The 57,671-nt window shown below is 72.0% G+C and carries 27 protein-coding genes and 6 pseudogenes (2 of these 33 cut by a window edge); 8 read left to right on the forward strand and 25 right to left on the reverse strand.

Going from position 1 to position 57,671, the window contains the following annotated elements; genetic code table 11:
- The 16 genes and pseudogenes from ACIRJT_RS32005 to ACIRJT_RS32080 all read right to left on the reverse strand — a co-directional run.
- Positions 1-3,393, reverse strand: the 5' portion of a protein-coding gene (locus ACIRJT_RS32005) for an amino acid adenylation domain-containing protein (RefSeq protein ID WP_403916128.1). The gene continues 3,003 nt to the left of window position 1, outside the view; the window shows 3,393 of its 6,396 coding nt (coding positions 1-3,393); its start codon is at positions 3,391-3,393; its stop codon lies off the left edge, out of view.
- Positions 3,390-22,205, reverse strand: coding sequence for an amino acid adenylation domain-containing protein (locus ACIRJT_RS32010; RefSeq protein WP_403916131.1), 18,816 nt, complete (start codon positions 22,203-22,205; stop codon positions 3,390-3,392). Before ACIRJT_RS32010 ends, ACIRJT_RS32005 begins: the two co-directional genes overlap by 4 nt.
- A gap of 116 nt (positions 22,206-22,321) precedes the next feature.
- Positions 22,322-22,588 (reverse strand): acyl carrier protein, encoded by a 267-nt coding sequence (locus ACIRJT_RS32015; RefSeq protein WP_403916134.1) that lies wholly within the window; start codon positions 22,586-22,588, stop codon positions 22,322-22,324.
- A gap of 174 nt (positions 22,589-22,762) precedes the next feature.
- Positions 22,763-24,595, reverse strand: coding sequence for a fatty acyl-AMP ligase (locus ACIRJT_RS32020; protein WP_403916137.1), 1,833 nt, complete (start codon positions 24,593-24,595; stop codon positions 22,763-22,765).
- Positions 24,596-25,349: 754 nt separating this feature from the next.
- A pseudogene (locus ACIRJT_RS32025) lies at positions 25,350-25,663 on the reverse strand (transposase family protein); the annotation flags it as partial.
- Position 25,664: 1 nt separating this feature from the next.
- On the reverse strand, positions 25,665-27,065 hold the full coding sequence (locus tag ACIRJT_RS32030) for an ISAs1 family transposase (RefSeq protein ID WP_403916140.1): 1,401 nt from the start codon (positions 27,063-27,065) through the stop codon (positions 25,665-25,667).
- Positions 27,066-27,379: 314 nt separating this feature from the next.
- Positions 27,380-29,650 carry a DUF4157 domain-containing protein gene (locus ACIRJT_RS32035; protein ID WP_403916142.1) on the reverse strand — a complete coding sequence of 757 codons (2,271 nt, stop codon included), beginning with the start codon at positions 29,648-29,650 and terminating at the stop codon, positions 27,380-27,382.
- Positions 29,651-29,922: 272 nt separating this feature from the next.
- Positions 29,923-30,737, reverse strand: a pseudogene (locus ACIRJT_RS32040) (IS5 family transposase); the annotation flags it as partial.
- A 791-nt stretch (positions 30,738-31,528) separates the two neighbouring features.
- Complete coding sequence (locus tag ACIRJT_RS32045; RefSeq protein ID WP_403916145.1) at positions 31,529-32,542, reverse strand: TIGR03842 family LLM class F420-dependent oxidoreductase; 1,014 nt, start codon at positions 32,540-32,542, stop codon at positions 31,529-31,531.
- A gap of 48 nt (positions 32,543-32,590) precedes the next feature.
- On the reverse strand, positions 32,591-33,982 hold the full coding sequence (gene hydA / locus ACIRJT_RS32050; protein WP_403916149.1) for a dihydropyrimidinase: 1,392 nt from the start codon (positions 33,980-33,982) through the stop codon (positions 32,591-32,593).
- A 145-nt stretch (positions 33,983-34,127) separates the two neighbouring features.
- A pseudogene (locus tag ACIRJT_RS32055) lies at positions 34,128-34,601 on the reverse strand (amidohydrolase family protein); the annotation flags it as partial.
- 92 nt (positions 34,602-34,693) lie between these two features.
- On the reverse strand, positions 34,694-35,977 hold the full coding sequence (locus tag ACIRJT_RS32060) for an aspartate aminotransferase family protein (RefSeq protein ID WP_403916151.1): 1,284 nt from the start codon (positions 35,975-35,977) through the stop codon (positions 34,694-34,696).
- Entirely contained in the window at positions 35,974-36,816 is an 843-nt protein-coding gene (locus tag ACIRJT_RS32065; protein WP_018961446.1) for a nitrilase-related carbon-nitrogen hydrolase, read from the reverse strand. The genes ACIRJT_RS32060 and ACIRJT_RS32065 overlap by 4 nt, the downstream gene beginning before the upstream one ends.
- A 225-nt stretch (positions 36,817-37,041) precedes the next feature.
- Entirely contained in the window at positions 37,042-38,406 is a 1,365-nt protein-coding gene (locus ACIRJT_RS32070; protein ID WP_403916153.1) for a hypothetical protein, read from the reverse strand.
- A gap of 155 nt (positions 38,407-38,561) precedes the next feature.
- On the reverse strand, positions 38,562-38,942 hold the full coding sequence (locus tag ACIRJT_RS32075) for a PPOX class F420-dependent oxidoreductase (protein ID WP_403916156.1): 381 nt from the start codon (positions 38,940-38,942) through the stop codon (positions 38,562-38,564).
- Between the two features lie 58 nt (positions 38,943-39,000).
- On the reverse strand, positions 39,001-39,270 hold the full coding sequence (locus ACIRJT_RS32080; protein WP_371626848.1) for a helix-turn-helix domain-containing protein: 270 nt from the start codon (positions 39,268-39,270) through the stop codon (positions 39,001-39,003).
- A 73-nt stretch (positions 39,271-39,343) separates the two neighbouring features.
- On the opposite strand from ACIRJT_RS32080, the gene map reads away from it, so the two are divergent.
- Entirely contained in the window at positions 39,344-40,111 is a 768-nt protein-coding gene (gene map / locus ACIRJT_RS32085; RefSeq protein ID WP_403916158.1) for a type I methionyl aminopeptidase, read from the forward strand.
- 12 nt (positions 40,112-40,123) lie between these two features.
- On the opposite strand, the gene ACIRJT_RS32090 is transcribed toward map, so the two are convergent.
- The 3 genes from ACIRJT_RS32090 to ggt all read right to left on the reverse strand — a co-directional run bounded on the left by ACIRJT_RS32090 (position 40,124) and on the right by ggt (position 43,997).
- Positions 40,124-41,239 (reverse strand): NADAR domain-containing protein, encoded by a 1,116-nt coding sequence (locus ACIRJT_RS32090; RefSeq protein WP_403916161.1) that lies wholly within the window; start codon positions 41,237-41,239, stop codon positions 40,124-40,126.
- A gap of 49 nt (positions 41,240-41,288) precedes the next feature.
- Positions 41,289-42,008: a glycoside hydrolase family 75 protein gene (locus ACIRJT_RS32095; RefSeq protein WP_403916164.1), complete on the reverse strand. Its 720-nt coding sequence runs from the start codon at positions 42,006-42,008 to the stop codon at positions 41,289-41,291.
- 171 nt (positions 42,009-42,179) lie between these two features.
- Positions 42,180-43,997, reverse strand: a complete 1,818-nt coding sequence (gene ggt, locus ACIRJT_RS32100; RefSeq protein ID WP_403916166.1) for a gamma-glutamyltransferase — start codon at positions 43,995-43,997, stop codon at positions 42,180-42,182.
- Between the two features lie 672 nt (positions 43,998-44,669).
- Between ggt and ACIRJT_RS32105 the strand changes: the two genes are divergently transcribed.
- The 4 genes and pseudogenes from ACIRJT_RS32105 to ACIRJT_RS32120 form a co-directional block, all read left to right on the forward strand.
- Entirely contained in the window at positions 44,670-45,317 is a 648-nt protein-coding gene (locus ACIRJT_RS32105) for a hypothetical protein (RefSeq protein WP_403916168.1), read from the forward strand.
- Positions 45,318-45,647: 330 nt separating this feature from the next.
- The gene (locus tag ACIRJT_RS32110; protein ID WP_403916171.1) at positions 45,648-46,082 is read left to right on the forward strand and encodes a hypothetical protein; all 435 of its coding nucleotides are present in this window, start codon (positions 45,648-45,650) and stop codon (positions 46,080-46,082) included.
- A 588-nt stretch (positions 46,083-46,670) separates the two neighbouring features.
- Positions 46,671-47,864 carry a transposase gene (locus tag ACIRJT_RS32115; protein ID WP_403916174.1) on the forward strand — a complete coding sequence of 398 codons (1,194 nt, stop codon included), beginning with the start codon at positions 46,671-46,673 and terminating at the stop codon, positions 47,862-47,864.
- Positions 47,765-48,007: pseudogene (locus ACIRJT_RS32120) on the forward strand (transposase); the annotation flags it as partial. The gene ACIRJT_RS32115 and the pseudogene ACIRJT_RS32120, both read left to right, overlap by 100 nt.
- Positions 48,008-48,067: 60 nt before the next feature.
- On the opposite strand, the pseudogene ACIRJT_RS32125 reads toward ACIRJT_RS32120, so the two are convergent.
- Together ACIRJT_RS32125 and murJ are read right to left on the reverse strand one after the other, a co-directional pair.
- A pseudogene (locus tag ACIRJT_RS32125) lies at positions 48,068-48,423 on the reverse strand (MerR family transcriptional regulator); the annotation flags it as partial.
- A gap of 5 nt (positions 48,424-48,428) precedes the next feature.
- A pseudogene (gene murJ / locus ACIRJT_RS32130) lies at positions 48,429-49,277 on the reverse strand (murein biosynthesis integral membrane protein MurJ); the annotation flags it as partial.
- 89 nt (positions 49,278-49,366) lie between these two features.
- Between murJ and ACIRJT_RS32135 the strand changes: the two are divergent.
- Positions 49,367-50,575: an Ig-like domain-containing protein gene (locus ACIRJT_RS32135; RefSeq protein ID WP_403916177.1), complete on the forward strand. Its 1,209-nt coding sequence runs from the start codon at positions 49,367-49,369 to the stop codon at positions 50,573-50,575.
- 180 nt (positions 50,576-50,755) lie between these two features.
- Positions 50,756-52,351 (forward strand): CocE/NonD family hydrolase, encoded by a 1,596-nt coding sequence (locus tag ACIRJT_RS32140; RefSeq protein ID WP_403916180.1) that lies wholly within the window; start codon positions 50,756-50,758, stop codon positions 52,349-52,351.
- 59 nt (positions 52,352-52,410) lie between these two features.
- Here the strand turns inward: ACIRJT_RS32140 and ACIRJT_RS32145 are convergent, their stop codons facing one another.
- Entirely contained in the window at positions 52,411-53,109 is a 699-nt protein-coding gene (locus ACIRJT_RS32145; RefSeq protein WP_403916183.1) for a 4'-phosphopantetheinyl transferase, read from the reverse strand.
- A gap of 188 nt (positions 53,110-53,297) precedes the next feature.
- Between ACIRJT_RS32145 and ACIRJT_RS32150 the strand changes: the two genes are divergently transcribed.
- Positions 53,298-54,071, forward strand: a complete 774-nt coding sequence (locus ACIRJT_RS32150; protein WP_403916185.1) for a thioesterase II family protein — start codon at positions 53,298-53,300, stop codon at positions 54,069-54,071.
- Between the two features lie 85 nt (positions 54,072-54,156).
- Here ACIRJT_RS32150 and ACIRJT_RS32155 read toward each other — a convergent pair whose 3' ends face one another.
- The 3 genes from ACIRJT_RS32155 to fabD form a co-directional block, all read right to left on the reverse strand.
- Positions 54,157-55,347, reverse strand: a complete 1,191-nt coding sequence (locus tag ACIRJT_RS32155; protein ID WP_403916188.1) for a cytochrome P450 — start codon at positions 55,345-55,347, stop codon at positions 54,157-54,159.
- A 110-nt stretch (positions 55,348-55,457) separates the two neighbouring features.
- Positions 55,458-56,681 carry a cytochrome P450 gene (locus ACIRJT_RS32160; protein ID WP_403916190.1) on the reverse strand — a complete coding sequence of 408 codons (1,224 nt, stop codon included), beginning with the start codon at positions 56,679-56,681 and terminating at the stop codon, positions 55,458-55,460.
- A gap of 265 nt (positions 56,682-56,946) precedes the next feature.
- Positions 56,947-57,671: the end of an ACP S-malonyltransferase gene (fabD, locus tag ACIRJT_RS32165; RefSeq protein WP_403916193.1), read on the reverse strand. It continues 2,479 nt past the right edge of the window; the window shows 725 of its 3,204 coding nt (coding positions 2,480-3,204); its start codon lies off the right edge, out of view; the stop codon is at positions 56,947-56,949.

The following is a 57,671-nucleotide window of genomic DNA, read 5'->3' on the forward strand; positions in this document are numbered from 1 at the left end:
GCAGGCGCCCTCGGCGTCCTCGTCGAAGACGGTGCGCAGGCTTCCGTGCCGGGCGACCGCGTCGGCGATCGCGCCGCGCAGCGCGGCCGTGTCGAGGCGTCCGGTGAGGCGGAGCGCGAGCGGGACGTGGTAGGCGGCGCTGTGGCCCTGGAGGCGGTGCAGGAACCACAGCCGCCGCTGGGCGAACGAGAGGGGGATGCGGTCGGGCCGCTCGTGGACGCGGGAGACCGGCGGCCGGGCCGCCCCGGCACGGGCGATCCTGGCGTACAGGGCGGCCACCGTGGGGTGTTCGAAGAGGTCCCGCACCGCCAGCTCGGCACCGAGGGTCGTGCGCACCCTGCTGACCAGGCGGGTGGCGAGCAGCGAGTGGCCGCCCAGGGCGAAGAAGTCGTCGTCGATGCCGGCCGGGTGTACGCCGAGCACTTCGGCGAACAGGCCGAGCAGGATCGTCTCGTGCGGGCCTCGGGGGGCGCGCGCCCCCGTGGCGTCGCTCCGGTCCGGCGGGGGCGGCAGCGCGGCGCGGTCCCGCTTGCCGTTGACGGTGAGCGGCAGCTCGTCCAGCACCACCAGCGCCGAGGGCACCATGTACGGGGGCACCTCGCGTCGCACGTGGTCCAGGACCGCGGCCGTGCCGGGCGTCGTTCCGCGGGGGACGACGTAGCCCACCAAGCGCGGTCCGGCGGGTCCGCCGTCGTGCACGGCGGCAGCCGCCTGCCGGACGTCGGGGTGGGAGGCCAGCACGGCCTCCACCTCTCCCAGCTCGACCCGGTGGCCGCGCACCTTCACCTGGCCGTCGGCGCGGCCGGCCAGGTCGATCTCCCCGTCGGGGCGGAGCCGACCGAGGTCGCCGCTGCGGTACATGCGGGCGCCCGGTGCTCCGAAGGGGTCGGCGACGTAGCGTTCGGCCGTCGTGTCCGGGCGCTGCCAGTAGCCGCGGGTGACGTGGTCCCCGGCGATGTACAGCTCCCCCACGACGCCGTCCGGCACGGGGCGGAGCCAGGGGTCGAGGATGTGGGTGCGCACGCCGGGCAGCGGGCGGCCGATGGGGGGCGCGCCGTCCTCGGTCCCGTCCAGGAACCGGGCGGTGACGAAGACGGTCGTCTCGGTCGGGCCATAGAGGTTGGCCACGCGGGCCCGCGGGAACGCGGCGCGCAGGGCTTGGGCCAGGGGGGCGGGGAAGGGTTCGCCGGCGCAGAGGAAGGTGTCGACGGCGAGCGGTTCGCCGCGCTCCAGCAGCGCCGTCAGCGCCGAGGGGACGGCGTTCAGGAGGGAGGGTTCGCCGCCGGTCCGGTCGGCGACGGCCAGGGTGTTCTCCACGATCTCGATGCGGCCCCCCGTGAGCAGCGGGACGAGGGTGTCGAAGACCGACACGTCGAAGCTCTCCGAGGTGGCGGCCACGGTCCGGTGCAGCCGGTCGGCGCCGAGGCCGGTGGCGGCCCAGGACAGCAGGGCGATCACCTGGGCGTGTTCGACCGCGACCCCCTTGGGCCGGCCGCTGGAGCCGGACGTGTGGAGGATGTAGGCGAGGTGGCCGGGCAGCAGCGGCCCGGCCCGTTCGGCGTCGGTGGGTGCGGCCGGGTCGTACGGGGCCAGGAGCGCTCCGGTCAGGACGACGCGCTCGACGCCACCCGGCGCGGCCCCGGGGCGGTCGTGCGCCTCGGGGGCGGCGCGCCGGGACCGGGCGGCCTCGGCGTCGGGATCGGTGAGCAGGCAGACCGGTGCGGTCTCGCGGAGGATGTGGGCGGCGCGCTCCTGCGGCAGCGCAGCGCCCACGGGGACGTAGCAGCCGCCCGCCTTGAGGATGCCGAGGACGGCGACGGGCAGCCAGGCGTTCCGGGAGACGGTGAGGGCGACCCGGCTCTCGGGTCCGACCCCTCGCTCCAGGAGCAGGCGCGCCAGCCGGTTCGCGCGGGCGTCGAGTTCGGCGTAGGTCAGCTCCTGGCCGCCGGCCAGGACGGCGGGGGCCGCGGGGGTCGCGCGCGCCTGCGCCTCGAACGCTTCCACGATCGTGATCGGGGGGCTCTGCGGGGCGGTGCGGTGTGCGGGCGGGCGCACCGCACGGGCCGTCACGGGGGTGGCGGCGAGCGCGGCGGTAGGAGTGGCGGGGGCGCTGTGGATGGCGGTCAGGGCGCGTTCCATCAGGTCCGCCGCGTGGCGTGCGGTGACGCCGTCCACGGCGTCGGGGCGGTGGTCCAGGCGCAGGCGGAGCGCCGGGCCGGGGAGCGCGTAGAGGGAGAGGGGAAAGTGGGTGGTGGTGCGGCCGGAGCCTCCCTCGACGCGCAGGCCCGCGTGGTCGGAGGAGCTGACCGCGGCGAGGTCGTCGGCGGGGTAGTTCTCGAACGCGGTGGAGGTGTCGAAGAGCACGGTCCGGTCGGACCAGCGCTGGATGTCGGAGAGCCTGACGTGCTGGTGCTCCATGAGCGCGGTCTGCTCGCGCTGGAGCCGGACGACGAGCTCGCCGACCGGCTCGCCCGGCCGCATCCGCACGCGCGTCGGCACGGTGTTGATGAAGAACCCGACCATCTCCTCGGCGCCGGGCAGCTCCGGCGGCCGCCCCGAGACGGTCGTCCCGAAGACGACGTCGTCGCGGCCGGTGAGGCGGCCGATCACGGTCGCCCAGGCGGCCTGCACCGCCGAGTTCACCGTCACGCCCCGGGCTCGCGCCCATGCGCTGAGAGCGCGGGTGTCCCGCTCGCCGAGCCGGGTCCACACCGACCTGGGCAGCGGACCGTTGCGGTCGGCGTCCGGCGCGATCAGGGTGGGGCCGGGCAGCCCCGCCAGCGCCTGCCGCCAGACGCGGGCGCTCTGCTCGGGCGGGCGGCGGGCCAGCCAGTCGAGGTGGTCGCGGTGCGGGCGGACGGGAGCGAGGGCGGACGGGTCGCCGCCGCTGCCGTACAGCGCGACCAGTTCCCGCATCAGGATGGGCATGGACCAGCCGTCGAGGATGAGGTGGTGGTAGGTCACGGCCAACTGGTGGCGGTCGTCGCCGGTCCTGGCCAGCAGGAAGCGCAGCAGGGGCGGTCGGCCGAGGTCGAACCCGGTGCGGTGGTGGTCGTCCAGGAGCGCCTCCAGGTGCTTGTCCGCCTCCGCCGGGCTCCCCACGGGCCGCAGGTCCAGCTCCTGCCAGGGCACCGCGGGGCGGGTGGCGACCAGTTGGAACCACTCCCCCGAGCGCCGCTGGCGGAAGGCCGAGCGCAGCGCCGGGTGGCGTGCCACCAGTGCCTGGGCGGCCCGTCGCAGCCGGTCGGCGTCCAGCTCTCCGGAGAGGGCGAGGACCAGCCGGCTGACGTAGGCGTCGGGGACGTTCTCGTCGAAGACCGCGTGGAAGAGCAGCCCCTCCTGGAGCGGGGTGACCGCGAGGATCTCCTCGACCATGCGCTGCGGACCGCTCACTGCATCTCCTCCCAGTCCGCGCCGAGCTCGTCCTCGAGCTCGGCGAGTTCATCGACGCTGATGGGCCGCGGGGCGGTGGCGCCGGGGTCCGGCGGGCCGCCGGTCGGTCCGCGCTCCGGTTCCCTGCCCTCCAGGGCCGCCGCGAGCGCGGCCGCGGTGTGGTGCTCGAAGACGTCGCGGGTGGTCAGGGGCAGCCCGTGTTCGCGGGCGCGGCTGACGAGCCGGACGGACAGGACGCTGTCGCCGCCCAGGCCGAAGAAGCTGTCCTGGACTCCGACCCGGCCGAGGCCCAGCAAGTCGGCGAAGAGCGTGCAGAGCAGCGTCTCCCGGGGCGTGCGCGGCGGTCGGTTGCCGGCCGTGCCCGTCGGGTCGGGGTCGGGCAGTGCGGTGCGGTCCACCTTCCCGTTGGCGGTCAGCGGGAGGGCGTCGAGGACGACGACGGCCGAGGGGACCATGTAGTCCGGCAGCCGTTCGGCCAGGTGGGACCGGAGTCGGGCGGCCAGTTCGCGGTGGTGCGACCCGGCGGACGGGTCGTTCGTTCCCGGCCGGTCCGCGTCCGGCCCGCCGGGCCACAGCTCGGCCGGTGGCGCCACCGGCGCCGCGCCGTCCCCGCCCGCCGGGGCCAGCACCAGGTCCACGGTGTCCGGCGGGCCCTCGGCCGACCAGGTCACCCAGGCGGCGCGTCCGGCCGCGGCCGCGGCGTCGTACAGGTCCTCCGGATCCACTCCGTCGGCGGGGCCCTCCAGCAGCCGCCGCACCTCGGTGACCGGTCGCCCGTCCTCCAGGGCGGCGAGTGCGGCGGTCTCGCGCCGCACCCGGGCGTTGGGAATCGCGGTGACACGCAGCGCGCCGGGGTGCGCCGCGCAGACCCCGGCCAGCCGCGTCCCGTTGCCGACGTCCCGCGCCCAGCGCAGCTCGGTGGCCGGGGGCGCGGCGGGGGGCACGGTTCCGGCCTCCGGTTTGGCCAGCAGGACGTCGTAGCGGTAGCGCGTCAGCTCGTTGTACGGCCTTCCGCGCCGGACGCGTACGTCCAGGAGGAGCGGTTCGCCGGCCTCCCGCCGCAGCCGGGCGAAGTAGTCCGGGTCGACGACGAGTTCGTTCTCCGCGGCCGTCCTGCGGCCGGCGGCGGCCAGCAGGGCGGCGGGGGTGTCGGAGACGGCGGCGTCGCCGGTCTCCACCGAGGCGCGGAAGGCCCGCAGCAGCGCCAAGCTGCGGACGTCGCCGACGAAGAGCCTGCCGCCGTGGGCGAGCAGGTCGAGCGCGCCGCGCAGCACGCGGGTGAGGTAGTCGGCGTCGGGGAAGTACTGGACGACGGAGTTGAGCACGACGGTGTCGTAGAAGCCCCGGCGCAGGCCGCTGAAGTCGTGTGCCGGGCGGACGTGCAGCTCCACCTTCTCCTTGAGCGCGGGTTCCGCTCCGACCTGCTCGCGCAGGGTCTCGATCGCCCGTGCGGACAAGTCGGTCCCGTGGTACGCGGCGCAGTCCTCCGCCAGCTCCGACAGCAGCAGCCCGGTGCCGACCCCGATCTCCAGCAGCCGCGCGGGCCGCAGCGCCCGGATGCGGTCCACCGTGGCCGCCCGCCACTGGAGCATCTCGTCCCGGGGGATGGGCTTCCCGTCGTAACTGCTCCGCCAGATCCCGAAGTCGTGGCCGAGGGGGGCGGGTGCGGAGCCGCCGTAGAGAGTGTCGTACGCCTCCCGCCACTCGTCGAGCCGGTCCTGCTCCCGGCCGGCGTCGGGGGCGGCGCGGTGCGGCTCGGGGACCACGTAGGCCACCAGTCGGCGCGGGGCCGGGTCGCCGGCGTCGTCGCCCGGCCCTCGGGCCGCACCGGGGGCGGTGCGGGCGACCACGACCGCCCCGGCGACGTCCGGGTGCGCGCCGAGGGCCGTCTCGATCTCGCCGAGCTCGATGCGGAAACCCCGGACCTTGACCTGGTGGTCGGTGCGTCCGAGGAATTCCAGCTCCCCGTCCGCGCGGCGGCGGACCAGGTCGCCCGTGCGGTACATACGGCTGCCCGGCGCGCCGAAGGGGTCGGCGGTGAAGCGCTCCGCGGTCAGGTCGCTGCGCCCCAGGTAGCCGCGGGCCACGCCGGCGCCGGCGAGGTACAGCTCGCCCGGTACGCCTTCGGGGCGCGGGTCCAGCCACTCGTCCAGCACGTAGGCGCGGGTGGCGCGCAGCGCCCGGCCGATGGGCGGGGCGCTCGCGGTGACCCGGTCGAGGTGGGCGGCGGTGGACCAGATGGTGGTCTCGGTGGGCCCGTAGACGTTGACGAGTTCGCCGCCCAGGTCGCGCAGTCGGGAGGCCAGGGAGGCGGGGAGGGCCTCGCCTCCCACCAGCTTGCGCAGCCCTCGCAGGGTGTCGGGGGCGGTCTCGGCCAGCAGCTGCCAGGTGGTCGGGGTGGCCTGGAGGATGGTGGCACCGCTCGCGGTGAGCAGCGCGGCCAGCGCCTCGGGGTCCCGTGCGGCACCGCGGTCGGCCAGGACCAGTCCGGCCCCGCTGACCAGCGGGAGGAAGAGTTCCAGCGCGGCGATGTCGAAGCTGACCGTGGTGACCGCCACCAGCCGGTCGTCGGCGGTAGGACGCAGCCGGTTCCGCATGTCGGCCAGGAGGTTGGCGAGGTTGCCCCGGCTGACGACGACGCCCTTGGGGCGTCCCGTGGAGCCCGAGGTGTGCAGGACGTACGCGGCCTGGTCGGGCAGCGCGGCGGGGGTCCCGGGCACGGGTCCGGTGCCCTGGGCGGCGTCGTGTGCGGCGTCGGTCGTGAGGAGGACGGCTCCGCCGACGGCGGTCGCGGCCCCGGTGATGGCGGGGCGGCAGTCCGCGGTGGTGAGCAGCGCCGCCGGGCGGGTGTCGGCCAGGATCGCGGCGATGCGCTCGTCCGGGTACTCCGGGTCCAGCGGTACGTAGGCGGCGCCGGCCCGCAGGACGCCGAGCAGGCCGACCACCAGGTCGGGGGTGCGCGGCAGGCACACCGCGACCCGGCTCTCGGGGCCCGCGCCGTGCCCGGCGAGGGCCGCCGCGACCCGGCCGGCCCGCTCGTCGAGCTGGGCGTAGGTGAGGCTGTCCCCGCCGCTGTGGACCGCCACCGCGTGCGGCGTCTCGGCGGCGCGGGCGCGGAAGAGGTCGACCAGGTCCTCGGCCGGGCCCGCGGCGGCGGCGTCCCATTCGGCCGCGAGTCCGCCCCGTTCCGCCGCGTTGAGCACGGGCATCCGGCTGAGCCGTGTCGTGGGCTCCTCGACGGCGGCCAGGAGCAGGTCGTGGTAGCGCTCGGTCAGTCGGGCGACGGTGCGGGCGTCGAAGAGGTCGGTGGCGTACTCGACCGCGCCTTCGACGGCGGTCGCGCCGTCGTCCTCGTTCCGGGACTCGACGAGGTTGACGAAGAGGTCGTACTTGGCCGCCGCCTGGGCGGGGCGTTCGACGGTGACCTCCAGGCCCGGCATGACGGCTTCGCCGCGCTCGTTGTTCTGGAGGGCCAGGAGCACCTGGAAGACGGGGTGCCGGGAGAGGGAACGGGCGGGGTTGAGCGCCTCCACCAGTTGCTCGAACGCCAGGTCCTGGTGGGCGAAGGCGGACAGGTCGGCGTCCCTGACGCGGTCGAGCAGCTCCTCGAAGGGCGGGTCGCCGCCGAGATCGGTGCGGAGCGCCAGGGTGTTGACGAAGAAGCCGACGAGGTCGTCGGCCGCCTCGTCGACGCGGCCGGCGACCGGGGTGCCGAGGACGATGTCCCGCCCGGCCCCCAGCTTGGCGAACAGCGCGGCGAGACCGGCCTGCAGGGCCATGAAGAGGGTCGCCTGCCGGGAGTGCGCCAGGTCGCGCAGCCGGTCGCGCAGCGGGGCGGGCAGGGTGAAGCGGTGGATCGCGCCGCGGTGGCTCTCCATCGCGGGGCGCGGCCGGTCGGTGGGCAGCCCGATCTGTTCCGGCGCGCCGTCCAGCGCGGCGCGCCAGAAGGCGAGTTGGCGGGCGAAGAGGCTGTCGGGGTCGTCCGCCGCGCCGAGCAGCTCCTGCTTCCAGAGGGTGTAGTCGGCGTACTGCACCGGCAGGGGCCGCCACTGTGGGGCTCGGCCCTCCCGCCGCGCGGTGTAGGCGCTGCTCAGGTCGCGGGCGAGCGGGGCCAGCGACCAGCCGTCGCCGGCGATGTGGTGGAGGACGAGGGAGAGCACGTGGTCGGCGGGCCCGGTGCGCAGCAGGACGGCCCGCAGCGGAAGGTCCTCGGTGAGTGTGAACGCGTGTCCGCGGGCCGCGGCGAGGGCGGCGGGCAGCTCCTTCCCGGTGACGTCCACGACGTCGAGGGCGGGCGCGGCCCCTCCGGGCGCGACCACGTGCTGGTGGGGGGCGCCGTTCTCGGCCGGGAAGACGGTGCGCAGCGCCTCGTGCCGGCCCACCACGTCGGCCAGGGCCGAGCGCAGGGCGCCGACGTCGAGGGGGCCGCGCAGCCGCAGGGCGAGCGGGATGTTGTAGGTGGCGCTCGGTCCCTCCAGTTCTCCGAGGAACCACAGCCTCTGCTGGGCGGAGGAGAGCGGGAGGCGTTTGGGCCGCCGTCGCGGGAGGAGGCGGGGCCGTCCGGTCCCGGCCGTGTCCAGCCGCCGGGCCAGCGCGGCGGGCGTGGGCGCCTCGAAGAGAGTGCGGATGCCGATCTCCACACCGAGCGCCGACCTGATCCGGCTGATGAGCCGGACAGCCGACAGGGAGTGGCCGCCCAGGGCGAAGAAGTCGGCGTCGCGGCTGACCTCCTGGACGCCGAGGACGTCGGCGAAGGCGGCGCAGAGCGCTTCCTCGCGCGGTCCGGCCGGGGTGCCGCCGGTGGCCCACGCCGCCCGGTCGGGGGCGGGCAGCGCCGCTCGGTCCAGTTTGCCGTTGGGGGTCAGCGGCAGGGCGGGCAGCAGCACCACGGCGGCGGGGACCATGTAGCCGGGCAGGGCGTCGGCCAGGTGGGCGCGCACCTCGTGCGCGTCGGGGTCGGCGTCCGCCGCCGGCACCGCGTAGCAGACCAGGTACCGGTCGTCCGGTCCCTCGCCGTGCACGGCGGCCGCCGCCTGGGCGATGCCCGGGTGGCGGCTGGCGGCGGCCTCGATCTCGCCGGGCTCGATGCGGTAGCCGCGCAGTTTGACCTGGGAGTCGGACCGGCCGACGTAGTGGAGGCCGCCGTCCTGGGTGCGCCGGACGAGGTCGCCGGTGCGGTACATCCGGCCGCCGGCGTCGAACGGGTCGGCGACGAAGCGGGTGGCGGTCAGGCCGGGGCGGCGGCGGTATCCGCGGGCCAGGCCGGGGCCGGCGACGTACAGCTCGCCCACGACGCCGGGCGGCACGGGGAGCAGCCCCTGGTCGAGCACATGGGCGCGCAGGTCGTTCAGGGGCGTGCCGATCGGGCTGCCGCCGCGCGCCACGGCGGCGTCGTCCAGCTCCAGGTGGGTGACGTGGACGGTCGTCTCGGTGATCCCGTACATGTTGACGAGGCGGACCGGGCGGCCCCGCCAGGGGGCGAGTTGGGCGGTGTCCAGCGCTTCCCCGCCGAAGACGACGTACCGCAGCGCGGCGGTGGTCCGCGGCGGGACGCGCAGCTCGGACTCCGCCCGCAGGAGCTGGAGGAAGGCGGAGGGCGTCTGGCTGAGCACCGTGACGCGCTCGCGGCCCAGCAGTTCCAGGAGGTCGCCGGGGGATCTGGCCACGTCGGGCGGGACGACGACCAGCCGGCCGCCGTGTGCCAGGGGCCCCCACATCTCCCACACCGAGAAGTCGAAGGCGCTGGAGTGGAAGAGCGTCCAGACGTCGTCGGGCCCGAAGTCAACGGCCGCGCGGCAGGCGGCCAACAGCCGTGAGACGTTGGCGTGGCTGACGACCACACCCTTGGGCCGCCCGGTCGAGCCTGAGGTGTAGATGGTGTAGGCCGGGTGGTCGGGGAGCAGCGGGAACCGGCGGTCGCCGTCGGTGACCGGCGCGGCCGAGAGGCCGGCCGCCGCGCCGCCGGCCACAAGCGCGTCGAGCAGCAGCCACGGCACCTCGCCGACCGCCTCGCCCACCGTGCCGTGCAGGGCCTCGCGGACGGCGGTCGTGGAGAGCACGGCGACCGGCCCGCAGTCGTGGAGGATGTACGAGGTGCGCTCGGCCGGGTGGTCGGGGTCGACGGCGAGGTAGGCGGCGCCCGACTTCAGCACGGCGAGCACGGCCACCACCAGGTCCGCCGAGCGGGGCACCGCCAGGGCGACGAAGTCCTCCGGTCCCACGCCGAGTCCGAGCAGGGCGCGGGCCAGGCGGTTGGACCGGGCGTCGAGTTCCGCGTAGTCCAGGGTGGCCCGTCCGTCGGTGAGGGCAGGGGCTGAGGGCACGCGACCGGCGGAGGCGGCGAACAGGGCGGGCAGGTCGTCGACGGCGGTGGCGGCCCGCGCCCGTGCGGCGGCGTCGGCCTCGGCCAGCCGCCGGCGCTCGTCGGCGGTGGTGACGTCGAGCTGCCCGAGCCGCAGGCCGGGCTCGCGCGTCACGGTGCGCAGCAGCGCCACGAACCGCTCCGCCAGAGCCCGCGCGGTCGTGCGGTCGAACAGGTCGGGACGGTAGCGCAGGGACGCGTCGAGTCCGGTCCCGTCCGCGGGGGCGGTGGTTTCGGTGAAGGTCAGTTCGACGTCGGTGTGGGCGGTGCCCTCGGCGGTCGGCAGCAGCTCCGCGCGCACACCCGGCAGGTCCAGGAGGTGGTCGAGCGCTCCCTGGGCCGCGTTGTCGAAGGTGAGCATCGTCTGCACGAGCGGGTGCCTGCTGGGCGAGCGGGCGGGGTTGACCGCCTCCACCAGCCGCTCGAACGGCACGTCCTGGTGGGTGTAGGCCCGCAGGTCGATCTCGCGCACCCGGTCCAGCAGCTCGGCGAAGGCCGGGTCCCCGGAGGTGTCCGTGCGCAGGACCAGGGTGTTGACCAGGAACCCGACGAGGTCGGCGGTCTCGGGCCGGTCGCGGCCGGCCGACGGGGTGCCCACGGGGATGTCGGGGCCGGCGCCGAGCCGGTGCCACAGGGCGGCCAGGGCGGCGTGGAGGACCATGAATGGGGTGGCCCGGTGACGGGCCGCCAGCGCCCGCACGTCCCCGTACAGTCCGGCGTCGACGCGGAAGGCGACCCGCTCGGCGTAGCGAGGGGGCGTCGTCGGCCGGGGCCGGTCGTAGGGCAGCGCGAGTTCGTCGGGCAGTCCGCGCAGCTCCTCGGCCCAGTGGGCGACGCGGCGGCCCACCGCGTCGACCGCGTCGTCCCCGGCGTCGCGGTGCTGTCCGAGCAGGTGGTCGGCGGGGCTGGGGGCCCGGCCGGGCCAGCGGGGCGCTCGGCCGGCGGCGCGGGCGCGGTAGGCGGTGGCCAGGTCCCGGGCCAGCGGCCCCATCGACCAGCCGTCGGCGGCGATGTGGTGGATGACCAGGAGCAGGACGTGCTCGCCTTCGGCGAGCGTGAACAGGGTGTGGCGCAGGGGGGTGTCGTCGGCCAGGTCGAAGGGGCGGCGGACGGCCTCGCGCACCAGGGCGTCGAGTTGGTGGGCGGCGGCGGGGACGATGGCCGGAGCGGACGGGACCTCTGAGGCCAGGACAACCTGGTGCGGCCCCTGGTCGTCCTCGCGGAAGACGGTGCGCAGGCTCTCGTGCCGGGCGGTCAGATCGCCGAGTGCCGCGTGCAGGGCGTCGACGTCGAGGCCGCCGGTCAGCCGCAGCGCGACGCTGATGTGGTAGCCGCCGGCCTCCCTGTCGTAGCGGTTGAGGAACCACAGCCTGCGCTGGGCGGGCGACAGCGGCAGCCGCTCGGGCCGCACCCGCGGGTCACGGTCCGGGGCGGGCTGCGCCGGGACCGGCGTGGCCGGGGCCTCGCCGCGGGTGAGCTGTGCGGCGAGCTGCGGATCGGCGAGGAGGTCCGCGACGGTGCGGTGGTCGAAGATCGTCCGGATGTCGAGCCGCAGTCCGAGTTCGGCCCGGATGCGGCCGGCGAGCCGGACGGCGAGCAGGGAGTGGCCGCCCAGGGCGAAGAAGTCGTCGTCCAGGGTGGTCTCGGGCACGCCGAGCACTTCGGCGAACAGGGCGCACAGGGCGGTCTCGGCGGCGATGCGCGGCGCCCGCCCGGCGGAGGCCGTGCCGTACTCGGGCGCGGGCAGCGACCTGCGGTCGAGCTTGCCGTTCTCGGTACGCGGCAGCTCGGGCAGGACCACGATCGCGGCCGGGACCATGTACGGCGGCAGGGTCGCGGCGAGGTCGCGCAGCGCGGCCGCCGGGTCGAAGCCCGCGTCCGGTCCGCCCTCGGGGACGACGTATCCCGTCAGTCGCCTGTCCCCCGGCTCGTCCTCGCGCACGACGACGGTGGCGCGGGCGACGTCGGCGCGGGCCGCGAGCGCGGCTTCCACCTCGCCCAGCTCCACCCGGAAGCCGCGCACCTTGACCTGGTCGTCGGTGCGGCCCAGGCACTCCATCATCCCGTCGGGCCGCCAGCGCCCCAGGTCCCCGGTGCGGTACATCCGGGCGCCCGGCGCGTCGAACGGGCAGGGCAGGAAGCGCGCGGCTGTCAGGCCGGGCCGCCCGTGGTAGCCACGGGCCACGCCGACGCCTGAGACGTAGATCTCCCCGACGACGCCGACGGGCACGGGCTGGAGCAGGTGGTCGAGGACGAACATGTGGTTGCCGGGCAGCGGGCGACCGATCGGGAGCAGGCCGTCCGGCACCTCGTCACCGGGTTCGAAGAGCAGGTCGGAGCAGTTGACGCTGGTCTCCGACGGCCCGTAGTCGTTGAAGACCCTGGCTCGCGGGTGGCGTGCGCGCCAGCGCTCCAGCATCTCTCCGGTGAGCGGTTCACCGCCCAGCACGAGCGTGCCGGGGCGCTCGCCGGTGGGGTCGAGGACGCCGGGCAGCTCGTCCAGGAGGGCGACGTGGGAGGGCGTGCCCTTGACGAAGGTGACGCCGGAGCCCTGGGCGTGTTCGTCCAGCTCCGCGAGGAGGAGGGTCCCGCCGGAGATCAGGGTGGTGAACAGGGCGGTCACCGTCAGGTCGAACGCGACCGGGGAGTGCAGCAGCGACACCCCGGCCGCGTCCGGGTAGCGGTCGCGGGAGCGGACGGCGTGCGCGGCCAGCGAACCCCTGCTGACCGCCACGCCCTTGGGGCGGCCGGTGGAGCCGGAGGTGTAGAGGACGTAGGCGAGGGCGTCGGCTCCGACCGGGCGCGGCCGCTCCCGGTCGGCCACCCTCCCCTCCGGGGCGCGGGCCAGTTCGTGCACGGGGCCGGGCAGGTCGACGCAGAGGATCTGCCGCCCCGGCGCCTCGGGCACCAGGTGGGCGTGGGCGGAGGTGGTCAGGACGACGGCGGGGTCCCCGTCTCCGATGAGCAGCCCGATCCGTTCGGCCGGGTAGTCCACGTCCACCGGCAGGTAGGCCGCACCGGCCTTGAGCGCCCCCCACACTCCGGTGAGCAGGTCGGCGCCGCGCGGGAAGACCAGGCCGACCAGGTCCTCGGCCCCGAGCCCGCGGGCGATGAGGAAGCGCGCCATGCGGTTGGCGCGGGCGTCGAACTCGGCGTAGCTCAGGCCGGCTCCGCCGTCACCGCCCTCGACCAGCGCGAGGGCGTCGGGGGTACGGTCGACCTGCTCCTCCAGCAGGGCGACGGGGCACTCCCGCGCGCTCGCCTCCTCGCCGCGCGCCCAGTCGCCCAGCAGGGTGTCGTGTTCGCGCGGCAGCAGGACGTCCAGTCGGCCCGCCGGGGTGTCGCCGGACGTCGCCATGGCGTCGAGCACCTGCTCGAACCGCGCCGCCAGGTCCTCCACCCACTGGGGTGTGAAGAGGTCGGGGCGGTGGATGAAGCGGAGTTGCAGGTCGGGGGCGGGGCCGATGGTGACGCTGAGGGGGTAGTGGTTGCCGTCGTGGCCGCGCGCCCCGTGCAGTCGGAGCCCGTCGCCGCCGTCGAGGCCGTCGGCGGGGTCCAGCGGGTAGTTCTCGAAGACGAGCGTGGTGTCGAAGAGGTCGCCCACCCCGAGACGCTGCTGCAACTGCGCCAGGGGGAGGAACTGGTGGTCCATGAGGGCGGCCTGCTCCCGCTGCACGCGCCGGACGAGTGCTTCCAGCGGTTCGGCGGGGTCCAGGACGACGCGCACCGGCACGGTGTTCATCAGCAGGCCGACGATCTCCCCCGCGCCGGGCAGGTCGGTGGGACGGCCGGAGGCGGCGATGCCGAAACTCACGTCGTCCCGGCCGGTGAGCCGGCCCAGGAGGAGTCCCCACGCGGTCTCGACCACCGAGTTCAGCGTGACGCCCAGGCGGCGGGCCCAGGCGGTGAGGCGGGAGACGACGTCGGGGTCCATGGTGCGGTAGTGCGGGAGCGGGGCCGCGCCGTCGCGGGGGGCGTCCGGGGCGATCAGTGAGGGCTGGAGCCCGGCGAGCGCCTGTTCCCACGCGGCGCGGGCCGCGTCGGCGTCCTGCCCGGCGAGCCAGGCGAGGTAGTCGCGGTACGGGCGTACGCCGGGCAGGGCGGCGCCGTCCGCCCCGTACAGGGCCATGAGATCGCGCACCACCAGCGGCAGCGACCAGCCGTCCAGTACCAGGTGGTGGTTGGTCAGGGAAAGCACGTACCGGTCGGCCGCCATCCGTACGAGCAGGAAGCGCACCAGCGGCGGCCGTGCGAGGTCGAACCGGCGGGTGCGCTGCCCGGCCAGCAGCGCGTCCAGCCGCCGCTGCCGCTCCTCACCGGCCGGGGCGGACAGGTCGTGCTCCTCCCAGGGCACCGGCGTCCGGGCGGCGATCGCCTGGCTCCACTCGCCGGAGCGGCGCTGGAGGAAGGCCGCGCGCAGCACGTCGTGCCGGTCGAGAACCTGTTGGGCGGCCTCCCGCATCCGGGCGCTCGACAGCTCTCCGTGGAACTCCAGCGCCAGCTGGCCGACGTAGACGTCCTCCGCCGCGTCGTCGAAGGTGCTGTGGAAGAGCAGCCCCTCCTGGGCGGGCGCGAGTGCGAGCAGGTCGGCGATCTCGAAGTCCGCCGCCGCCTCACACTCCTCGATCCCGTCCTGGTCCAGGTCGCCCGCGCCGATCTCCGAGGGGATCAGGCCGGCGCTCCCGGCGGCGCCGGCCAGGGCGGTCAGCTCGTGCAGCGCCTTCTCCCACTCCTGTGCCAGCGCGGTCAGCCGCGCCTCGGACAGGCATCGGGCGGAGGCGTTCCAGCGCACCGCGAGGACCGGTCCCCGCGGGCCGTCCTCCAGGACGACGGTCAGCTCCACCTCGTGAGCGAGCGGCAGTTCGGGCGGCTGCGCGGCGACGCTGTGGCCCACGAACGTCCAGGCCCCGGCGGGTTCCGTGCCCCCGTCGACGAGGGCTTCGGCCACGGCGACCCGGCCGAGGTAGTTGAAACCGAACTGCGGGCGGGGCGGCTCCCGACCGTCCTCCCCCAGGCAGGCCACCGCTCCGCCGCGGCGGAGCAGATCGTGGCCCAGCCCGGCCTCCGGCACGGTGCGCAGCCGTTCCTTGGTCTCCTTCAGCAGCCGTGCGGCCCCGGCTCCGGGCCGCAGGCGCACGGGGTGGACCGAGGTGAACCAGCCCACGGTGCGGGACAGGTCGATGCCGGGCAGGAGCGCGTCCTGACGGCCGTGGCTCTCGGTCTCGGCCACGAACACGGGCCCCTCGCCCAGGACCCGCGACGCGGCCAGCGCGTAGGCGGCCAGCAGCAGTTCGCCGGTGTCCGCACGGAGCGCCGTGGGCACGATGCGGACGAGCGCGTCGGTCAGGCCGGGCGGCAGGTTGTGCGCGTGCTCCCGCGCCGTGCCGTGGGTGTCGGCGTCGGGATCGAGCCGCGTCTCCAGGGCGACCACGTCGCCGTCCGGATCCTCCGGCCCCGCGAGGGTCGCGCGCCGGTGCGGGAGCCGGCCGGTCGCGGCGGGCTCGGTGGCGCGTCGGGCGATCCGGGTGGCCCACTCCCGCAGGGAGGCGCCCTCCGGCGGCAGGGGCGCCGTCGTGGCGGGGGCGGCGGCCGCGGTCCATGCCTGGCGGAGGTCGTCCGCCAGGATGCGCCAGGAGACGCCGTCCACGCTGAGGTGGTGGGCCACCAGGACCAGCAGGCCGCTCCGGTCCGTCCCCCGGTCCAGCCAGGCCGCGCGCAGTACGGATCCGGTGCTCGGGTCGAGGGCGTCGCGTGCGTGCTCGGCCTCCCGCTCCACCGCCTCCCGCAGCGCCGCGCCTTCGAGTCCGGCGGCGTCGCGGAAGCGCAGCAGGTCGGCGGCGGCGACCGTCCCCGGTTCGGCCACCATCAGGCCGTCCGGCGATCCGTCCCGGTCCGCGGCGGCCCGCAGGCGCAGCGCCCCGTGGTGGTCGATCAGCGTCTGGAGCACGCGCCGGACCTCGTCGGCCGCCGCGTTCGCGGGGGTGGTGAGGACCACCGACTGGTGGAAGCGGTCGGCGCCGCGGGCGCGCAACGAACCGGTCCGGGCGACGAGCCGTGCCGCGGCCGGGACGTAGGGCAGCGGCCCGCTCGGGGCGAGCGCCTCCGGCGCGGGACGGTCCGCGTCCCCGTCCCGTCCGGCGGACCGGGCGACGGCGGCCAGCCCGGCGGCCGTGGGGTGCTCGAAGACGTCGCGGACGGTGAAGTGCAGTCCGGCCCTGCGGGCGCGGCCGACGAGCTGGATGCTGACGATGCTGTCGCCTCCCAGCGTGAAGAAGCCGTCGTCCGCGCCGACTTCGGGCACTCCCAACACGTCGGCGAAGAGCGCGCAGAGCAGTTCTTCCTTCGGCCCGTCCGGGGCGCGGCGGCCCGCGTGGCGGCCGAAGTCGGGCGCGGGCAGGGCGCGGCGGTCGAGCTTGCCGTTCGGGGTGAGCGGCAGGGCGTCCAGTTCCACGAGGGCGGCGGGCACCATGTGGTCGGGCAACCGGACGCGCAGCGGCTCCAGGAGGGCGGCTACGTCGCCGGTGGCGCCGACGACGTAGCCGACCAGGCGGGCGGGGGTGGCCGCCCGCTCGGGCGTCCCGTCCGGCCCTTCGACGAGGGTGACGGCAGCCTCCCGGACGCCGGGGAGGTCCAGCAGGGCGGCCTCGACCTCGCCGGGCTCGACCCGGAAGCCGCGCACCTTCACCTGGGCGTCGGCCCGGCCCTCGTAGACCAGTTCGCCGTCCGCGGTCCAGCGCATCAGGTCGCCGGTGCGGTACATACGCTCCCCCGGCCGCCCTTGCGGGCAGGCGACGAACCGCTCGGCGGTGGCGCCCGGCCTGCCGCGGTAGCCGCGGGCGACGCCGGGTCCGCAGACGTACAGTTCGCCCGTCACGCCCGGAGCGACCTGGCGCAGGCGGGCGTCGAGGAGCAACACCCGTACGCCCGTCACCGGTCGGCCCACCGGCACGGGTCCCGGGGGCACGTCGGCGTCCGGGGCGATCCTGTGCTCCAGGCAGTTGACGGTGGTCTCGGTGGGCCCGTAGCTGTTGAGGACGACGGTGGCGCCGTGGCGGCTCCGCCAGCGGTCCAGCCGTGCGCCGATGAGTTGCTCGCCCGCCAGGACAACCGTTCCGGGTGCTTGGGAGCCGCCGAACTCCTCCAGCAGCGCGAGGTGGGAGGGCGTGGCCTTGACGAAGGACGGGCACTCCCGCTCCCACTGGGCGATCCCGGACTCGTCGAGGTCCCCGACCTGGACGCGCCCGCCCCCGGCCAGCGGCCCGTAGAGGGAGACGACCGTGAGGTCGAAGGCGACCGGGGAGTGCAGGGGGACCGCGCCGCTCAGCGCGTCGCCGTAGGTGTCCAGGGCGCGTTCGACGAACGCGTCCAGCGCATCCCGCGTCACGACGACGGCCTTGGGGCGGCCCGTCGAACCGGAGGTGTGGATCGTGTACGCGGCGTTGCCCCCGGCCACCGGGCGTACGAGGCCGGCGCCGTCCTTCGGGAGGGGGGCGCGGTCCGCCAGTTCCCTCTCGGTGTCCTCCTCGCCCAGGATCAGCGCGGCGCACCCGGTCGCCCCCGGGAGCGTACGCAGCCGCTCGGCGTCGGTCACCAGAAGTGCGGGGGCGGAGTCGGAGAGGGCCCAGCGGTTGCGGTCGGCGGGGTGTCCGGCGTCGAGCGGGAGGTAGGCGGCGCCGGCCCGCAGGGTCCCCAGCAGGGTGGCGACCAGGTCCGCGCCGCGGGGCAGGAGCACGGCGACGAGGTCCTCGGCGCCGACGCCGCGTGCGGCCAGGGCCGCGGCCACCCGGTCGGCGCGGGCGTCGAGTTCGGCGTAGCTCCAGACGCGTCCGGGCTCGACCACCGCGGGCGCGTCCGGTGTGCGGGCGGCTCGGCCGGCGATCCTCGCGGCGACCGGTTCGGGGCGGCTGCCACGGGTGCGGGACGTGCCGGTCCCCCACGCGCGCAGGAGGCGGTGCTCGGCGGCGCTGAGGACATCGAGGGTCCCTACGGGCCGGGCGGGGTCGTCGGCCATCGCGGTCAGGATGTCGAGCAGGCGCTCGGTGAGCCGGTGCGCGGTGCCGGCGTCGAACAGGTCGGCGGCGTGGACGAGGGCTCCCTCCAGCGCCCGGTCCGGCCCGTCGCGGTGGGTGAAGTGCCAGGAGAGGTCGAACTTGGTCTCCCCCGACTCCACCGCCTCGACGCGGTCGGTCAGTCGGGGGAACCGCGCCCGGCCTCGGTCCTGCTCGGGGCCGTTGAGGATGAGCATGACCTGGAAGAGGGGGTGCCGTGCGGTGGAGCGGACGGGGTTGACCGCGTCCACGACCCGGTCGAAGGGCACGTCCTGGTGGGCGAAGGCTTCCAGGTCGCCCTCGCGCGTCCGGGCCAGCAGTTCGGTCGTGGTCGGGTTGCCCGAGACGTCGGTGCGCAGGACGACGGTGTTGACGAAGCAGCCGACGAGTCCGTCGAGCGCCTCGTCCGGGCGGCCGGCGACCGGCGTGCCCAGGGGGATGTCCGATCCGGCCCCCATCCGGCTCAGCAGGACGGCTATCGCGGTCTGGAGCACCATGAACGGGGTGGCGCCGGCGCTCCCCGCCAGCTCCGCCAGCCTGCCGTACAGGGCGGGCGGCACCTCGAAACGAGCGACCCCGCCCCGGCGGACCGGCTCCTGCGAGCGGGGACGGTCGGCGGGGAGCCGGATGTGGTCCGGCAGCCCGGCCAGGGCCCGGTGCCAGTAGCCGATCCCCTCGGCCTGCGCGGCGGCGCGCTCCCGGCTCCCCTGCTCCCACAGCGCGAAGTCGGCGTACGTCACCTCGGGCGGCGGGAGGACGGGCGCGCGCCCCGCGAGCCGGGCCGTGTAGGCGGTGGCCAGGTCGCCGATCAGGGGTCCCATCGACGCGCCGTCGGCGGCGATGTGGTGGACCAGCAGCAGCAGTGCGTGCTCCTGCTCGCCGGTGCGGTAGAGCGTGGCGCGCACCGGAAGGTCCCGCGCGAGGTCGAAGACGTGGCCCGCGGCGGCGCGCAGCTCCCCGGCGAGCGCTTCGGGGGTGACGTCGAGCACCGGCAGCGGGAGCCGCCGGCCGCCGGGGGGCGAGATGTGCTGTTCGGGTGCGGCCGCCACGGCGGCGTCGTCCGCCGCGGGCCGCAGGGTGGTGCGGAGCGTATCGTGCCGGTCCACCACGTCGCCCAGCGCGGCGTGCAGCGCGGGCACGTCCAGCGGTCCGTCCAGGCGCAGGACGGTCGGGATGTTGTACGCGGCCGACGCGCCGTTGAGTTCGTCGATGAACCACAGCCGGCGCTGCGCGGACGAGAGCGGCACCCGCTCCGGGCGGGGCAGGACCGGGCGGACGCAGTCGTCGGTCACCGCCCTGTCGCCCAGCTCCTCCGCGAGGCGGGCGACGGTGGGGGACCGGAAGACCTCCCGTACGGTGACCGCCTTGCCCAACCGGCCGCGGATGCGGCTCGCCAGCCGGGCGGCCAGCAGGGAATCTCCGCCCAGGGCGAAGAAGTCGTGGTCGGCGCCGACCTCTTGGACGCCCAGCACCTCGGCGAAGAGTGCGCACAGGGCCTCCTCGCGGGCGTCGCGCGGCGCCCGCCCGGCGGTCTGGGGCCGGGTCACGGGTGCCGGCAGCGCCGCGCGGTCCACCTTGCCGTTGGCGGTGCGCGGGATCTCCGCCAGTTCCACGAAGGCGGAGGGGACGAGATGGGCGGGGAGCCGGTCGGCGAGCACCCCGCGCAGGCGGCCGACGTCCAGTCCTCCCCGGTGCTCGGGGTCGGGCACCAGGTAGCCGACGAGCCTGCGGTCGCCCGGCCGTTCCTCGTGCACCGTCACCAGGGCCCGGTCGACGCCGTCGAGTTCGGCGAGGGCCGCCTCGACCTCGCCCGGCTCCACCCGGAAGCCCCGGATCTTCACCTGGTCGTCCGCCCGGCCGACGAACCGCAGCACGGTGCGTCCGTCACCGGGCACCCGGCGCACCAGGTCGCCGGTCCTGTACATCCGACGGCCCGTCCCGGAGTGCGGGTCGGCGACGAACCGGGCGGCGGTGAGGCCGGGGCGGCCCAGGTAGCCGCGGGCCAGGCCCCTGCCGCGCAGGTAGAGCTCTCCCGTCACCCCGTCGGGCACGGGCCGCAGCGCGGCGTCCAGAACGTAGGCGTCCACCCCGGCCTCGGGGTTGCCGATGTCCGGCGACCGGTCGCCGCCGGGCGCGCACCGCCCGGAGGTGGCCTGGACGGTCGCCTCGGTCGGCCCGTAGACGTTGAACATCCGCCGGCCGGGCGCCCAGCGGTCGATGAGCGAGGGCGGGGGCTGCTCGCCACCTGTGACCAGGTCGGTCAGGTCGGGGAGGTCGCCGGGGGGCAGGGTGGCCAGTACGGCGGCCGGGGCGAGGGCCGTGGTGACGCGCCGCTCGCGCAGGAACGCGGCCAGCTCGTCGCCGGCGAGGCCGTGCGGCGGGAGGACGAGGCAGCTCCCCGACGTCAGCGCCATCACGAGTTCGGCGACCGCGACGTCGAATCCGAGGGCCGCGAGCTGCGCCACCCTGGAGCCGGGGCCCAGTCGGTAGCGTTCGATCTGCTCGGCCGCCAGGGCGGCGATGCCCGCGTGGGTGACCACGACCCCCTTGGGCCGCCCGGTCGAGCCGGAGGTGTGGACGACGTACGCCGGGAGGTCCACCGGGAGGGTTCCGGGGGCGGGCACGTCGGCCTCGGCGCACGACGCCCCGGCGTCGAGGAGGTCCTTGGCAGGTACGCGCGGGCAGTCGGCGGAGGGGGGATCTGTCCCGGCCCCGCCGACCAGCAGGGCGGGGCGGGCGTCGCGCAGCAGGAAACCTACGCGTTCCGCCGGGTACTCCGGGTCGATGGGGAGGTAGGCCCCTCCGGCCCGCTGGACCCCGAGGATCAGCGCCGCCAGCTCGACGCCCCGCGGCACCGCGAGGGCGACGATGCTCTCCGGCCCCACGCCACGCGCGGCCAGCCGCCGGGCCACCCTCTCGGCGTGGGCGTCGAGTTGAGCGTACGTCCAGGTGGCGCTGTCCGAGGAGACCGCCGGAGCGTCGGGGGTGCGGGCGACCTGCCGGGCGAAGAGTTCGGGCAGGGTCCGGGCGCGCAAATCGCGTCGGGGGCTGCTCCCCGCGGCCGAGGCCTCGGCCTCCTCCTCCGCGCCGAGCAGGCGGGTCCTGCCGATGGGGGCCTCGGGATCCTGCCCCGTGCGCGTCAGGAACTCCGCGAGCCGCGCGGCCAGCGAGGCCACCGCGTCCGCCGAGTGGAGCAGGGGGTTGGCGGCGAGAGTGATCTCCAGCTCGCGGCCGTCCCCCGGAGTGCCGAGCAGGTTGACGACCAGGTCCTCGACCGGTCCGGCCGAGAGCTGGTGCACCGGTGCCCGGTAGTCGCCGAAGTCGAGCACCGGGGCGAACGCCATGACGTTGACGAGCGTGGTGGCCGGCGGTGCGCCGTGGAGTCCGAGCGACCGGCCGATGTCCTCGGTGCGGTGGCGCTGGTGGCGCAGGGTGGTGCTGATCGCGGCCGCGGTCAGCTCCAGCAGCGCGGTCATCGACATGCCCTGGCGCACGGGCAGGCGAAGCGGTACGACGTTGGCGAGCATTCCCGGTGTGCGCACCGCGGCGGGGGTGACCCTGGCGGCGACGGGGAGGCCGACGACGACCTCCTCCCCCGGCGCGAGACGGCTCAGGAAGGCGGCCACCGCGGCCGTGGCGTACACGGGCCAGGGGTGGCCGCTCCGGTCGGCCGCGCGGCGCAGCGCGGCGGACCGGGCGTCGGGCAGGCGCACCGTGTGGCGCAGCTCGTCGTGCGCTGCGGGCGCGGTGGCGTCGGCGAGGCTGGTGGGGCGCGGGAGGTCCGCGAAGCGGTCGCGCCAGTGGTCGGCGTCCGCGCGGTGGCGGGCGGAGGCGCGGTAGGCGTGGTCCTCCTCGACGAGGCGGGCCAGCGGCGCGAACGCGCAGGGGGGCGGTTCCTGGCCGGCGCGCAGCGCGCGGTAGACCGCCGCGAGCCGGTCCAGGTAGAGCGCGGCGCCGTACCCGTCCAGAGCGAGGTGGTGGTAGCGCAGGTGCAGGAGGGCGCGGTCGCCGCCGAGCGGGATCAGGGTGTGGCGGCAGGTGTCGCCCGCGGCGAGGTCCCAGGGTTGCGCCCGCTGCCGGTCCATCCATTCCAGGGCCGCGGGGCGGGAGGGGGCGTCGCCGCTCGGGTCGGCGTGGAAGAGGCGGGTCTGCGTGCTCGGCGGCCGGGCGAGGACGTGCTGCTCCAGTGCGCCGTCCGCGTCCTCCTGGAAGGCGGTGCGCAGCGCCTCGGTGTCGGTGACGGCGCGGCGGATCGCCTCGCTCAGCACCTCCTCCACCACATGGTCGAGTTCGAGGTAGAGGCCGCAGGCGTAGAGCCTGTCGTCCGCGCGCAGACGCTGTGCCGTCCAGATCCCGGACTGGGCCGAGGTGGCGGCCACACGGTGTGCCGGGGACTCCAACATGCTTCTCCCGCTCTCGGACTGAAGGGGTGTCGGCGCGCCAGGACGCGCGGTGGCGTCCGCACGCACGAGTGCCTGGGCATGTGCGTGTGCATGTGCGTGGTGGAGACCGTCTGCCGTCAGCGCACGGTGCGCAGGGCCAGCCGGGAGGTGAGCCTGTCGATCGTCGGCTCCTGCCAGAGCAGTGCCAGGTCGCATTCGACGGCCAGGTGCTCCTCCACCACGCCGCACAGGGCGATGCCGGTGACGGAGGTCATCCCGTAGTCGGTGAGGGGGACGTCCGTGGCGAGGGAGGCCGCGGGGACGCCGAGGCAGTCGGCGCACTGTTCGCGCAGCCACTGCCGCAGGGCGTCGGGGTCTCGGGGAGCAGGCGGGGACGGGGACATGCGGGGAGGACCTCTGTCTTCGGTGAAGGCACGGTGGACTCGGTGGGCGCACGGTCGGTCTTCGGGGCGGCGTCCCGGTCGGCCCGCGTGCGGGCGGGCCGGGGCCTCGGGGGGCGTTGCCATGGCGTCGGGGAGCGGCCCGCCGCCGGGAAACGGGTCAGGGCCGGGGGGCGGTCATCTCGGGGGTGGGGGCACGGCGTCGCGGTCGTCCGCCTCCCGGAGCCTCGCCAGGAGGCGGTGGGCGCCGGGGTCGGCGTGGACCTGGGCGAGTTCCCCGGTGCTGAAGAGCCGGGCGGTCAGGCGGCGTTGCACCTTGCCGCTGCTGGTGCGCGGGATGCGGCCGCGTCTCACCAGCACCACTCCGGCCGGGGCGAGGCCGAATTCCCGCGCGAGCGTCGCCCGCAGGGCCGTCCCCAGCTCGGGGCCGTGCTCGGGCCGTACGGACGGGCCCACCTCGTGGGTGACGACCACGGCCTCGCCCTCCTCGGTGGGGAGGGCGAAGGCCGCCCCGACCGTGCCGAGTTCGGGGTGGCGGGCGCGCAGTTCGTGCTCGATGTCGTGGGGGTAGATGTTGCGGCCGTGCACGATGAGGAGTTCCTTGATGCGGCCGGTGACGTACAGCTCGCCCTCATACAGGGCGCCGAGGTCTCCGGTGCGCAGCCAGGGCCCGGAGCCGTCCGCGTCCATGACGAACGTCTCGGCGGTCGCTTCCGGATTCTGCCAGTAGCCCCTGGCGGTGCTCGCGCCGCGCACTCTGATCTCGCCCACTCCGTCGCGCGTGACGGGCTTGCCGTTCGCGGGGTCGACGACGCGGATCTCCAGGGCCGGGGACCGGCCGCAGGAGACGACCTCGCGGGAGGGGCGTCCCGCGGCCGCCTCGACGAAGCGGTGGTTCTCCAGTTCCGCGACGTCCACCCGCCGGGTGCGCAGCTCCCCCGCGCTCAGGGACACCAGCAGGGTCGCCTCTGCCAGTCCGTAGCAGGGGGTCGTGGCGTTCGGGTGGAGTCCGGCCGGGGCGAACTCCTTGGTGAAGGCGCGCAGCGTCTCGGCCCGGATGGGCTCGGAGCCGTTGGCCGCCCAGCGCCAGCGCGACAGGTCGAGGCGGTCCATCTCCTCGGGCTTCACCCGCCGTGCGCAGTAGTCGTAGGCGAAGTCGGGCGCCGCGGAGAAGACGAGGCCGAAGCGGTCGATGAGCGTCAGCCACTGGGACGGTCGGCGCAGGAAGGCGCTGCCGCTCATCAGCACGACGGTTCCGCCGCTGAACAGTGCCGGGCTCAGCAGGCCGAACAGCCCCATGTCGTGGTACATCGGCAGCCAGCCGCCCAGCCGGGCGCCGGCTCCCAGCTCGAAGCCGGTGAGCAGGCTGCGGACGTTGTCGGCGAGCGCGCCGTGGGTGACGACGACGCCCTTGGGGCTGCCCGTGGAGCCGGAGGTGTACTGGAGGACCGCCACGGTGTCGGCCCGGATCTCCGGTTCCCGCCACGTGTCGGGGCCGGCGTCGCCGGGCAGTTCGTCGACGGAGTGGAGGGGCAGTGCGCCCAGGCCGGTGCGGGCCGCCCACTGTCGGACGTCAGCCTCGGTCCCGGAGACGGTGAGGACGGCGCCCGCCTCGGCGTCCCTCGCGATGCCGACGACGCGTGCGGCCTCCAGGGAGGTCCCGGTGGGCAGGGGGGCGGGGACGGCGACCATGCCCGCGTAGAGGCACCCGGCGTAGGCCGCCGCGAACTCCGCGGACTGCGGGAAGAGCAGCAGCACGCGCGCACCGGTGCCGAGCCCGGACGCGCGGAGGAGGACGGCGACGCGGCGGGCGGTGGCGTCGAGCCAGGCGTAGCTGCGCAGCGCCTCCTCGCCCTCGTGCTCCGGATGCCGGACGAAGCCGACTGCCTTGCGCTCGGGGTCGGCCGCGGCCGTAGCGGAGATCGCGGCCACGAGGTGGGGACCTGCCAGCGGGTGGGAGCCCGCCGGCGGGTGCGGGCCGGCCAGCGGGTCTGCGGAAGGACTGCTCACAGCAGCGGCCCTCGTCTCCCGCCGGGGCGCGGCCTGGGGCCCGCGGCCGGCTCGCACGGCGTGTTCCCGTGCCTTCGGGCCACCGGGCGGGCGGGGTCGCCGCTGCGGACGACTCGGGTCCCCGGCGGCACGGAGGACAATTCCCGGCACACCGACCGGACGGCTAAGCGGTGCGGATCTTCGTGGTCGTACACCCTCTGCTGACCTCCCCCGTAAAGCGGCGGATTTACCGGCGGTGCGCACGTGCTGATCCTGACGAAAAACCATGAGACCCGATTCACCCATGCGGGGAATCGGAACCCTCGGCACACCATACAGGGCTGATCCTCTTTGAGACAGGATCGCTCTCATTTACTCGGAGTCTTCTGCGAAACGAATGGAAGAGCTGTCCTACCCAGCAAAACCGCACACCACCTGCGTGCGATACGACGGCGACTGCACCGAAGACAACGGTAACCGCCCCTTTGTCTGCTTTCCTTCTTTCATGCCGCCCCGAGGTACGCGCCGGGAAACGGTATACATAGCTTCGATCTCGCGACAAGAGCCGGCCGAAGAAAGGCGCTCTTGACAAAGAGCCGCACCTCCTCCACCGGCACAGTGCGCAGATTTGGCTGGCAATCGGGACATTCGGGACATCGCGCAGCAAGCCTTGCGGAGCGGCCGCCTGGATTCTGCACCAAGGGTTTCCGGATTACTTCACCGGCAGGAAATATTCAGTTCAACGCGGACCTGTTAGCTCTTCTCATCCTGATCGTCAGGTGACCTCGACGGCGTGTAGGGCGGCGACGGTGCGCCCGATGCGGTTGGTGCTGCGCCGGGCCTTGCGGAAGATCCGCCCTTGCTTGAGGCGGGCGAAGGCCCGCTCGCCCGGCGATCACGGGCGGGTATGTTCCCTGTTGCACTGCTCCGGCAGTTCTCTCGCCCCTGGCAGGGAAGCGGACGGTGGCATGCGCGCCTTGGTACGCCGTGGGCCAGGACGAGAAGCTGGCGGGTCAGACACGCCGGGACGATGCCGTGGGTGCGGGCCGCTGCCAGGTCGTGGGTGCGGCCGGGCAGTGCCAGGGAAAACTTATCGAGCCGCCCAGATAGGGCATTGCTGTTCGTGAATTGTGGTGATGATGACCGTACTACCGGCCCAGCCGCGGACTTTTTTCACCGCACAGCAGTCAAATACCCGCTGCGCCGGTACAGGCGCGGCCGACGCTTGCTTCACCGGTAGGTGTACCCCGGCCGCGACCAGTTCGGCCGGAATCCTGAACCTCCGCCTGCGTACCCGACCCATCACAACTCCCCTGTTCTCTCGGACGTGCCGACCACCATCCATCACGAACCGACCACACACCTGGCATGACAGACGCGGACACGCCGGACCCGAGCCACCCGGCGGTGCCGGCCCGTGTCGGCACGCGCACGGGAGCATGGGCCGCCACAGGTGGTCGCGGGCGGTGTGGCGGAGGGCGGCTGCGATGTTGGTGTGGCCGTCTTGGCGGTGGATGCCGATGGCGAGGTTGCGCAGGCCGGCCATGACGCGGGGCAGGTGGCGGGTGCGGATCTTTGAGGCGTCCTCGTGGAAGGTGCGGTCGCGGACGTGGTGCAGGTGGTTCTCGATGCGCCAGTGGCCGCGGATCCAGGCCGCGAGTTCGCTGCCGTCGGCTGCGTCGGGCGGCAGGCTCGTGACCAGGTAGATCCGCTCGATCGTCAGCTTGCCCGTGCCCAGATCGCGTCTCCAGCGCACGACTTGGAGGGCCTGGCGGGCGTGCGGGTAGTCGATGTGGGCGAACGCGACGGTCTTCAATCGGCGGAGCTCGTCGCGGTGATGGGCTCGGGTGCGCTCGACGTGGTCCAGGCGGATCTCTCGCCAGGGCAGGCGTCGGAGGCGCTCATGCAGTCCGGGATGGTTCCGCTTCACGACGGCCGGGTAGTGAGCCCCGCGTTCGTGCAGGTAGGCGGCGTGGTCGTGCTGGGTGTGCAGGGCGTCGGCCGTGATGACGGCACCGGTCAGGTCGATGCAGTCCAGGAGCGGGGCGAAGGCCAGGATCTCGTTGCTCTTGCTGTCGATCTGCCGTTGCGTGAGGACCTCGCCGCTGTGGGTCATCGCGGCGATCAGGGCGGTGGCTGTCCGCCCGGCGGCGCGGGAACCGCGGAGTGTCTTGCCGTCGACGGCGATGACCTTCCGTTCCGGGGCCGGGGCCTTGCGTGCCTGGAGGAAGTCACCGATGGCGCGGTCGAGAGCGTCACCGTCCGCGGCGGCCAGGACGAGGCGGACGGTCGTGGCATGGGGCGGGCGGATCAGTCCGGTCAGCGGGTCGGGGCGGAACCCGAGCAGGGACAGGACACGCTGCGGGGCGTCGGCGACCCACTCGCCGATCGCCGTGACCGAGGCGGCGCCGGCCAGAACAGCGGCAGCCGCAGCGGTGAGCAGGGCCGTCCAGGGATAGCGGATGCCGCGACGGGCCCATGGATCAGGCACCGCGGCCAGAAAACTTCGCAGGTCAGCGACTGTCTCCAGCGGGATTGGGTCGGAGGCGTCCCCCAGTTTCCGGAGGTATGAGGGCATGCGGGAAGACGGGTGCGCAGGCATGGACTCGCTCGGTGCTCATACGGACTCGACACCCACATGATCACCAGCGGCCATGCCTGTTCTGCGTCCAGGGTCACCTCCGACAGAAGTCGACAAGCCGTCACATCCAGGGCTCAGCGGGCGAACCGCCCTACCTCGGCACTTCTCAAAGACCCTGCCCCCCGCCCGGCGTGCGGCGCGCGCCGACGTGCGACCCGCACCCCTCAGGGCATGAGGCTCTCGCTTTTCTTTTTATGCTTCATCCGGGCCCTACTGAAAGTGCTGTTGCCGAGAGCCAGTGCTCTCCTGAGCGCTTCATCCGTGTAGAGCAGCTCCTTCTCAAGGGCGAAGAGCTGCTGCCACTGCTCATCGGTGATGCGACTGGAGGCACCCCGAACCGATTGGTTAAGTTGCTCCCAGACCGCGCCCCCGATGATGGCCTTGATCCTGAGCTTGTGCTCTTCGGTGAAGTCGGGGCTGGTCTCGCCGGCTTTGTAACGCGCCCCTACCCCTCCCGTCTTCTGCTTCTTCACGGTATCCGCGGGCTTCCAGGTGTCCGGGATGACCAGACCCTGTGCGTTGCGGAGCGGCACCTCGTTGAGGTCTTCGGAGTCGTAGCCGCTCGAAGCCGTCTCGAACGTGCGTGTTTCCTTTTCATCGATGACTGACACATGGCCCGCGCTGCTCTTCAGCTGTTCGAGCATCTGTGCGTGCCAGGTGTCCTGGGACACGTCCGTCGGTTCGTGATCCAGATCCATCGCATCGGAGTGATCCCACGGCTGGCCCAGTGAGTACGCTTCGACGGCGCGTAGCGCGTTCATGAAATAGGCGCCCGAGTTCCGGTTGACAGAGAGACGCCCCCCGAACAAGTTGTCACTCACGTGTCGTAGAAGGGCACCGCACGCCAGGCAAGGACGCTTGGTGCCGCGGACCAGGAAGTTCCCCGTCTTGATGTCACTCGGTGTGATGCGGGCCGCCTTGAGCGCGGCAATCAGCTTCTGCTCAGCGTGAATCATCACCGAGTTGTCACCGGTCACAATGTCATTGGCGGTCTTGATGAGGATGATCATGTTCTTGTGCTCATCGCTCGTGAGAAGCTGGCGCAGCCCCTCGTCCATCTCGGTGTTCGCGAGGTCCACCTCCGCTACCGCGAACTTCTCCTTCGGAGCCGCTTTTCCTTCGTCGGCCGACGGACGCGTGGCGCGCACCAGGACCTCGCCCGTCGCGTTGCGCGCCGGCTCGGGTGCTTTACCGGCGCTCGGCCGTTCGTCGTCCGCCTCGTATGCCTCGTCGTCGAGGGGGGTTTTGAGGACACGGCCAATTCCCGCTCTGGCCGCGCGGCGCCGCTTGTTGATCAGCGGGGCTTCCTTGTGGCCGCTGGCCGCGAGGCCGGTGAGCGGGGTCTCCATACCGAGCATGTCCCGGAACGGTGTGGCGTTCTGCCCGTGCAGCGCCTCCAGGAGATCTATGGATGCGTTGATGTTCGAACTCAGGACGATGCGGTCATTGATGAGCATCCCCTGGAACTCGGCTTCGGCAGGGGGTTTCTTGTCGTTCGGTGTGATCGCCCTGAGGTGCTGGACACCGGTAAGCAGACGAATCGCGATGTGGCGCATCGTCTGTTCTGGCCGTTCCCCTTGGAAAGTGCGGGCACCATGCTGGACCTGCTCATCCGTCGTGAGCGCGCCGAGCTGATCGGGGCCGGAGCGGGCGAACCGCCGCGCGTGTTCCGGCGTGGCCTCCCACGCTTTTACCAGTTCGTTGTACGGCGTGTCCCGCTTTCTCTTGCCCTTCGCCTTCTCTGACGGGCCCTCCTCGGTGCCGACGCGCTGGATCGCAGTGGCACGGGTCGTGGCAGCGCCGACCGTGGTCATGGCCGGGCCTTCGGACCCCGGGGCGGAGCCGGGACCTGCCATCGCTTGTTGTGCGTTGGCTTCGGCTTCGCGTTCGAAGCGGTCGGAAGGGTTGGAGACGGACAGGCCGTTGCCGTTGTCCGTGCCTGCGACGGGGCCTTGGCGCTGTTGGATGACGTGGGTGAGTTCATGGGCGAGTGTGTGTTTGTCCGTGCCGCCGTCGCCGATGACGACGTGGTGACCGGAGGTGTAGGCGCGGGCGCCGACTTCCGCCGCTGAGGCTTGCGCGGTCGTGTCCGTGTGGATGCGGACGTCCGAGAAGTCCGCGCCGAGTCGGCCTTCCATCTCGGTGCGCGTGTTGTCGTCGAGGCGGCATCCCGGGGAGCGCAGGACGTCGGGGACGGTGGAGCGCTGTACGGGTTGCCCGGTCTGCCGGTGGCTGCAGTCTGCGGTGTGCCGGTGCTCGTTCTGGGCCCAGGGATGTCCGGCCTGGCGGAGCATCTGGACGACTGCCGCGTTGCCGACGTTGCGCTGGAGGGCTGAGAGCGGGGTAAGCGACGTCGTGGCGCGGCCGGTAGGTGTGACGGCCGATGACTGGCTGTTCCGCGTCTCTTTGTCCCTCGCGCTGTCGTTCGCGCGCATGGTCTTCCTCCCGTGTCATATCCATCGGCGCCGATGCTCGCCCCTATCCCTGTCTTTGCCGCGAATCACCGCCCCCGCAGGGGAGATGGCGCCGACTGAGGAGATCATGTTCAGCGAGGGGGTCGGCGCCATGCCCCTTGACGGGACGTTAGAACATTCCGCAGTCCATCACCGTGGAACGGGTCTCCTCGGCCCAATCTCGACCTTGCGTGACGTTGCTGCCGCAGTAGATGCCGGATTTGCTGCGACGGAACCCGTAAGACCGTGTCCTGTGTGGTGAGTCGTCCGAGGCGTTTGTAGCAGCAGAGTGCGGCGGCGAGGCCGAGAAAGGCCAGGCGGTTGGAGGGTTGGCGTTCGTAGCGTGGGCTGAGCCGGCGGTAGCCCGACAGCCAGGACACGGTGCGCTCGATGACCCACCTGCGTCGGCCCAGTCGTTCGCTGGATTCGATGCCTTTGCGGGCGATGCGGACTCCGATGTGCTTGCCCCATAACCATTTCCGCAGGTGAGGCACGTCGTAGGCTTTGTCCGCGTGGAGGCGCTGGGGTTTGAAGTAACGGCCGCGGTGGGGGTCGTGTCGCGTTGGTGACCGGCGATCATGGGCTTCAGCGCGAGGCTGTCGTGGACGTTTGCGGCGGAGAGGCCGACGACCAGGGGCAGTCCGTTCGCGTCCGACAGGATGTGCATCTTGGAACCCGGTTTGCCCCGGTCCACGGGGCTCGGACCTGTGTGTTCGCCCCCTTTTCTGCCCGCACGTGCGCGGAGTCGAGCACCACACGGGAGACGTCGATGAGGCGGGCATCGTCGAGGCGGTGCACCACCGCTTCATGGAGCCGGCCCCAGATACCGGCTCTCGACCAGATCATGAACCGACGGTGCACCGTCGACTTCGACACCCCGAAACACGGCGGCAAAGCCCGCCAGGAACAACCGCTGACCAGCACATACACGATCGCCGCGAACAAAGTCTCATCAGGCGTGCCCTGTGTCCCGCCGCCCTGCGGCCGCACCTTCGACGGGGGGGATGAGAGGCTGCGCAATCTCCCACAACCCGTCCGGAACGGACCAACTCCACGTCCCCTGAACCATGTTGAAGCCCTACCCAGACTCACCACATAGGACACGGTCTAAACAGACCAACTCCTCGAAGACCTGGCCGCGAACGACGACTGCCTCATCAAGCCCATCGAACCCGGCCCACACGCAGTGAATTGAACATCGCGGGTGGACACCGCCCGCAAGTCCGGCAAGATCCCGCGCACACAAGAGCTCTACGCATACCGCACCCATCGCGGCTACGAAATCAAACTCGTCGACATCCCCGCCTGGCGCCTCGCCGAACTCACCCCGCTCCCCGTTCCGGCCAGACTCACCAGACCCCACTCCCTTGTGGCCGCCCTCCAACAACGACCACAGCCCGTGGGGCTCACCAAATCCATCCAAGGCCGAGCCCTGCGGATCATCCAGGCCCTCATCATCGCCACCGAATCACAAGGCCACAAGACAGCACTCGGAACCACGCAAGGCGCTCCCCCACCCCACCGTCGCCGCAGCGCACCACCGCACTTCACCATCACCGCCCAAGGCGAAAGCGTCGGATTCCTCGTCCTTCAAGAACAGGACCGCGGCGAACACATCCCCACCGACAAGGAACTCGCCGACGCCAAAACGTGCGTCAACCGTGCGTCAGAAGGGCCCAACGTGCGTCGAATATGCGTTGAGACATCGCCCCTAACGCCCACAGCGCACATAACGCACACTCGGCGAAGCCGCAGGTCAGACGCCCTTTGCGGCGGGCTCAAGGATCGCGACGCACTCGGCATGGTGGGGCATCGGGAACAGGTGGACGGCCGTAGTCCACCTGTATCCGAACGACTTTGTCAGCGGAGGGCGGGGATGACGGTGGAGCCGTAGGCGTCGATGGTGCCCTCGCGGTTGTCGTGCATGTCGTAGAGGGCGAACTGGTCCACGCCGAGGTCGCGCAGGTGCTGGAGCTTCCCGACATGAGCCTCGGCGGTGCCCAGGAGGCAAAAGCGGTCGACGATTTCGTCGGGGACGAAGGTGGTATCGGGGTTGTCGGCGCGGCCGTGGTGGCCGTAGTCGTAGCCCTGGCGGTCCTTGATGTAGGCCGTCAGCTCCTCGGGGACCATTCCCGAGTGTTCGCCGTACTTCTCCACCAGGTCGGCGACGTGGTTGCCGACCATGCCACCGAACCAGCGGCACTGATCGCGGGCATGGGCCAACGCCTGCGGGGAGTTGTCCGCGGTGACGTACGCCGGGGCGGCGACGCAGATGGTGAGGGCATCGGGGTCGCGGCCCGCGTCGGTGGCAGCCTGCCGCACCGCTTTGATCATCCACTCTGTCAGGAAGGGGTCGGCGAGCTGGAGGATGAACCCGTCCGCCTTCTGCCCGGCCAGCGCGAGCGCCCTGGGGCCGTACGCGGCCATCCAGACCGGCAGCTTCCCGTTCCTCACCCACGGGATCCGGATCGGGTTGCCGTCGACCTCGGCCTCGCGGCCCTCCGCCAGGTCGCGGATGACCTCGATGGCCTCGCCGAGACGGGCCAGGGTGTTGGGCTTGCGGCCGGCGACGCGCATGGCGGAGTCGCCGCGGCCGATGCCGCAGACGGTGCGGTTGCCGTACATGTCGTTGAGGGTGGCGAAGGTGGAGGCGGTCACCTCCCAGGTGCGGGTGCCGGGGTTGGTGACCATGGGCCCGACGTGCAGCTTGGTGGTGTGTTCGAGGATCTGGCTGTAGATGACGAAGGGTTCCTGCCACAGCACCGCCGAGTCGAAGGTCCAGCCGTAGCGGAAACCGTTGCGCTCCGCCCGACGCATCAGCCCGACAACCTGCGAGGCGGGAGGGTCGGTCTGCAGGACAAGTCCGAAGTCCACGCGGAACCTCCAAAGTTTTGAGTCGACAGGGAACGAAACCCGGGTCGCTCAGCCCAGGTACTGGCAAAGACCACGTGGCAGGAACGCCCCGTGCCCCGCGTGACCCACGTACTTCCGCTGATCCACCACCACCTCACCCCGTGAAAGGACGGTCTCGACCTGGCCGGTCACCCTCCTCCCCTCATACGCCGAGTAGTCCACGTGCATGTGGTGGGTCTCGGCCGACAGCACCTGCGTGGCATGCGGGTCGTAGATGACGATGTCCGCGTCCGCACCGGGGCTGATCGTGCCCTTCCGCGGGTAGAGGCCGAACATCCGGGCCGGGGACGCGCACGCGATCTCGATCCAGCGACGGCGGGAAATGTGCCCGTCCACCACCGCCTGATGGAGAAGGTCCATCCGGTTCTCCACTCCCGGCAACCCATTGGGGATCTTCGAGAAGTCGCCCCGGCCCAGGTCTTTCTGACCGGTGAAGCAGAACGGGCAGTGATCGGTGGAGACCACCTGAAGGTCATTCGTGCGCAGGCCCCGCCACAACGCCGCCTGGTGCTCCTTCGGCCGCAGCGGCGTCGAACACACATACTTCGCGCCCCCGAAGTCCCGCTCCGCAAGGTTGTCCGTCGACAGGAACAGGTACTGCGGGCAGGTCTCACCGAAGACCGGCAGGCCCATGTCCCTCGCCGCCGCCAATTCCGCCACCGCCTCCTCCGCGGACACGTGCACGACATACAGGGGACTGCCCGCGACCCGGGCCAGCTGGATCGCCCGGTGCGTCGCCTCCGCCTCCAGCAACGCCTTACGGACCTCCCCGTGATACCGGGGATCGGTCTCACCCCGGGCCAGAGCCTGTTCCACCAGGACATCGATCGCGATGCCGTTCTCCGCGTGCATCATGATCAGCCCGCCCGTGTCGCCGGCCACCTGCATGGCCCGGAGAATCTGGCCGTCGTCCGAATAGAAGACACCCGGATACGCCATAAACAATTTGAACGAGGAGACACCGATCTCGACCAGCTTCGGCATCTCCCGCAGCGTCGACTCGTTGACGTCCGACATGATCATGTGGAACGCGTAATCGATCGCGCAGTTCCCGTCCGCCTTCTCCATCCAGGCATCCAGACCAGCCCGCAGCGCCTGCCCCTTCGACTGCACCGCGAAGTCGACGATCGTCGTCGTCCCGCCCCACGCCGCCGCCCGCGTCCCCGTCTCGAACGTATCCGAAGCGAACGTGCCGCCGAACGGCAGCTCCATATGCGTGTGCGCGTCGACCCCACCCGGGATCACGTACTTCTGCGACGCGTCGATCACCCGCTCCGCCACCCACTCCTGCGAACCCGGCGCGGCCAAGGCCACCACCCGGCCATGCTCGATCAGCACATCCGCATGCACCTCGTCCGCGGCCGTGATCACAAGACCACCGGTAATCAGAGTCCGAGTCATTCTCCAACCTTCCCTTCACGCCGACCACTGACCAGCCCGCCACCGACGCGGGCCGGGGCGTGGCCCCGGCCCGTCGGCCCCCTCACGCCGCCACCTCGCACGGCACACGGCCTACTCCGCTAGAGAATCCCTGGTCACGCGACCGAACGAAACCCTTGAAGGAGGTGACCCCTTCGGAGACGAGGAGGTCCATCTCCTTGAGCGAGGAGGGGTTCACGTCCGCGAGGATCATGTGGAAGGCGTAGTCGATCGCGCAGTTGCCGTCGGCCTTGGCGTACCAGGCGTCGAGGCCTTCGCGCGGGGAGCGGCCCACGCTCTGGATCGCGAAGTCGACGATGGTGGTGGTGCCGCCCCAGGCGGCGGCCCGGGTGCCGGTCTCGAAGGTGTCGGCGGCATACGTACCGCCGAAGGGCATCTCCATGTGGGTGTGCCCGTCGACGCCACCCGGGATGACGTACTTGCCCGTCGCGTCGATCCGCCGGTCGGCGCTCCAGCTCTCGGCTGCGTCGGTTCCGTGGGCGGCGAGGGCGGCGATCCGGCCGCCCTCGACGAGCACGTCGGCGTGGATCTCGTCGGACGCGGTGATGACCAGGCCACCGTGGATGACGGTGCGGCTCATGCATGTCTCCTTAACTCGGGGCGGCCCCCTCCGGGCGTACGGCCGGGGCCGCCCCGCGCGGTTCGTAGACGTACGGGCCCCGTCGGGCGGGGTCAGCCCGCCGCGTGCAGGGCGTCCGCGAGGATCGCCGCGCCTTCCTCGGCCTCGGCGACGGTCAGGGTCAGCGGCGGGGCGATCCTGAGGACGCTGGTGCTGTGGCCGCCGCCCTTGCCGAGGAGCAGACCGCCCGCGCGGGCCGCTTCGAGCACGGCCGCCGCGGCCGCCGGGGCGGCCTCGTCGGTGCCGGGCCTCACCAGCTCGATGCCGATCATCAGGCCCCGGCCGCGCACCTCGCGCACGGCGGGCGATGCGGCGGCGATGCCCCGCAGCCGTTCGATGAGGAGCCCGCCGACGCGCCGCGCGTTGCCCTGGAGGTCGTGCTCCAGGAGGTACGAGAGGTTGGCGAGCGACGCGGCCATGGTGACCGGCGAACCGCCGAAGGTGGAGATGGAGTTGGCGTCGAGGCAGTTCATCACCTCCGCGCGGGCCACCACTCCCCCGACGGACATGCCGTTGCCGATGCCCTTGGCGAAGGTGAGGATGTCCGGCGGTCCGTGCTCGGCGTGCGCCTGCCAGCCCCAGAAGTGGTCACCGGTCCGGCCCCAGCCGGTCTGCACCTCGTCCGAGATCCACAGCACCCCGTGCCGGTCCAGCACCTCCCGGAACGCGGCGAACAGGCCGTCGGGCGGGGAGGTGAAGCCGCCGACGCCCTGGATGGGTTCGGCGATCAGGGCCGCGGGGTCGCGGGTGTGCCCGAGGAGGTCCTCCAGGTCGGCGACGCACGCCTGGATGAACCGCTCGTCGCTCAGCTCTGCGTACGGTCCCCGGGTGCGGACGCCACCGTGGACGTACAGGGTCTGGAGCGGGGACAGACTCGTGGGCGACCAGGCCTGGTTGCCGGTGATGGAGACCGTGGAGAACGAGCGGCCGTGGTAGCTGTTGCGCATCGCGAGGATCTGGTTGGAGCGGCGGTACGCGGTGGCGAGCAGCAGGGCGGTGTCGTTGGCCTCGGTGCCGGAGGTGGTGAAGAACACCCGGGCGTCGGGGATGCCGGAGAGGGTGGCGATCCGCTCGGCCATCTCCACCATGGGGCGGTTGAGGTAGAGGGTGGAGGAGTGGATGATCCGCCCGGCCTGCTCGGCGACCGCCTTGGTCACCTCGGGCAGGGCGTGGGCGGTCATCGTGGTGAGGATGCCGCCGAAGAAGTCCAGGTAGCGGTTGCCGTCCGCGTCCCAGACGTGGCGGCCCTCGCCGTGGGTGAGTTCCAGGGGGTGGCGGTAGTAGAGGGCCAGCCACTCGGGGCTGACGGCGAGGTGGCGCTCGTGCAGTCCGGTCACGGCTCCACCAGCCCGTCGTAGGCGTCGGGCCTTCGGTCGCGGTAGAAGGCCCACTGCTGCCGGACTTCCTCGATCAGGTCGAAGTCCAGGTCGCGGACGAGGAGTTCCTCCTCCTTGTCGCTGGCCACGTCCCCGACGAACTGCCCGCGCGGGTCGACGAAGTAGCTGGTGCCGTAGAAGTCGTTGTCGCCGTACTCCTCCTGGCCGACCCGGTTGATCGCGGCGACGAAGTACTCGTTGGCCACGGCGGAGGCCGGCTGCTCCAACTGCCAGAGGTGGCTGGAGAGCCCGCGCGAGGTGGCCGAAGGGTTGTAAACCAACTGGGCTCCGCCAAGTCCGAGTTGACGCCAGCCCTCGGGGAAGTGCCGGTCGTAGCAGATGTAGACGCCGACCTTGCCGACGGCGGTGTCGAAGACCGGCCAGCCGGCGTTGCCGGGCTTGAAGTAGTACTTCTCCCAGAATCCCTTGACCTGCGGGATGTGGTGCTTGCGGTACTTGCCGAGATACGAACCGTCGGCGTCGATCACGGCCGCGGTGTTGTAGTAGAAGCCGGACTGCTCGATCTCGAAGACCGGGACGACGATCACCATGCCGGTCTCGCGGGCCAGGTCCCGCATGCGCCGGACGGTCGGCCCGTCCGGGACCGGCTCGGCCCAGCGGTAGTGCTCGGGTTCCTGGACCTGGCAGAAGTAGGGGGCGTTGAACACCTCCTGGAAGCCGATGATCTTCGCGCCCTGCCGGGCGGCCTCGCGCGCGTGTTCCTCGTGCTTGGCGATCATGGATTCGGTGTCGCCGGTCCAGGTCGCCTGGACGAGTGCGGCGCGTACGACGTGGGACATGAGCTGCTCCTTCGACGCGGCGTCAGAGAGCCTCTACGTTCTCTACGCACGTAGATCGGTGCATGGATGGAGAACGTAAGCCCCTCCGTCCGGCGGGGCAAGACCATCGCCGTGAACCGGCGGAGTCGATCATGTTTCGCACTCGACCGGTCCACAACGGACACGGTCCCGGTCTCCGGTGGTGTTCACGACGCCTCCGGGGGCCTCGGAACACGCCTGAGGACCTCAGACGCCCGGCACTCCCGCCACCCGCAGCGCGTGCACCAGGTCCCACTCCCGTTCCACCGACACCTCGCGGGCCGCCGCCAGAAGGAGCGGCAGCAGCCGGGTCCCGCCGGTCCCGGCCAGCTCGGCGGCCTCCCGCGGAGCGTGTACGCGGACGAAGGCGCCGAGCAGGTCCCGCGCCTCCCGCTTCCGGCCGACGCCGTCCAGGGCGAGCACCGCCTCGGCCACCTCGGCGGCGGGCCGGGCGACGCCCTGACGCAACAGGAGCCCGCAGTCCGCCTCCCGCCCGGCGGCGGCCAGAGCGCCCGCCACGGCGGCGAATCCGGCCGGCGGCAGCGAGGACGCCTCCCAGAGCAGGGTCGTCCAGTCGGCGGCGAGGCCGGCGCGGTACAGGGCGACCGCGAGCACCGGCAGCCGGGGCGCGGGCCAGGCGGCGACCTCGCAGAGCACCCCGTGCGCCTCACCGCTGCGGCCTTCGGCACGCAGCCGGACCAGTCGGGCGACTGCCCCCGCGACGGCCTGCCCGGCGGCCGGGTCCGGCACGGCCTGCGACGCACGGTCCCGCCCGGCCGCGCCCCGGCCCTCGCGGTTCTCCTCCCCCGCGCCGCCACCGAAGCGCGCGCCGCGCGGGGCGGGCGCGCCCGAGCGCGAGGGCGCGGGCGGATTGGGCAGCGGCGAGGGGGCGTGATCGGCGGCCTCCTCCTCGTCGACCTCCAGACCGGCGAACCGGGCGCCCCGCGGCTTCCTGCGCCGGGGTGCGGGAGTGGTGCGGGCCGGGGTGTCAGGGGAAGTGCGAGTGGGGGCCGGGGCGTCAGGCCGGGTCCCCTCGACGCACCCGGGCGGCGGCCCGTAGAAGTCCTCGACCCGCGGCCGGCCCTCGGGAACCGTCACGGCGGCCAGTCGCCCCCGCAGCTCGGCGCAGCGGGCCGTGGCCCGTTCGTGGTCGTCGCGGGCCCAGGCCAGCGCTTCCGGTTCGGCCGGGTACGGGCCGCCCGGCCCGGCGTCGCGCAGGCGTTCCGCCGTCCGCCGCCGCTCGCGGACCATCAACTCCAGCCGGTGGACGAGCTCCTGGCGTCCGCCGGGCCGGCGATCGTGGGTGGCGGCGGAAGCGGAGTGGAGCGCGGCGGCCCGGACCGAGAGCTGCTCGGCGAACCGGGCGCCGTGCAGGGCGGCGAGGTCCGCGAGCAGCGACTCCACCACGTCCCAGGGCGGGACCTCGGCCCCGTCCAGGCAGGAGCGCATACCGACCGGGTCACGCCGGGCGAAGACCCCGTACCAGCCCCGCCCGGGGTCCAGTCGTGCCACCAGTTCCCGCAGGTACCCCGCGAACACGCCTACTTCGTACGCCTGCTGATGCACCGTCATCGTCGCCCTCGCCGACCGTCGACTGGAGCCTTCCAGTCCGGAGGCATTCGACCGCAGGCGTGTTACGGGACGGCTACGCGCGGCTTTCGGGCACGCTGCGGCGGGAGCACGTCGCCCGGCCCGTACGCCCCTTCGCGCTCCGGCGGCGGCCGGGATCAGAACGTGATGGCGATCCCGGTGTGCGGGCGCTTTCCGAGCCGGGCCACGGTCGCGGGCCAGTCGACGAGCCAGAACTTCCAGGTGTACTTGCGGGCCAGCAGCTTGCGCGCCGCGCGGGTGCCGTCCTCGTCGAGCAGCTTCGCCGCGCCCTCCGTGCTGGGGGCCCCTTCGGCGATCCTGCCGCGCACGTCGCAGACGGTGACGACGACCTTGCCGTTGTTGCGCAGCCGCTTGACCTTCCACGAGTCGGAGCGGGTCCAGACGTACAGCACATCACCCTCGACGGCGGCCCAGACGGGCGTGGCGACGGGTGTGCCGTTCTTCCGGTACGTGGTCAGGCTGACGTACTCGCTGCGCGCGAAGTCCTGGAGAGTCACGGCGCGACTCTACGCGCCCCGGGGGGGCGACCCGCCTGTCAGGCCCTGGCGAAAGGCATCACGCGATCAGCGGGGTGGCTGCCGGTTCGGGCGCGCAGCGGCCGAGGATCTCGTCCATGGAGAGGCCCAGCGCACCCGCGAGGGCGGCCACGGTGAAGAAGGCGGGAGTGGGTGCGCGGCCGGTCTCGATCTTCCGGAGGGTCTCCGCGGAGATTCCGGCGCTCGCGGCGACGGCGGCCATGCTGCGCTCCCCGCGCGCCGCGCGGAGCAGCGCACCGAGCCGTTCGCCGCGCAGGCGCTCTTCGGGTGTCAGAGGGGTACGGACCATGGACCCACCCTACTACGGAATGCCATTTCTATACCGTCATTACTATACCGCTTCTACCGGTATAGTAATGGGCATGGTGCACATCAAGACAGACACACACATCGCAGCGATGCGCGAGGCTGGCCGGGTCGTCGCGCAGATCCTGACCCGGGCGCGGGAGGTGGCGGCGGTCGGCGTGACCCCCCGCCACCTGGACGAGGCGGCCCGCGAGGTGCTGGCGAAAGCCGGAGCATCCTCGCCCTTCCTCGACTACAAGCCGCATTTCGCGCCCACCCCGTTCCCGGCCGTCATCTGCGTCTCGGTCAATGACGCGATCGTGCACGGCATCCCCTCGGCCGATCCGCTGCGCGACGGGGATCTGGTCAGCGTGGACGCGGGAGCTCTCCTGGGCGGCTGGGCCGGCGACTCGGCGATCAGCTTCACCGTGGGCGAGGCCCGCCCCGCCGACACCCGGCTCATCGACACCGCGAACGAGGCGCTGGCGGCCGGGATCGGCGCGGCGGTGGTCGGCAACCGCATCGGCGACATCGCCCACGCGATCGGCACGGTATGCCGGAAGGCGGGCTACGGCATCCTGGAGGGATACGGAGGCCACGGCATCGGCCGGTCCATGCACGAGGATCCGTCCGTGCCGAACGAGGGACGGCCGGGGCGCGGCATGGCGCTGCGGCACGGCATGGTCCTGGCGATCGAGCCCATGCTGATCGCCGGCGGCGGCGACGAGTTCCGCCACGACGAGGACGGCTGGACGCTGCGGACGACGGACGGCAGCCGGGCCTCGCACGCCGAGCACACGGTGGCGATCACGAACGACGGACCGCGCGTCCTCACCGCGCTGTGAGCGAGCCGCCCGTCACATGAGGCCTGCTCGCCGGGCGTTCAGTTCGGAACGGACGAGTTCGAGGAGTCGCCCGGCCCAGTTGCGTCCCCCTCCGCCGTTGTCGCCCCAGAACGGGGAGCCGGCCTCGTCGTGGACGAGGGTGGCGTCGTCGGTGGCGAGCAGGATCTCCGCGAGGTCCGGGTGCTGGGCGTACTTGGCGCGGAGCAGCGCGGCCATGACGGCGGCGCGGGCGTGCTCCCAGCCGTCGCGCCGTACGGCGGCGGCGGCCGATTCGCTCGCGGCGTGGGCCGTGTCCGCCGCCGCGACGGCGGCCCGCTCGGCGGGGTCGGCGACCGACAGGGCCCAGTAGGCGTGGGCGACGGAGGCGTAGACGGTGCCGTCGACATCGATGGGCGCGGGGTAGTCGTTGCGCAGCCCCACCTTGCCGGGGCTCTCGGTCCGCTGCCTCGGGTAGGAGTGCGGCAGGTGGAGCGCGGGCGCGTGCGAGACCGCCGGGCCGTCCGCGGGCGTCCGGGACGGCAGTTCCGCGATCAGCCGTGCGCGCTCCTCGAAGTAGGCGATGGCCTCGTCGTGGGTCTCCTGCGTGACGACTCCGTCGGGGCTGCCTTCCAGCGTGCCGCCCGGCCCGGCCACCAGCGCGCGCAGCGGCTGGTCCTTCCGGTCCATGTCCCCCAGCGCGTAGTGGCGCCGGGTCTTCGGGACGGCGAGGTAGGCGGCCCTGGCGGCGGCGCGGTTCGCCTCGGACCGGTCGGCCAGGAACGCGTCGACGGCGGCCAGGCATCTGCCGGTGGAGTCGGGGCGCCCGTTCAGCTCGTCGAGGGTGTCCCGGACCTCGGCGAGCAGCAGCTCGGGGGTGAGCCAGGTCCACGTCTCGCCGAACTTCCACGAGGCCAGCCCGTGCGCGGACGCCTCGGCCCCTTCCGGGAGGCGGGTGGCGACCCAGCCGGAGTGGAGCTTCCGCTCGAACTCCTCGACCGTGACCAGGCCCCAGCAGTCGATGAGGCCGTCCGCGTAGATGAACAGGTCGGTGAGGTAGTAACTCCCGCCGTTGTTGATGAAGGCGTGACGCCAAGTGCCCGGTATGCGGGCGCCGTCCGCCGTGCGGTGCGTGGTGCGCTTGCCGATCATGCCGTCATTGTGCCGGGCCACGCCCCGCGGAGGATCCGGCCCGGCACAATCAGCGCCCGACGAACTCCCGGGCCAGTTCCGCTCCCCGGCTCCGCGCCCGTGCGCGGCTCTCGATCGGGGAGACGCGGGAGTCCTTGAACGCGATGTAGGTGACGCCTGACTCGGCTCCTCCGGTCGAGGGGTCGGGATCGATGCCGAGGGCCTTCGCCATGGCGTACGACGCCTCCCCGATGATGCCCGTGGGGCCGGTGTCACCGATCACCCCGTACCGCACCCGGTCCCGGTACACGACCGCCACGACGCTGCCGCCGGTGAGCCCCGACTTCCGGTAGTCCCATACCTTGCTCGGGCCCGGTACGACCACATGGGGGAGCGCGGCCGAGTCCAGGGGTTCGCCGCGGGAGCTCTGGAACGCGGTCTCCGGCAGGAAGTACGGATCGGTCTTCCTGTTGCAGGCCTTCGTCTTCCTGCCGTCGCAGTCGATGTCCATGTCCGCCTTCCAGAAGACGGCTTCCTCGGTTCCGCAGACGGGCACCGTCGCCTCGGGGCTGCCGCTGTCGGTACGGTAGGCGCCTTTCGAGATCCGGGCGCAGGCGCGGACCCCGGCCAGCAGTTCGGCGGCGGTCGCGCCCCTTCCGGCGGCGCCCACTCCGGCCGTTTCCGGCCCCTGGCCGGTCCCCGAACCGTTGGCGGACGCGGGCAGCGCCGCCGCTTGGAGCAGTGCCGCGCCGCAGGCGGCTGATGTCAGGGCGAGCATGCGAGTGCGCATCGTGCGGAAGGGCCCTTCCCGTGGACGAGGGACCCGTACGGGTCCCCTGGAGCGACGCCCCTCCCCCGCCCGCCCGGCTCGACCCGGGCGGGCGCGCCAAGGCCGCGGGACCGGCACCGAGCACGGTGTCGCGCGGTACCGGCCCCGGGGCCCCTGCTTCGTCCGGCCGGCTCAGTGACCGCCGCCCGGATGCACCACCATGGCCGAGCCGCCACCCCGGCGCACCTTTTCCGCCGCCGCCAGCCAGCGTCCGTCGGCCAGCCGCTGCACCCCGGTGGCGGCCCCGATCTCCGGGTTCTGCTTGAAGGCGTGGCCGAGCTTCTCCAGCTCCGCGCGGACCGGGCTGTTCCACAGCTCCGGCTCGATCTCCGTCGTCGGCGCGTTGCGCTGGCTGGCGCGCGGCGCGGCGATCGCGTCGACCAGCGGGAGCCCCCGGTCCAGGTGTCCGGTGAGCGACTGGAGCACGGTCGTGATGATCGTGGCCCCGCCCGGCGAGCCGAGGGCGAGCACCGGCTTGCCGTGCTTCAGCACGATGGTCGGGGAGATCGACGAGCGCGGCCGCTTGCCCGGTCCCGGGAGGTTCGGGTCGTGCACGGCCGGATTGGCGGGAGCGAAGGAGAAGTCGGTCAGTTCGTTGTTGAGCAGGAAGCCGCGGCCGGGCACGGTGATGGCGCTGCCCCCGGTGGTCTCGATGGTCAGGGTGTAGGCGACGACGTTGCCCCACTTGTCGGCCGTCGTCAGGTGCGTGGTGTTCTCGCCCTCGAACGTGGTGGGCGCGGCCGTGCCGCCGCTGCCGCACCGCACGGGGTCGCGCGGGTCGCCCGGCGCCAGGGGGCTGGTCAGCGCCTTGTCGTCCCGGATCAGGCATTCCCGGGCGTCGGCGAACCGCTGGCTCAGCAGTTCCTTCGTGGGGACGTCCTCGAACGCGGGGTCGCCGACCCAGCGCCCCCGGTCGGCGAACGCGATCCGGCTCGCCTCGATCAGGCGGTGGAGGTACTGCACCCGGTCGGCACGCGAAAGGTCGGTGGAATCCAGGATGTTGAGGGCCTCGCCGACGCTGGTGCCGCCGGACGAGGAGGGGGCCATGCCGTAGACGTCCAGGCCCCGGTACTTCACCTTCGTCGGGTCCTTGCGCAGGGTCCGGTAGGCGGCGAGGTCCTCGCGGGTCAGATCGCCGGGCCGCACCACCCGGGTGGCGTCCGGGTCGACGGGCGGCTTGCGCACGGTCCGGACGATGTCGTCGGCCAACTCGCCCCGGTAGAGCTCCTCGACACCCTCGCGGCCGAGCTTGGCGTACGTACGGGCCAGGTCGGGATTCTTGAACACGGAGCCGACGACGGGGAGTTCACCGCCCGGGAGGAACAGCTCGGCGGAGGCCGGGAAGTCGGCGAACCGGGCCTGGTTGGAGGCCGTCTGCGAGCGGAAGGTGCCGTCCACGACGAAGCCGTTCCGGGCCAGGCGTTCGGCCGGTTTCAGCAGCGTACGCAGGGACTTGCTGCCCCACGCGTCCAGGGCCCGCTCCCAGGTGGCCGGGGTGCCGGGGGTGCCGACTCCGAGGCCGCTGGTCACGCCCTCCTCGAAAGGGATCGGCTTGCCGTTCTCCAGGAAGAGTGCGGCGTCCGCGCTGCGCGGTGCGGTCTCGCGGCCGTCGATCGTTCGCACGGTGCGCTTCTTCGCGTCGTAGTGGACGAAGTAGCCACCGCCGCCGATGCCCGCCGAGTACGGCTCGGTCACGCCGAGCGCGGCGGCCGTGGCCACCGCCGCGTCCACCGCGTTGCCGCCCTTGCGCAGTACCTCGATCCCGGCGGCCGACGCGTCCGGGTCGACGCTCGCCACCGCTCCCCCGTGGCCCACCGCCACCGGGGACTTGGGCGGTGCGGGAGGTGGGGCGGTGGATGGTGCCGAGGCCACCGGGGCGGCGGCTCCCAGCGACGCGACCACGGCGAGGACGGCCAACAGCGACGTGTTCCGGCCGACGGAACGGCGCATACGTACCTCCAGTCAACGGATCTCCCGCCGCAGGGTAGCCCCGGGGGTGCCGGATCGTCAGGACCGCCTCGAACGGTTACCCGGATGACCGATGCCATGCGCGCCCGTGACGGACGACGTGCGCACCGTCGTGCTGGGCGTGACAGCCACCGGGATCAGCTTCTCCGGCACTCGGGCGGAGCCCGAGCTGCTCAACTGGTCGCTGGAAGTACAGCTCAAGGACCACCCGTGTATCCGGATGGGGGTAGGGACGCGGCTTTGTCTCGCTCTCCCACTTCGACATCTGACGGACGGTGAAGGTAGGGGGCTTCGAGACCCGCCCTTCGGCAGCAAGCCGTTCCGCCAGGGTGTTGAGTTCGTCAACCGCTTTCGCCTGGGTCCGGTTTCGGCCCTCGCGTAGAGCTCTCATCGGGCTGCGGCTCACCGGATACCCCCTCTTACCGACTGGTGTCAGCTCACCGCAGCGGTCATCTCGCGGACTGCGTGAGGCGTCGTCAGCGAAAGCGCTGGTGAGACGGCAGCAGGCGTCAAAAGGGCGGGTGAAGGTCAGGCGGGAGGCGCTCACGGGTCTAGCGAAAAGACCTGTTCACCCCCCTGAGCCTTCCGCTGCACTCGGTCACGTCGGACGCACCGTGCGTGCTCATGGATCGGATATCGGCCGGGGAGGGGCTCATGGAGACCTGCACCACGACCAGCGAGCCCGAGCTCATGTCCGCATGGTTCGCCGCGTCGACTCCCTCGCCGGAGGAGTCCCTGACCGTCTGGCGCCGCACGCCCGACTTCCCTCGTCGACTGCCGACCGGCATCACCTTTGATGTCGTACTGGCGGCCCCCTGGCTGACCGGTCCGGCGAGCGTCCTCGCCGGCGCTGCCGACTTCGTCTCCCTGCCGCGGATGACCGAAGCACTCACCGACGCCACCGATACCGAATGGGAGGAAGCTCGCTCATCAGTTGCGGCGTTCTTCCTCCAGCTCCCCGTTTTCAGCCGGGCTGTCGCCGCTATGACCGGCAATAGGAACTTCGCTGGTATGGGCGGACACACCGCGCTGGACAGCGAACCCCTCATGGCCGTCCTCCTGATGGCCTTCGTCCTGGGTGCATGCGGGGCCGACTGGTTCGGCAACGTGGAGGACCTGGCTGCCTCACTGGCGCGATGGCCGACCTTGGTCGGCGAGATGAAGCAGGTGCTTGACCTGCCGCAGCCCGAACTTGACCGCAATCTCGCCGGCCTCGGCCACGAGATGCGGGCCCGCACTCAGAGGGTCATCCAAGCCCTTCTGGACGGCGAGCTGGACACCGGTCCCAAACCTGTGCGGTGACGCGTAATTCACGACGAAAAGCAGACCTTGGTCCTGATCGGCCGACAGTCTCGATCTCGCGGGAGATCGACCGCTTGGATAAGCGGGCCCGTCACCGGAACGCGTTCGAGTGCGACCGCCTCCTTCACCGCCGACACCGGTGCACGGGCGGCAACTTCCCGCGTGGCCACTGACGCGCCATTCAGGCCAGTTGTTGGCCGAAACCAGTAGAAAGAGCGCTTTCTACCTCGGGATCCGGCGCTGCCCCTGGATGCACTGCCATGATTCATCCGAAAGGTATGTGACATTTCACATTGCTCTCCAGTGAGGGCAACGAAAGTGAGGGACCCCATGAAGAGTCTTGCCGCTGTTGCGGTCGCCGCTGCGACCCTGGCTGCCCTGGCTACCGGCCAGGAAGCCGTCGCCGCGCCGAACGGGTCGGCCGGCCCCGTCATCACCTGCGGCACCCCCGGTGCGCCCGGGTTCTTGCTGACCAGAGCCTGTGTCGAGGTGAACGGCAACCAGGTGCGCTTCTACGGGGTCGCAGCCACGGCCAACTCCGGGTGGCAGCCCCAGCAGGTCGGCTTCACGGTCTCCGGCACGGTTGTCGGCGGCGCTCCGATCGCGCCCATCAACCCGACCGTGCTCGTGCAGGCGGGCGCGACCTCGGTCGGCAGTATCGTCACTACCGTGCCGTGCGGTTCGACGGTCACCGGCGGCTTCTCCGTGAACCAGTGGGGCTGGCCCCCGTCGACCGCCACCGTCTCGGCCGTGGTGTCCTGCTGACCAAAGGCTTCGCCCGGCACCTGAGCCCACACCAAGGCTGAAACGGGACCAAACCGACCCGCCGGGCTTCAGTGGCAGCCATTTCCAGGTAGAGCCTGGCGAGTAGCAGGTCCGCGCACCATGAGAAGGGCCGCCGTCCGTGAGGCACGGCGGCCCTTCGGCAGCGGCTTGCCCAGTACTGCGGTTGTAGGCGCGTTGTCGTTAGGGTGAGTCCTGTTCCGGGTGAGGCATCTACCGACGAGGCGGCTGCGGTATTGGATCTGGCGCAGGCCGTTTCGTAGTCGTTCGAGGACGCCGACGATCGCACCCGCCGAGACCTGGAACGCGTGATCCAGCAGGTGGTGTGGCCGATGCCCAACGCGTTTTTCGTCATCACCAGCCGCTCCCGCCTCTAGCTTGACTCTGTCGGGGATCTTGGAGTTTCTCAGTGCGGCAGTGTGATCAACGGGCATGCTCGGGCTGTTCCAGTAACCGATGGAATCGTCGAGGTGCCCGTTGTCGCTCCGCCCCCGTTCCGGTGAGCAAGTCCCCTCTCTGACCACACAGATCGCGCGGGCGAGCAACCCGGGTGGCACTACGGCGATGTGGGTGAGAGACCGGCTGGACGGGCTGTGGCACGACGAGGACTTCGCCGACTGGTACCCGCGTGACGGGCGCCCTGGCCTGTCGCCCTCCCAGTTGGCCACCGTCTGCGTGCTGCAGTTCCTGCTCGGACTGTCGGACCGGCAGGCCGCCGAGTCGGTCCGCTGCCGCATCGATTTCACGTACGCCATGGCCATGGAGCTGGACGGCCCCGGGTTCCACCACAGCGTGCTGGCCGACTTCCGCGACCGTCTTGCCGAAGCAGACCGTGCTGACCGCCTCCTCGACCTCGCGCTGGCCCGCCTCAAGGAAGCCGGCTTGGTGCACGAGCGCACTACCCAGCGCACCGACTCCACCCACGTCCTGGCCGCCGTGCGCGACCTGTCCCGCCTGGAGCTGATCACCGAAGCGGTCCGCGCCGCCCCGGAAGAAGTCGCCGGCACCTCCCCTCACCTGCTCGACGAGCTGGTCGACGAGGACTGGGGGCTCCGCTACGGCCGACCGGTCCGCCTGGGCAAGAACCCCACCAAACCCAAGACCAGAATCCTCGCCACCGGAAACGACGCCCTACGGCTCCTGGAACACCTCTACCGGCACGGAACAGACCACACGGCCGGGCCCCGCATCCAGGCCCTGCGCCAGATCATGGTGCAGAACTACCACCGTGACACCGCGGGACGCCTGCGCTGGCGCACCGCCGGGAAGGAAGACGGGCCCGGACTGCCGCCTTCGTCCCGGGCTGTCGTCTCTCCCTACGACACTTCGGCCCGCTACGCACGCCACGGACACATCATCAGCTGGAAAGGGCTCGCCGCGCACCTGACCGAGACCTGCGCTCCCGACGGCCCCAACGTGATCACGGACGTGGCCACCACTGCGGCCACCACCCACGACAGCCAGGTCCTGCCCGGCATCCACACCCGTCTGGGCCGCCGCGGTCTGCTGCCCGCCGAGCACCTGGTCGACGCCGAATACACCTCCCTGCCCCACCTGGCACAAGCCACCCGTGAACACGAGGTCACACCGTCACCGGACCGCTGCCGGCCAACCCCACCCGGCAGCATCGCCAGGCCAAGGGTTTCGCCCGGGACGACTTCCACATCGACTACAACCTCCAGCAGGTCACCTGCCCCCAGGGCCAGGTCAGTGCGGGCTGGCATGGCCCCTACCCGACCTCCTCGCCCACCGCGGCCCCGCTGATCGTGGCCAGGTTCACCAAGAGCCAGTGCCGCCCCTGCCCGGCCCGCACCCAGTGCACCGCCACCGCCGACAACGCCCGCACCGTGGGCTTCCCTCCTCGAGAGCTCCGCGACCTGCAACTCCACGTCCGCACCGAACAACAGACCCTCGAATGGAAAACCCGTTACGCGCTCCGCTCCGGAGTGGAGGGCACGGTCAACGAGGGCGTCGCACCCACCGAAGGTGTCGTCGATGAAGTCGGTGATGAGGCGTCGGCGTTCGTCGTCGGAGAGCTTGGCAAGCTTGTGCATGAGGTCCATTTCCTCGGGGGTGGAGTCCCGTTTGGCCACCGCTCGCAGCACCGCGCGCCGCAGTCGGAGAGTGCGGATCTGTACTTCCAGGGCGTCGGCGTGTGCAGCCGCGACCTCGGCACCGAAACCTCGCGGTCCAGCACCTGCCGGATGACAGCAAGGTCGAGCCCCAGGTCACGCAGGGTGCGCACCAGATCCAGGCGCGCCAGTGCGCCGATGTCATAGAGACGGTAGCCAACCGGGCTGCGGTCCGTCGGCGGCACGATTCCGGCGGGAGCTGGTTGGTGAGGACCAGCAGCACCAGCCAGCCGGCCGCGCGGACCGGCCGGGTCAGCCCGCTGCCGCGCCGGTCGAACCGGGGCCGCCAGCGGAACCGGGCGGCGCGCAGGGCGGGTATCAGGGCCAGGGTCTGGACGGCTATCCCGGCGGTGGTACCCCAGCCGAGGAGGTGGGCGTCGGCGTTGGAGAGGGCGCCGTCGGAGTCGGCGGCGACGCCGATGTAGAGCCCGAACACCCTAATGATCGCGATGTTGTTGAGGACCGGGGCCCACATCATCGCGCCGAACCGGCCGCGGGCGTTCAGGACCTGGCCGAGCAGCGTGAAGAGTCCGTAGAAGAGGATCTGCGGCAGGCAGTAGCGGGCGAGTGCGACGGTCAGTTCGGCCTGGCGGCCGTCGTAGTCGGTGTACACGCCGACGATGAGGGGCGCAGCCGCCACGGCGAACCCGGTGAGCGCGAGGAGGCCGACGGTGCACAGGGTGAGCAGCCGGTCGGTGTACGCGGCTCCCCCGTCGGCGTGTTCCTTGGCCGCCCGTACCAGCTCGGGGACGAACACCGCGTTGAGCGCGCCGCGGATGAGCAGGATGTACAGGATGTTGGGCACGGTGTTGGCGACCGCGTAGCCGTCGGCGGTCGGGCTGGTGCCGAGCGCGGCGACGACGACGGCCGAGCGGACGAAGCCGGTGGCGCGCGAGACGACGGAGCCGGCCGCCATCACGGCCCCGCTGCGCAGCACCGATGCGGAGCGGGCGGGGGCGCCGGTGGTGTTGTCGACGGTCGCGCTCTCTGGTGGTCTCCCGTGTTCCGAGGTGCCGGCCGACGGTGGAGCGTACTCCGGGCCCAGCAGTGAGGTTTCTTCGGAGAAAGGAAGGAACCCGACATGAGGGAAATGCCTCTCCTCTGGTGAGCACACCTGCCCTGGAGGTTTTTCCGTTGAGTTCCGCACGTCCGCGCATCCCCCGTTCCACCCCGGCCGGTCGGAGGGCCCGGCTCGCCCTGACCGGGCCCGCGGCCCTGCTCGCCGCCGCGCTCACCGCGTGCGCGGGCGACCCCTCGGGCTCCGCCGAGGTGGGCGGGGACGACAAGGCGCCCGACACCAGCGTCTCGGTGAACCTCGAGGGCAGGGCGGCGGCTCCGGGCGGACCGGTGAAGGTGGCGCTGGCTCACGGAAAGCTGAAGACGGTGTCGGTGACGGCGGGCAAGGACCGCGCGCTGGGCGGGAAAATATCCGCCGACGGCCGGACCTGGACATCCGATCGGGTCGCCGCGCCCGGCACCGCGTACACGGTCGAGGCCAAGGACACGGACGGTGGCAGCGACCGGGCCGCGTTCGCCACCGCCGAGGCCGAGAAGGTGAACAAGCTCTCCCTCGCCCCGGGCAAGAACACGACCGTGGGCATCGCCCAGCCGCTGTCCGTCGTCTTCGACCACCCCGTGAAGAACAAGGCGGCCGTCGAGAAGGCCCTGAAGGTCTCCACGTCCAACGACACCGAGGGCTCCTGGGGCTGGCTCCAGGACTACTCGGGCAAGGACCGCGTCGACTGGCGGCCCGAGGAGTACTGGAAGCCCGGCACGAAGGTCACCCTGGACGCACAGCTGAACGGGGTCGACACGGGTGCGGCCGGCGGCTGGTTCGTCCGCGACTACACGACGACGTTCACGATCGGCGCGGCCCAGGTGGTCAAGGTCGACCTGGACCGGTCCCGGCTCGCACTGCACCGGAACGGGAAGCAGGTGCTGGACATCCCGATGTCGGCGGGCACCCCGGGCGGCGAGAAGGCATCCTGGCGGGGCACGGCGGTGCTGATGTCGAAGGAGGGCACGATCAACATGCGCTCCGAGACGGTGGGCCTGGGCGACGCCTACGACAAGATGGTCGACTACTCGATGCGGCTGACGTGGTCCGGGATGTACGTGCACGCGGCCCCGTGGAACACGGGCTATTTCGGCCAGGCCAACCGGAGTTCGGGCTGCGTCGGGATGAGCGACGCGGACGCCGCGGCCCTGTACGGACAGGTGCGGGTGGGCGACCCGTTCGAGATGACCGGCGCGCAGGCCAAGGGCACGGTCGCCGAGGGCAACGGGTACGGCGCGTGGAACCTCTCGTGGGAGGACTGGGCGGCGAAGAGCGCCCTGAGGTGACCCGGTAGCGCCCCGTTCCGGGACCAGAACACGCCAGTGGCGCCCGCTCCGGTCCCGGAGCACTACTGACACCATGTCCAACAATCGTTACCTTCACGCAACGCACCCGGTAGTTACCAGAGGTAAACAACCAGGGTTACCGTCGGGTCACTTTGCACTGACACGCGTGAGGAGTGACCCGTGGCACGTCCGAAACCGGCACTGCGCACCACCGCTTCGATCACCACCGCCGCCGTCCTGCTCGCCGGGGCCGCGCTCGGCGCCGCCCCGGCCGCGGCGGCGGCCCCCGGCACCGTGCCCGCGGGCACGACCGCCCAGGGCCTGACGTTCCACGACATCCCCGGCTCCGGAGGCATCACCCTCAAGGGGAACGTCTTCACGCCCGCCGGGGCGGCGGCCGGAACGAAGCATCCACTGATCGTCTTCCCGACGAGCTGGGCCATGCCGCAGATCGAGTACCTGGCCCAGGCCCAGAAGCTCGCCGACTCCGGTTACGTCGTGGTGAGTTACACCTCGCGCGGATTCTGGCTCTCGGGCGGGAAGATCGAGGTGGCGGGCCCGCCGGACATCGCGGACGCCTCCGCCGTCATCGACTGGGCGCTGGAGCACACCTCCGCCGACCCGGACCGCGTCGGCATGGGCGGCGTCTCCTACGGGGCGGGCATCAGCCTGCTGGCGGCCGGGCACGATCCGCGGATCAAGGCGGTGGCCGCGCTCAGCGGCTGGGCCGATCTGATCGACTCGATCTACAGCGGACGCACCCAGCACCTCCAGGCCGCCGCTCTGCTGGGCGGCGCGGGCCTGGTCACCGGCCGCCCGAGCGACGAACTGACGCGGACGCTGCGGGACTTCCTCGGCTCCAACCTGGACAAGGAGCCGGAGATGATCGCCTGGGGGAAGAAGCGCTCCCCCGAAACGTATCTGGACCGGATCAACGCCAACGGCGCGGCGATCATGATGGGCAACGCCTGGGGCGACACCATCTTCCCGCCCAACCAGTACGCCTCGTTCTACGACAAGCTCACCGGCCCGAAGCGGCTGGAGTTCCGCCCCGGCGATCACGCCACCGCCGAGGCCACCGGTCTGCTCGGGCTGCCGAACGACACCTGGACGAGCACCCGCCGCTGGTTCGACCGCTATCTCCGGGGCGAGCGCAACGGCATCGACTCCGAGCCGCCGGTCCAGCTCAAGTCCCGTACGGACCAGGGGTACGAGGGCTACCCGGACTGGAAGTCGGTGGGTGCGGTGAAGAACCGGATACCGCTGGACGGCACCAAGAAGGTGTGGGCCAACATCGACTCGGGCGCCAACGGCGGCATCGCGATCCTGTCCAACGCGCTGGACCAGTTCCTGAAGCTGCCGCCGACGGTCTCCGTGCCCCTGCTGCCGCGCACCTTCGCGAGCGTGTGGCAGTCGGAGCGGTACGCCGCCGAGCAGCGGATCCGGGGCACGTCCGCGCTGCACACCACGGTCACAGCCACGAAGCCGAGCGGCACCCTCGTCGCGTATCTCTACGACGTGGGGCCGCTCGGCGTCGGCAAACTGGTCAGCAACGCTCCGTACACCTTCCACGGGCAGACGCCGGGCCGGCCGTTTACCGTCGACCTGGAGCTGTACTCCACGGCCTACGACGTCCCGGCCGGTCACCGGCTCGCCCTGGTGATCGACACCGTCGATCCGTTGTACATCGAGCACAACCCGACCGGCGCGCAGCTGACCTTCTCCTCGCCCGGCACGGACCCGAGTCATCTCTCGGTCCCGCTGCGCGAGAAGTGATCACCGACTGCTGCCGGGCGGGCATGACCCGGCCGGCAGCAGCGTCCCCGGCCGGCCGGTCAAGACCCGCCGGCCGGGGTCGCGACGGCGGTGACGACGAGACCGTTCCGGACCATCCACCGGCCGGTGAACATGTCCGGGCCGATGCCCCGAGCCAGCAGGGGCCCGGGCACGAAGAGCCTGGCGGAGTAGAAGCCTCGATCGGAGCTCCACTGATCGCGGACGAAGCGGACTTCGGCATCCTTGAATTCCAGCACGCGATGATGGTGGGGAAACCACGCCTTGTAGATGCTCTCCTTGGCGCTGAAGAGGAGCCGGTCCCAATGGATGGCGGGTTCCTTCCGGGTGAGCGTCCGAAGCCCGGCACGTTCCGCCGCGGTGGAGTGAACCAGGTCGAGGACACCCTCGGGGAGCGCGCCATGAGGTTCCGCGTCGATGCCGAGCGCCAGTATGTCGGCGCTGCGCGCAACGGCGGCGGCCCGATAACCGTCGCAGTGCGTGATGCTCCCCACGATGCCCTCAGGCCAGACGGGCGCCCCGTGGTCGTCCTCGGCACGCGGAATCGGAGGAGGTTCCCCGCCGCTCAGCGCGGCGAGCGCCGCCCGGGAGCAGGCCCGCCCTGCCGTGAACTCGCCACGCCGCTTGGGAAGCGCGTTACTCACCGCAGCGGCTTCTTCCCGGTGCAGAGGTGCATTATCGAGTGCGTCACCATAAACGGCGCGGGTTCTCACGGCAGCGGGTAATACACGGTCGATCACCGACTCCCGCCTTCGTGGCCGGGCTTGACGACCGGATCACATTCACCGTTCGTCGAAGAATTCGGCATGAATCTGATAATTCTCCGCACGGCCCACCCCTACTTCTTGGACGAGTTACTGTTGCCCGAAAGCGCGGACCGAGGGTCTCCCCCTCGCGCGCGGTGACGGCGAACTCGGAGGAAACAGACATGTACAGCAGAGCTGACGGGCCGGGTCACCGGTGGTTCCGCATTCTGCGGGAGTGCCCGAGTCCACGTGTTCGCCTCGTGTGCTTTCCCCATGCAGGCGGTATGGCCAGCTTCTTCCGCACCTGGCCGCAGTATGTGCCCGCCGACGTGGAGCTCCTGGCCGTCCGCTACCCAGGCCGTGAGGACCGGCACAACGACCCTCTGGTGGACACGATGGAGGAGCTGGCCGAGCCGCTCGCGCGGGCGTGCTCCGCATTCGCCGACGCTCCCCTGGCGTTCTTCGGTCACAGTATGGGCGCTTCCGTGGCGACCGAAGTCGCCTTGCGCCTGGAGGCCGGGTTCGGCCGGACACTCGCGGCTCTGTTCGTGTCCTCCCGCCCGGGCCCAGGGCGAGAAGAGCAGATCCTTTCCCGCGAAACCAGTGATGACGAACTCATCGCTCACCTGGTGCACATGGGGGGATCCGCTCCTCAACTCTTCGAACATCCCGAGCTGCGCAATCTGCTGCTCCCCCCGATTCGCGCTGATTACCGACTTCTCGGCCGGTACACGCTTCCTCTCGACAGCCCCGCACTGGACACTCCTCTTGTCGGCTATTACGGGACGGAGGACCCGCGGGTCGACGGACCGGCCATGAGTTCGTGGGCTTCCATGACCCGTACCCAGTTCGACCTCCGGGCCTTTGAAGGCGGGCATTTCTATCTGGCCGAACGCCCCCGGGAACTCATCGCCGATCTGTCCAGCAGGCTGAGCACCCCGGTCAAGTCCGGGTGAAGACCCACGCACCCATGGCACCGCCGTTTCCGCAAGCGTGCCATGGGTGCGTGAGCGGGGATTCCTCAGCGGTTCACACGACGCGTCATCCGAAACTGAGCCGCAACGACTCCAATCCGAGGTTGGCACGCACCAGCTTGGCCCGGTGCGCGGTTCCCTCCGCGATGGTGTACCGCGGGATGCGGCGGTGCCATTCCTCCAGGACGATCCGCATCTCCAGGCGCGCCAGGTGCGTACCCAGGCAGCGGTGCGCACCGAGACCGAAGCTCGTGTGCGGGTTCTCCTGACGGTGGAAGTCGATCTCGTAGGCGCGCGGCCAACAAGCTTCGTCCCGGTTCGCCGTATTCAAGTGGGCGTTGACCAGGGTACCGGCGGGTACGGGGCAGCCGCCGATCTCCACGTCCTCGGTGGTGATCCGAGGCAGGAAGGGGGCTGGTGCGTCGAGCCGCAGCAGCTCCTCGACGGCGGCGGGAACGAGAGAGGGATCGTCCACCAGCTCCTGGAACCGCTCCGGGGAGGCGGCCAGCCGCTCCATACCGAGGCTCAGGGCGTCGGTGACGGTCTCCAAGCCGGCCAGCACGAGCATCAGGCACACACCCAGCGCTTCGTCGTCGGACAGCCGGTCGTTGCCCTCGATGGCCAGGATCTCGCTGAGAATGTCGTCGTCCGGGCTGCTGCGCCGGGTCCGTATCAGCTCCGTCAAGTAGCCCCCCATGGCCATGGTCTGCTCCACCTTGGCGGCCCGTTCCTCCGTGGTGAGGGGCAGTTCACCGGCGGCGTCGGCGGTCAGTTCGAGTGCGGCGTCCTTCCAGCCGATGAACCGGTCCCGGTCATCGAGCGGCAGTCCCAGCAGTGTCAGCAGCGACTGTGCGGGGAACGGGCCGGCGATGTCGGCGACGAAGTCGCAGCTGCCGCGGCTCTTGACCGCCTCGATGAGGTCGATGGCCTGGGCGCGCAACGACTCCTCCAGCGGCCGGATCCGGCGCGGGCTGAAGAACGGCTGCAGAATCCGGCGGTAGTTGGTCTGCTCGGGTGGGTCGAAGGCCAACGGAATGAGGGGATAGCCGGTCTCCACGGCATCGAAGACCTTCTTGATGGAGAAGCGGTTCGGTTCCCTCAGCACCGCTTTGACTACGGCAAGGCTGGTCAGAGCGAGGCCGTCCGCCATCGGCACGACCTCCCCCTGGGCGCTCAGCCTCCGCCAGGCCTCGTCCCGCCGCTCGGCGACCGGGAGATCGGCGATTCTGTTCACGGTCCCGTGATCAACACTCGTCATTGCCCTGATCCGTTCTTCGTCACTCTCGCTGCCCGCACTTCACTGATCGGGGTAGGGATTCGAGGGCTCCATGACGGCCCTTCGCACCCGTTCACCCCTGCTCCCGAGGCTCACACCTCGATCGGCAGCCGGGCCGCCCCCCGCAGGCTGAGCAGGCCGTTCCACTCGACGTCGCCGGCCAGCCGCAGTGCGGGGAAGCGCCGCACCAGCTCACCGATCGCCACTCGGCCTTCGATGCGGGCCAGCGCCGCGCCCAGGCACAGGTGCATGCCCCCGCCGAAGGACACATGGCGGCGTGCGTTCTCCCGGTCCAGCCGCAACTCCTCCGCGTCGGGGCCGAAGAACGACTCGTCCCGGTTGGCCCCGGCCAGGTTGGCGAGGATGAACGAACCGGGCGGTATCTCGTAACCTCCGACTTCGTACGGTTCCAGAGTGACGCGCCTGCTGTTGTGCACGGGGGCGTCGTAGCGCAGCAGTTCCTCGACCGCGTTCTGCTCGAGTTCCGGTTTGGCTCGCAGCAGTTCCAGCTGTTCGGGGTTCCGCAGCAGCGCGAGGGCCCCACCCGATATCAGGTTCACGGTCGTCTCGTGGCCGGCGACGTACAACATGGTCACCTGGGCCACCAGTTCGTCATGGCTGAGTACGTCCCCGTTGTCCTCAGCCGTGATGAGCGCCGTGAGCTGGTCGTCGGCGAGGTTGTGCCGCTTCCAGGCGACCGCTTCGCTGACGATGCCGAACAGCTCGGCGTCTGCCGCCTCGACGGCCCTCATCACCTCGGGATCGGTCGTCGGCTCGACCGAGCGCATCAGCGTATGAGTCAGCGTGCGCATCCGCACGGTGTCGGTCGGCGGCATCCCGAGCATCCGCGAGATCACGGTGAACGGCAGGGGGAAGGCGAGCGCCTCGACCAGGTCACCCCCTCCGCCGGCGGCGATGCCGTCGAGCGCCTCGTCGACGAGGGAACGTATCTCTCCTTCCATGGCGTTGACCGCGCGCGCGGTGAACGCCATGGTGACCAGTTTGCGCAGCCGCGTGTGGTGCGGCGCGTCCCGGTCCAGCAGGGCAAGGCCCTTCAGCCGCGGCTCGTCCGTCACGCCGGCCTCCGTGTACGCGTCACGGAAGGGTCCCGGGGCGACGTGACGCTGCTCGACGGAGAGCTTGGAGCGCATCAGTGCGGCCACGTCCTCGTAGCGGGACAACATCCAGAAGCCACCCGGATGCTCGTGCACCGGCACGTGCCTGCGCAGCTCCGCGTAGTGCGGATAGGGGTCGTCCATGAAATCCGGCGTGAACGGGTTGAAGATCAAGGGCTCGCTGGGCGTCTCGGTCGGCATGGTGAACTCCTGTCACAGGGCGATTCTGTGTACGCGGCGGCCGCCGCGCACAAGTCATGAGGTGGTGGGCAGGGTTGGGAGTGGACTTCCGTGGGGCGGGCGCCAGGACAAACGCGTCGAACGGCGACGCGCGACGACGGGGGACCCCGGACTCGGGCCCGGACTCGGCTTCGAGGAACGCCGTCGGTGTTCGCGGTGCGTCCCCTGTGCCACGGTGCTGTCGCCGAACAGCGGTCACAGGGCTTGATCGCCCCGCTCCAGGAGGTCACTTGTCCGCCATCCCCCGCAGGCTCCTCAGCCGGTCGGCGATGTGGGCCGCCGCGCCCTCCAAGATGGTGTCGGCGATGGCCTCGACCGTACGGGCCCGCCAGTCACGCAGCCCGGATGCGGCGACCTCCTGGTTGAACGCGCCCATCGACGGTCCGCAGTGCACGAGGTAGTCGACCCTGGACTGTCGGTCACCCGCCAACGCCACGCGGAGGCCTCGCTCGAAGTACCGGTGGATCAGAGCCGCGAGCTCTGTCCGGGGGTCCTCATCCGAGGCCTCGGGCAGGGACACCTCGCCCCCCAGATACCGGCCGAGCACCTGTGTCCTGGTGTCGTCGTCGAGTCGGCCGACGGAAGCGTGCTGACGCCACAGCTCGTAGAGCCTTGTCGCGCGGGCGGGGAAGAACAGTCCGCGCTTGAGATAGCGTGCCCGCGCCCCGAGCTCGAACATCTCGCCCCACGGTGCGGTGTCCACATCGTATTCACGGGCCTCTTGCAGGAGATCCTTGACCGCGTCGCTGGTCGCGGCCTCCACCGAGCACTGGTTGACCGAGCCGGTCATGACGAAGTCGGCCCCGAGCAGGAACGCGGCGGCGGCCGCGGCGGGCGTTCCGATCCCGCCGGCGCATCCGATGTGGACCCGATGGCCGGGAAGGGCCGCCTCGTCGCGCAACCGGAGTACGGCCGGAAGAAGCGTCACCAGGTCGGCCGTACTGCTCAGCC

The sequence above is a fragment of the Streptomyces sp. NPDC102283 genome (assembly GCF_044766265.1).
Taxonomy (GTDB): domain Bacteria; phylum Actinomycetota; class Actinomycetes; order Streptomycetales; family Streptomycetaceae; genus Streptomyces.

Excerpts from the sequence above, each read along its gene's own strand:
- ACIRJT_RS32035 (WP_403916142.1), bottom strand. The coding sequence starts at position 29,650 with ATGCGCGCGAACGACAGCGCGAGGGACAAAGAGACGCGGAACAGCCAG.
- ACIRJT_RS32110 (WP_403916171.1), top strand. The coding sequence starts at position 45,648 with ATGAAGAGTCTTGCCGCTGTTGCGGTCGCCGCTGCGACCCTGGCTGCC.
- ACIRJT_RS32095 (WP_403916164.1), bottom strand. The coding sequence starts at position 42,008 with ATGCGCACTCGCATGCTCGCCCTGACATCAGCCGCCTGCGGCGCGGCA.
- ACIRJT_RS32065 (WP_018961446.1), bottom strand. The coding sequence starts at position 36,816 with ATGTCCCACGTCGTACGCGCCGCACTCGTCCAGGCGACCTGGACCGGC.
- ggt (WP_403916166.1), bottom strand. The coding sequence starts at position 43,997 with ATGCGCCGTTCCGTCGGCCGGAACACGTCGCTGTTGGCCGTCCTCGCC.
- ACIRJT_RS32015 (WP_403916134.1), bottom strand. The coding sequence starts at position 22,588 with ATGTCCCCGTCCCCGCCTGCTCCCCGAGACCCCGACGCCCTGCGGCAG.
- hydA (WP_403916149.1), bottom strand. The coding sequence starts at position 33,982 with ATGACTCGGACTCTGATTACCGGTGGTCTTGTGATCACGGCCGCGGAC.
- map (WP_403916158.1), top strand. The coding sequence starts at position 39,344 with ATGGTGCACATCAAGACAGACACACACATCGCAGCGATGCGCGAGGCT.
- ACIRJT_RS32010 (WP_403916131.1), bottom strand. The coding sequence starts at position 22,205 with ATGTTGGAGTCCCCGGCACACCGTGTGGCCGCCACCTCGGCCCAGTCC.
- ACIRJT_RS32155 (WP_403916188.1), bottom strand. The coding sequence starts at position 55,347 with ATGACGAGTGTTGATCACGGGACCGTGAACAGAATCGCCGATCTCCCG.
- ACIRJT_RS32105 (WP_403916168.1), top strand. The coding sequence starts at position 44,670 with ATGGAGACCTGCACCACGACCAGCGAGCCCGAGCTCATGTCCGCATGG.
- ACIRJT_RS32090 (WP_403916161.1), bottom strand. The coding sequence starts at position 41,239 with ATGATCGGCAAGCGCACCACGCACCGCACGGCGGACGGCGCCCGCATA.
- ACIRJT_RS32150 (WP_403916185.1), top strand. The coding sequence starts at position 53,298 with ATGTACAGCAGAGCTGACGGGCCGGGTCACCGGTGGTTCCGCATTCTG.
- ACIRJT_RS32160 (WP_403916190.1), bottom strand. The coding sequence starts at position 56,681 with ATGCCGACCGAGACGCCCAGCGAGCCCTTGATCTTCAACCCGTTCACG.
- ACIRJT_RS32080 (WP_371626848.1), bottom strand. The coding sequence starts at position 39,270 with ATGGTCCGTACCCCTCTGACACCCGAAGAGCGCCTGCGCGGCGAACGG.
- ACIRJT_RS32070 (WP_403916153.1), bottom strand. The coding sequence starts at position 38,406 with ATGACGGTGCATCAGCAGGCGTACGAAGTAGGCGTGTTCGCGGGGTAC.